Consider the following 57,542-nt stretch of genomic DNA (forward strand, 5'->3'; position numbering starts at 1 on the left):
TCATCGCACTCCCTCGCTGCGCTCGGTCGGCGCTTCGCGCGGGCGCTGTATCGATGACTCGCTCGCAAGCTCACTCATCGCACTCCCTCGCTGCGCTCGGTCGGCGCTTCGCGCGGGCGCTGTATCGATGACTCGCTCGCAAGCTCACTCACGCGCCCCTCCCCGGCACCGTCTCTGCGGGGCGGCCGGCTCGCCCCGCCGGTCATGCCTGCCCCTGCCGCTCCAGCTCGAGCAGGATCTCCGGTGCCAGCACGGTGACGTCACCGGCACCCATCGTGATCACGAGGTCACCGGGCCGCGCCACCCCGGCCACGACCGCCGGGACGTCCGACCAGCGCGGCACGTACTGCACACGATCGGGCGGCAGTGTGACGGCATCGGCCACGAGCGCGCCGCTCACACCGGGCTCGGGGTCCTCGCGTGCGCCGTAGACCTCGAGGACGACCACCTCGTCGGCGAGCCCGAGTGCCGCGCCGAACGCCGACGCGAACTCCCTGGTGCGCGAGTACAGATGCGGCTGGAACGCCACCACGACCCGGCCACGGTCGCCCACCACGTCACGGGCGGCCCGCAGCTGCGCCGCCACCTTGCTCGGGTGGTGGGCGTAGTCGTCGTACACCGCGACACCGCTCACCCTGCCGCGGAACTCGAACCGGCGGCGCACGCCGTCGAACGCGGCGAGCCCCGCCAGCAGGCCGTCGACGGGGGCGCCGAGCTCCACGCCGGCGAGCAGCGCACCGAGGGCGTTCTGGGCCATGTGCTCCCCCGGCACGGCCAGCCGGAGGAGGTGCTCGACGCCGTCGAGGCGGAGCACGATCCGCGCGCCGGTGCCGTCCGGGCGGAAGTCGACCAGCTGGGCGTCGCGGCCCTGCCCTCGGCCGTAGCGCCGCACCCGGATGCCACGGCTCTCCGCCACACCGGCCAGCGCCGCGGCCCCGGGGTCGTCGGCGCAGGCCACGAGCGCACCACCGGGCTCGATCCGGCCGAGGAACGTCTCGAACGCCGCGAGGTAGGCCTCGGTGCTCCCGTAGTGGTCGAGGTGGTCGGCCTCGACGTTGGTGACCACCGCGACCACCGGGGAGAACGCGAGGAACGACGCGTCACTCTCGTCGGCCTCGGCCACGAAGATGTCGCCGCTGCCCTCGTGGGCTCCCGACCCGGACGCGGCCAGGTCGCCGCCGATCGCGAAGGACGGATCCAGCCCACAGTGCTGCAGCGCGACGGTCAGCATCGAGGTGGTGGACGTCTTGCCCGCCGTGCCCGTGACGGCGGCGAGCCGGCGCCCGGCCGTCAACGCGGCGAGGGCCCTGGCCCGGTGGACCACGACGAGCCCCCGCTCGCGGGCGGCTTCCAGCTCCGGGTTGGTGGCGCGGATCGCGCTCGAGACCACCACGGTGGCGGGCGCCTCGGGCAGGTGCCCGGGATCGTGGCCGACCTCCACCCGGGCCCCGAGTGCTCGCAGCGCGAGCACGGCACGGGAGTCCTTGGCGTCCGAACCCGAGACCGTGGCCCCTCTGGCCAGCAGGATCCGGGCGATACCGCTCATCCCGGCGCCGCCGATCCCGATGAGGTGCACGCGCCCCGACAGGTCGACGGGCACCGACTCCGTGTCCACGTCCATCACGTCTGTGCCCATGGCTCGCGGCCCCGCCGGGGGGCCTGGGTGTTGGCCCGCCAGAGATCCTGCTCGGGCGCCGGACCGTCGGCGCCTGCGATGCCGAGGACCATGTGTGCCAGCCGGTCGGCGGCGTCGGCGTGGCCGGACGAGCGCGCCGCCCTGCTCATCGCGGCGAGCCGCGGTGGATCCGTCAGCAGCGGGACCAGCTCGGCCGTGGCGCGTTCGCCGTTGAGCTCGGCGTCGTCGACGAGCACCCCTCCTCCCGCGGCGACGACGGGCGCGGCGTTGAGCGCCTGCTCGCCGTTGCCGTGCGGGAGCGGGACGTAGACGGCGGGCAGGCCGACCGCGGTGACCTCGGCGACGGTCGTCATGCCGCAGCGGCCGAGCACGGCGTCGGCGGCCGCGTACGCCAGGTCCATGCGCTCGATGTAGGGCGTGGCCACATAGCCGCGGGCGGGCGGCGCGGCGGTGCCGTTCCTCCCGTGGGCGTGCAGCACCGCGATCCCGGCGCGCAGCAGGCTGGGCAGTGCGGCGGCGACGGCGTCGTTCAGCGTGCGGGCGCCCTGCGAGCCGCCGAACACCAGCAGCACGGGTCCGTGCGGGGGTAGGCCGAAGAAGTGGCGGGCCTGCGGGCGCAGGGACATCCGGTCGAGCCCGGTGATCGAGCGGCGCAGCGGCATCCCGACGACCTGCTCCCCGGGCAGCCCGCTCCCGGGCACGGCGACCGCCACGAGATCGGCGAACCGCGCTCCCACCTTGTTGGCCAGCCCCGCCCGCGCGTTCGCCTCGTGGACGACGACCGGGACGCGGCCACGGGCCCCCAGGTACGCCGGCAGGGCGACGTAGCCCCCGAAGCCCACCACGACGTCGGCATCCACCCTGTCGAGCACGTCGCGCGCGCGCATCACGGCGTCGCGCACGCGCACGGGCAGGCGCATCAGGTCGGTGCTGAGCTTGCGCGGCATGGGGACCGGCGGGATCAGCTCCAGCGGGTAGCCGCGGGCCGGGATGAGGGCGGTGTCGAGCCCGCGCTCGGTACCGAGGGCGGTGATCCTCGCGTCGGGGCGCAGCCTGCGCACGGCGTCGGCGAGAGCGAGCGCCGGTTCGATGTGGCCCGCAGTCCCCCCGCCCGCGACGACGACCGAGGGCGCGTGCCGGGCCGCGCGGCTCATCGGACCCGTCCCCGCTGTGCGGGCGGACGGGTGGCGGGGGCTTTGTACGGCTGGGGCAGCGGCAGCCGCAACAGCCGTGCGACCCGCCCCTGACCATGCTGTTTCAGCGCCGCGATGGCCTCCGGCTCGTGGCGTGCGGCGTTGGCGAGGATCCCGAAGACGAACATGGTGACCACGAGCGATGTGCCTCCGGACGAGATCAACGGGAGCTGCAGCCCGGTCACCGGCAGCAGCCCCACGACGTAGGAGATGTTGATTGCCGCCTGGGCGACCAGCCAGGTCGTGGAGGTCGCCACCACGAGCTTGAGCCATGGGTCGGTGTTGCGCGCGGCGATGCGCAAGCCGGCGTAGGCCAGGGTGGCGAAGAGGGCGAGCACGGCGAACGCACCGAGGAAGCCGAGCTCCTCGCCGATGATCGCGAAGATGAAGTCGTTGTGGGCGTTGGGCAGGTAGCTCCACTTCGCCCGCCCCTGCCCGAGACCGACGCCGAACAGTCCGCCGTCGGCGAGCGAGTAGAGCGCCTGCTGGGACTGGAAACCCGCCTTCAGCGGGTCGGTGCTCTCGGGCGAGAGGAACGCGCTGATCCGGCTGAGCCGGTAGCTCGCGCTGAGCGCGAGCACGACCGCCCCGGCGATCGCGCCGATGCTGAGCGCGACCATCAGCCGGATCGGGGCGCCGGCGAAGAACAGCAAGGCGATGAGCACGATGCCCAGGGAGACCGTCATGCCGAGGTCGGGCTGCAGCACCAGCAGGGTGAGCAGCACGACCGTGACGGGCACGACGGGCGACAGCGCGTACCTCCAGCGGTGCATGACCGCCCGCCGCGCGGCGAGCACGTGCGCGCCCCACAGCGTCAGGGCGACCTTGACCGCCTCCGAGGGCTGCAGCGACAGCGACCCGACCACGAACCACGCCCGGGAACCGTTGCGCACGTCGCCGACGAGCAGCACGGCGACCAGCGACAGGGCACCGATGATCAGCGCGGCGGGCGCCAGCGAGCGCAGCGCCCGGGGTGGGATGCGCAGGCCCAGCCAGAACAGCAGGAGCCCCGGCACGCAGAACATCAGCTGCCGGCTGAACACCGAGTACGACGATCCGTCGGCGGTGAAGGACTCCACCGACGACGCCGAGAGCACCATGACCAGGCCGAACAGCGTGAGCAACCCGAACACGCCGAGGATCAGGTGCAGCGAGGTGAGAGGGCGGCGCAGCCACTGCCCGAGTGCGGTGGCGCTGCGGCCGACCACTGCACGGATGCCGGCGAGCGGCGAGGAGGACCGGTTCCGGGACGGCCGGGCACGGCGGGCGTCCGCTCCCGTCATCCCGCCTCCCCCGGTCGTGGCTGCAGCCCTGCCACAGCCTCGGCGAACGCCCGCCCCCGGTCGGCGTAGTCGATGAACTGGTCCATCGACGCCGCGGCCGGGGCGAGCAGTACGACGTCACCCTGCCGTGCGAGGGCGGCGCCACGTCGCACCGCGGTCATCATGGGGCCATCGTCGCCTGCCGTCACCTCTGCGACGGGGACGTCGGGTGCGTGTCGCGCGAGAGCGGTGAGGATCTCTGCCCTGTCGGTGCCGATCACCACCGCCGCGCGCAACCGGCCGGCGTGACGTGCCACGAGGTCGTCGACCTTGGCGCCCTTGAGCAGACCACCGACGATCCACACCACCTGCGCGGGCGCCTGCGCCGTGAGCGATGCCGCCGCGGCGTGTGGGTTCGTCGCCTTGGAATCGTCGACGAACCGGACGCCCGCGACCGTCGCGATGTCGGCGCCGCGGTGTGGCCCCGGGCGGAAGTCGTCGAGCCCGGCGCGCACGGCGTCGGGACCCACCCCGGCTGCCCGCGCGAGCGCCGCGGCGGCCAGTGCGTCGGTCACCCCCGGCGCACCGCCGGGATGCACAGCGGAGGCCGCGACGAGCTTCCCACCGCCGAAGGCTCGGTCCACGAGCACATCCTCGACCACACCGAGCTGGTCGGGCCCCGGCTCCCCCAGCGTGACGCCCACCCGGCGCGGTGCGGGCGAGGCGGCGAGCAGCGCGGCGGCCGCGGGGTCGTCCGCGCCTGCGATCGCGACCGGGCCGAGCAGTGCCCTGGCCTTCGCGCCCGCGTACTCCGCCATCGACCCGTGCCAGTCCAGGTGGTCGTCGGCCACGTTGAGGACGCAGCCGGCGGCGGGCCGGATCGAGGGCGACCAGTGCAGCTGGAAGCTCGACAGCTCCACGGCGAGCACCGGATGCCCGGCCCGGACGGCGTCGATCACGGTGTAGCCGATGTTGCCGCAGGCCACGGCGTCGCGCCCGGACGCACGCAGGATCGAGGCGAGCATGCCGACGGTGGTGGTCTTGCCGTTGGTGCCGGTGACCACGAGCCACTCCGGCGGCACCGGGCGGGACTGCCCGATCCACCAGGCCAGCTCCGGCTCGCCGACCAGCGGCACCCCGGCCGCGGCGGCCGCGGTGACCAGCGGGTGGTCGGGACGCCGCCCGGGCGAGGTGACGATGAGCGCGGTGCCGGGTGGCACCTCGTCGGGGTCGCCGCCCGCCTGGGCACCCGTGGGGAGGTCGGTGAGCCGGTCCGGGACGGCGTCGGTGACCGTCACCCGCGCGCCGAGCTCGACCAGCGCCGCCGCGGCGGCCAGCCCGGACACGCCCGCACCCGCCACGAGCACAGCTGCGCCGGCGAGCTCCGGCGGTGCGGTGCTCGCGGCGCCCGCGCGTCCCCGGGCGTCCATCACGGTCCCGCCGACGCGGTGAGCCACTCCTGGTAGAACAACCCGAGCCCGAGTGCCGCGCACATGGCTGCGAGCAGCCAGAACCGGATGATCACCGTGGTCTCCGCCCACCCGGCGAGCTCGAAGTGGTGGTGGAACGGGGCCATCCGGAACACCCGTCGCCGGGTGGTTCGGAACACCGCGATCTGCACGGCCACCGACAGCGCCTCCACCACGAACACCCCACCGATCACCACGAGCAGCAGTTCCGTGCGCGTCACGATCGACAGGCCTGCGACGAGACCGCCGAGCGCCAACGAGCCCGTGTCGCCCATGAAGATGCGCGCCGGGGCGGCGTTCCACCAAAGGAAACCGATGCAGCCGCCCATCGCGGCCGCCGAGACGAGCGCGACGTCGAGAGGGTCGCGCACCTGGTAGCAGCCGGCAGCACTGATGAGCGAGCAGTTGTTGCGGAACTGCCAGAACCCGATGATCGTGTACGTGGCGAGCACCATAGCGGCGGTGCCGGCTGCCAGGCCGTCGAGCCCGTCGGTGAGGTTCACGGCGTTCGACCAGGCCGCCACGATCAGGTTGGCGAGCACCACGAAGCCGACCAGGCCGAACGACAGCACGGTGATGTCGCGGACGAACGAGAGGTTGTCCGACCCGGGGGTGAGCCCGTCGGCGTTGGAGAAGCGCAGCGCCAGGATGCCGAAGATCGTGGCGGTGAGCACCTGGCCCACGATCTTGGACGTCTTGTTGAGCCCGAGGTTGCGCGCCCTGCGGATCTTGATGAAGTCGTCGAGGAACCCGACGACCCCCAGCGCCGTGGTGAGGAACAGCACGAGCATCGCGGACGAGGTGACCGGCTCGCCGGTGAGCGCGTGCGAGAACCCGTAGCCGAGCCAGATCGCGAGCAGGATCGCGACGCCACCCATCGTGGGGGTGCCCCGCTTGGCCTGGTGGCTCGACGGTCCCTCGGCACGGATCTCCTGGCCGAAGCCCTGCCGCGAGAAGAATCTGATCAGGTACGGGGTCAGGAGGATCGAGACCGCGAGGGCGACCCCCGCAGCGATGAAGACACCTCTCACCGGGACACCTGCCCCGGCGTGGCGGCGGCGTCCAGCAGGCCGGCGGCCACCCGTTCGAGCCCGGCAGAGCGCGAGGCCTTCACGAGAACGACGTCGCCGGGGGCGAGCTCCGCCCGCAGCAGGGCCAGGGCCTCGTCGACGCTGCCGGTGCTGCGTGCGCCCGGGTAGTCGGTGGTCTCGACCGCGACCAGCTGGTCGACACCGAGTCGGCGCGCGACGGCCGCGACCTCGGCATGGGCGGCGGCGCTGTCGTCGCCGAGCTCGGCGATCCGGCCGAGCACCGCCCACGTGCGGCGCTCCTCCCCGCTGAGTGCCACCAACGCGCGCAGCGCGGCGTGCATCGACTCGGGATTGGCGTTGTAGGCGTCGTTGACGACGGTGACCCCGTCGGGGCGGTCGATGACCTCCATGCGCCACCGCGAGGCCGGCAGCGCCGCGCTCAGGGCCGCGGCGACGCCGTCGGCGGTGGCGCCCAGCTCCATCGCCACCGCGGCCGCGGCGAGCGCGTTGCCGATGTGGTGATCGCCCACCAGCCGCAGCGCCACGGGCGCGCGACCACCGGGGCCGACCAGGGTGAAGCGGGCCCGTCCTGCGTCGAGCTCGACGTCCTCTGCGCGCACGAGGGCGTCCGGCGCGCGGCCGAACGTCACGATCCGCGCGGCGGTGCGCCCCGTCATCGCGGCGACGGCGGGGTCGTCGGCGTTGAGGACGGCCACGCCACCGTCTCCCTCTGCAGGCAGGGCCTCCACCAGCTCGCCCTTGGCGGCCGCGACCGCGGCGCGCGAGCCGAACTCGCCGAGGTGCGCACTCCCGACGTTGAGAACCAACCCGATCCGCGGGGGCACGGCGGCGGCGAGCCGGGCGATGTGCCCTGGCCCGCGTGCCGAGTACTCGAGCACCAGATGACGGGTGGCCGCATCGGCACGCAGCGCCGTCCACGGCAGGCCGAGCTCGTTGTTGAACGAGCCCGGCGGCGCGACCGTCGGCCCGAGTGGGGCCAGCACCGCGGCGAGCAGGTCCTTCGTGGACGTCTTGCCGGAGCTGCCGGTGACTCCGACCACGGTGGTGGCGGGCAGCGTCCGCACCGCGTGGCCAGCCAGCCGGGCGAGCGCGGCGAGCACGGCCGCACCCACGCCGTCCGGGTCGGTCTCGCCCAGGTAGGTGCCGGTGTCGCGCTCCGCGGGCGGGACCACGACGGCCGGGGCGTCCACCGCACGGCCCGCGAGGACCGCGACGGCACCCGCGTCCACTGCAGCGGTCGCGTAGTCGTGCCCGTCGACGCGCTCACCGGGAAGGGCGACGAACAGGCCGCCCGCCCCGATCACGCGCGTGTCGAACTCGACGGCGGCGACGCGCTCCTCCCCGGAGGCACGGTGCAACCGCCCCCCGGTCACGGCGGCGACTTCGGCCAGCCGCATCTCGATCATGCTGTGATCCCGGTCATCGGTTGTATCGGATCATGTGTGTGCGGCTCACTGCCGACCGGCCTCGATCGCAGCCGCCAACTCGGCGGCGTCGTCGAACGGATGCTTCACGCCGTCGATCTCCTGGCCTGTCTCGTGCCCTTTACCGGCCACGACGACCGCGTCTCCCGGCCGGGCGTAGGCCACCGCAGCCGTGATCGCGGCGCGCCGGTCGCCGATCTCCATCAGATCACCGCGGTCCTGCTCGGCCTGGGCGCCCGCCATCATGGCGGCCCGGATGGCCGAAGGATCCTCGGTACGCGGGTTGTCGTCGGTGACGACGAGAAGTTGTGCCCGGGACGCCGCGGCAGCGCCCATCAAGGGCCGCTTGCCCCGGTCGCGGTCGCCGCCGCAGCCCAGCACGACGATCAGGCGGCCCGGCACCTGCGCCCGCAGTGTGTCGAGCAGCGCAGCAACGGCGGCAGGCTTGTGTGCGTAGTCGACGAGCGCGAGATACGGCTGCCCCGCCTCCACCCGTTGCATCCGCCCCGGGACGGCCAGGGTCGCGAAGCCCTCCGCCGCCACTGCCGCCGGCACGCCCACGGCGTCCAGACAGGCCAGCGCGACCAGCGCGTTGGCCACGTTGAACGCTCCCGGCAGCAGCAGCCGCACGGGCACGGACGCGCCGTCCGGTGCCACCGCTGTGAACGTCTGCGTGCCGTCGGTGCCCGTGGCGGCGTCCACCGCTCGCCACTGCGCCGGCCCGCGGGTGGACACCGTGACCGCGCCCGGGCATCGCGCAGCAAGCCGCTCGCCCCACTCGTCGTCGATGCACACGACGCCGTGGGCGGCCCGCCCGTCGAACAGCGCCGCCTTCGCCTCGAAGTAGTCGTCCATGTCGTCGTGGAAGTCGAGATGATCCTGCGACAGGTTCGTGAAGGCGGCCACCGCGAACCTGGTGCCGGATACCCGCCCGAGCGCGAGCGCGTGGCTCGACACCTCCATCGCCACGTCGGTGACGCCGTCCTCGGCCATCACCGCGAACAGCGCCTGCAGGTCGGGGGCCTCCGGGGTGGTGAAGGCGCTGGGCAGGTCCTTGCCGTCGATGCGGGTGCCGACCGTGCCGACCAGCCCGGTGGCGCGGCCCGCCGCGCGGAGCCCGGCTTCGAGCAGGTGCGCGACCGTGGTCTTGCCGCTCGTGCCGGTGACGCCGAGCACCGAGAGCCGCGCCGTCGGGTCGCCGTAGACGAGCGCGGCGACCGTTCCCAGGACCTCGCGAGGCCGAGGGTGCACGAGAACGGGAAGCCCGCGCAGTGCCGGACGCCGCGCGCCGTCGGGATCGGTCAGCACGGCGACGGCTCCGGCGGCGAGCGCCTGCTCGGCGAAGTCGGCACCGTGGGCACGGGAGCCCGCCAGTGCGGCGAACAGGTCGCCGGGCTGCGCCTCTGCCGCGCGCAACGTCACTCCGGTGACGCGCGAGGGCCGTGTGGCGCCGGTGGCAGGGGCGACAACGGTGGCGCCGACGGCGGCCGCGATCACCTGCAGGTCAACCGGCCGCACGCACCGCGGCCGGGGACACGCGGCGGCCGTGGAGGCGGCGGCAGGACTGGCAGGTGACACGTCGGGGAGGCTACCGGCGCACCTCGACCGGCCCGCCCGCGCACCGCCAGGTGGGCGATGGGAGATACACCACCGGCCGCGGGGCAACGACCGGCAGGCGCATGCTTCCCCGAAAGGGTCTGGACGAACGGCCAGTGGTCGTTCTCACCACACCGATGATCGATCCGGCCGAGCCGCGGCACCGGCGTGTCGCGCCCGCACCGGCCTCTGTGGACGACCACAGGGGCCTCGACCGGTCGCCGCCCCCACCCGACCACCCGCCGTACGCCCGCGCGGGAGCCCGGCCCACGCATCGGCGTCCCGGCGGGGATGCGGCGAGCGGGCCGGGCTCCCGCGCGGTTACGGCGGGGGCGGCAGGGCGGGCGGCACCGGCGGAGGCGGCGGCGACGCGGGCGGCGGTGGCGTGGGCAGCGTCAGCGTCTGCACCGGAGCCTCGGTGGGGCTCACCGGCAGCCGCTCACGCTGCGCCAGGTAGGTGGCGATGTCGTGGAACAGCGGGGCTGCGCTCGTGCCCGCCTTGGGGGCATCGAGCATGATCGCGATGACGTACCGCGGATTCTGCGCAGGGAGCATCCCGGCGAACGTGATCCAGTACGTCGACGCCGAGTAGCAACCGCAGCGCGGATCCACCTGCTGCGCCGTGCCCGTCTTGCCCGCCACCTGGTAGCCGGGCACCGCCGCCGCCGGTCCCGTGCCGGTCTGTCCGGGTGCCTTCTGCGTGACGGCGGTGAGCATCGTGCGCAGCTGCTCGGCCGTGTGCGGCGACACCACCTGCACGCCCGGTGGCTGGGGCGCCACCGTGGGCACGCCGTCGGGCCCGGTGGTGGACGCGATGATCCGCGGTGGGATCCGCAGCCCGTTGTTGGCCACCGCCTGGTACATCCCCGCCATCTGCAGGGTGGTGACCGACAGTCCCTGCCCGATCGGCAGGTTGCCGAAGGTCGACCCGGACCACGTCGCGATGGGGGGCACCAGGCCGCCGCTCTCGCCGGGAAGCCCGACACCGGTGGGTGTGCCCAGCCCGAAGCGCGTGAGCATGTCGGCGAAGCGCTGCTCCCCCACCTTCTGCGCCGTCATGATCGTGCCGACGTTGGACGACTTCGCGAGGATCCCGGTGAGTGTGAACTGCTCGGGCCCGTGCACCCACGCGTCGTTGATCGTGCGGTCGGCGACCTTGATGTTCCCCGGCACCGTCACGACGTCGGTGGGCTTCGCCACGCCGTACTCGAGCGCGGCCGACATCGTGACGATCTTGTTGACCGATCCCGGCTCGAACGGGCTCTGCACAGCAGGGTTGGCCAGCTGCTGGGGTGTGGCGCTCCCGAGGTTGCTCGGGTCGAACGTCGCCCCGTTGGCGATCGCGAGCACCTGCGCCGTGTGGGCGTCGAGCACCACGGCCGACGACGTCGGCTTCGCACCCGTCTGCGCGACGTAGTCGGTGAGCGCCTTCTGCGTCATGTACTGCAGGTCCGAGTCGAGGGTGAGCTGCACGGTGGACCCCTGGACCGCAGGCCGCTCGTAACGGGTGCTGCCCGGGATGACGGCGTCACTGCCCTCCGCGGTGTCCACCACCCGCAGGCCCGCCGACCCGGCGAGCGCGTTGTCCTGCGAGCTCTCCAGGCCCACCCGGCCGACGAGCTTGTTCTCGTCGGCGCTCCACGACGCGGCGCCGACCACGTTCGCGGCGGCGTTGCCCGCCGGGTACTGCCGGTCCTCCCGCCGGTCAGCGGCGATCTCGTTGAACCGCTCGTGCAGGGACTCCGCGACGTCCGGGTCGACGAGCCTGGCCAGCACCACGTAGCCCCGGTCGCTGGTGAGCTGGTTGAGGAGCTCGGTGCGGTCCTGGCCGGTGGCCTGGGCGACCGCGGTGGCCATCTCCCCCACGTACTGCGGGGTGTCCTTCCCGTGGTTGGACGCGATGAGGCGCGGGTTGGCCGAGAGCGTCCGGGCCTCGACGCTGAACGCGAGCGGGTGGCCGTTGCGGTCCAGGATCTCGCCGCGCTCCGCGGGGAGCGTGATGTCGGTCGTCGACTGGAGCGCCGACTTCGCGCTCAGTGCGGGCGCATAGACCGTCTGGACGGCGACCAGCCTGAGCGTGGCCACACCGAGCGCGAGCACGAGCAGGATCCGGCCGACCTTGAGACGGCGCGAGTAGTTCGCGCTCCTCTTCGCCGCACGACGAGGTGGTGCGGGGGGACGCTGCGTCGGGACCCTCCGGACCGCCCGCGAGGCCCGGGGCCGGGGCGGGGCCGTGGTCATCAGCCGTTACCCGTCCCGTCTGCTCCAACGGTGCCCTGCGTGGACGCACCGCCGGTCGTGCGCTGCGTCGTCGTCCCGCCGGTGGCGCCCTGCGTGGACGCACCCCCGCTGGTGCCCGCCGCGGGCGCGTCGTCACTGGTGCCCTGCGTCGTCGCGCCCCCGCCGCTGGTGGACGAATCGTCGCCACTCGTGCTGGTTGCGGACGTCCCGCCGGTGGCGCCCGACGTGGACGTATCCCCGGTGGTGCTTCGTGTGGAGGCACCACCTTGCGTGCCACCGGTGGACGCATCGCTCCGGTCGCCTGCCGACTGTCCCTGAGCGCCCGCCGCGGCGCCCTGGGTGCCCGTGGCCGACTCCTGCGAGTCGTCGGACGCCGCCGAGTCGTTCGCCGCTGCCGGGTCACCGGCCCCTGGTGCTGCCGGCGTGCCCTGCTGCCCCGCGGCAGTGGCGGGCTGCACGGGAGCGGGCGGCGGTGGCGGCGGTGGCGGTGCGACGGCGGCCCGTGGCTGACCGACGACCGTGACCGAGCCGTCGGGGGCCACCACGAGTCGTGCGGAGTCCTGGACCGGCACCATGCCGAGCGCCTCGGCACGCCTGGCCAGCTCGGGTGCGGACTCCAGGTCGGCCACCTCGCGGTGCAGCCGCTCGCTCTGCTGGCTCAGCGCCAGGGCCGCAGCCCGTGCGGACTGCAGATGATAGGAGCCCCCGGCGGCAGCCGTGGACAGCCACAGCGTCGCCACGAGTCCGACGGCGAGCAGGATCATGACCAGCAGCACGAACTGCGGACGCCTCGGGGCGACCGCCGTGCGGACCGGACGGCTGACGGGCGCCCGACGCGCCCGATCCTCCCGCCCGGCGTAGGCCTGCGGCGACCGCCGGCCACGCAACGACGACGGCTCCCCCGTACGAGGGGTGGCGACCGGTGCGCCGCGCTGAGCCGGGATCGTGGTGGAACGGGTGCGCGTGGCACCACGGGCCGTCGCACTCCGGGTGGCAGTGCGAGTGCGCTCACCGACCGGCGTGCTCACCCCAGCCCTCCACCGGCCGGCGCCTCACCTGGGACGGACCGTCTGCCTGCGACCGCCCTCACCGGTGCCCCGACTGCGCCTGTCATGACCGCCCCTCTCTTGCTGACGCCGTCCGCCGTGCCCGGCGCGGCGACCCCTACGTCGCAACCCTGTGGCGCGTGCAGCCACGCACGTCGTCACTCGGCCGCCTCGCGGATGCGTTCCGCTGCCCGCAGGCGCACCGAAGCGGCCCGTGGGTTCTCGCTGATCTCGTCCTCGCCTGCCTGCTCGGCACCGCGTGTCAGGAGCCGCAGCTCCGGGCCGTGGCCGGGCAGTTCGACAGGTAGGTCCATAGGGGTGCGCGAGCTCGACCGCGCCGCCAGCTCACGCTTGACGATGCGGTCCTCCAGCGAGTGATACGCGAGCACCACGATCCGCCCGCCGACGGCGAGCGAGTCCAGAGCGGCGGGGAGGGCCGTCTGCAGCGCGTCCAGCTCGCCGTTCACCTCGATCCGCAATGCCTGGAACGTGCGCTTCGCGGGGTGGCCGCCGGTGCGGCGCGACGCGGCGGGCACCGCTTCGTAGAGCAGCTCGACCAGCTCGCTGCTGCGCCGCAGCGGTGCCTTCGCACGCCGCCGATCGACGGCCGAGGCGATCCGCCCCGCGAAGCGTTCCTCGCCGTACTCCCGCAGGATGCGCGCGAGCTGCGGCACCGGGTAGGAGTTGAGGACTTCCGCGGCGGTGGGACCGGTGGTCGGGTCCATCCGCATGTCGAGATCCGCGTCGCGGGCGTAGGAGAAGCCGCGCTCGTCGGCGTCGAGTTGGAGAGAGGACACCCCGAGGTCGAACAGCACGCCGTCGACGCGAGGCAGCCCCAGCTCCGCGAGGACGTCGGCCATGCGGTCGTAGACCGCGTGCACGAGGTGGATGCGGTCGGCGTGAGCCGCGAGCCGCCGCCCCGCCATCGCGAGAGCCTCCGGGTCACGGTCCAGGCCGACCAGAGTGAGCTGCGGGTGCTCCGCGAGCAGGGCCGCGGAGTGCCCACCCAGGCCCAGCGTCGCGTCCACCATCACCGCAGGACGGTCGGACAACGCAGGGCGGAGGAGCTCGCCGACCCGGGGCAGGGCCACGGGAACGTGCTTGGCCCCAGCCGGCTCGCCCTCGTGGTGATGCTGCCCCACCGCACACCTCCCTGCCCCGTGTCGTCGAGCCCCCCGCTTGGCCCGGGCTCCCCAGCCGGGCCACCAGCGATGCCCCCACCCGGCAGACCTGGCACCGGGGAAGGTGCGCCAGGGCTGCCGGGTGGGGACACCGCCGCGTCGATCTCCACCCCGCTCCATCCCGGATCAGATGAGTCCGGGAAGCACCTCCTCCTGGGCCTTCGCGTAGGTGTCCTCGTTTGCTTCCTGGTACCGCTGCCAGGCCTCGGCGTCCCAGATCTCGGCGCGGGTGAAGGCGCCGATCACGACACAGTCCTTGGTGAGGCCGGCATAACGGCGCAGCTCAGGGGTGATGGCGATCCGCCCCTGGCCGTCGGGGTTCTGCTCGTCGGTGCCGGAGAACAGGTTGCGCTGGAACACACGAGCGGACTCGCTCGTGAGCGGCGCGCTTGCGACCTTGCTGGCCAGTTCCGTGAAAGCCTCGCGGGTGAACACGTACAGGCAGTGGTCCTGCCCCTTCGTGATCATCAGCCCGCCTCGCAGCTCGTCGCGAAATTTTGCGGGCAGCGTGAGCCGCCCTTTGTCGTCCAGCTTGGGGGTGTAGGTACCGAGGAACACCGGCCCCACCTCCAACAGTGGCCCCGTTGTGCCCCAGCGAGAACCACATTACCCCACTCTTCCCCACCGTCAACAGGATCGATCGTGGCTCTCCGCCGACTTCCGTCAGAAAACTGCAGGTCAGATGGGGTGGGGGAAGGTGGGGGGCGCTGACGGGCCTCACCCGCGCACATGGATTCCATCCGAGGTTTCGATCACTCAGCGTGAGAATTTGCGGCCCCCAGCGCCCGCTGATGGCGCCATGTGGGGGTAGTGCCACCGCCGATGGGGTGCCGCCGGGGACAAGGTCATCGCCAGTGGGGCACAGTGGGGACGGCGCGGAGTACCCCCATCGGGCAAAGTTCTCTGCGGGCGTTTGACAGACTGATCGCGTCTCGACGGATCGGGACCGACACGACGAGCGCGAGGAGGTCTGGTGACCACGACGAGCAGCCGCGCCGGGATGGAGGGCGAGGCGCCCGCCCTCGCCGATGTCGCCGATCTCTGCGGCCGGATCGCTGCCAACATCCAACGGGTCATCGTCGGCAAACCCGAGGTCGTGCGGGTCGCGCTGGTCACCATGCTCGCGGAGGGCCACCTCCTCGTGGAGGACGTCCCGGGGGTCGGCAAGACATCACTGGCCAAGGCACTCGCGCGGTCCATCGACTGCTCGGTCAGCCGCGTCCAGTTCACGCCCGACCTGCTGCCCGGCGACATCACCGGCATGTCGATCTACAACAGGCAGACCACCGAGTTCGAGTTCCGGCCCGGCCCGGTGTTCGCCAACGTCGTGATCGCCGACGAGATCAACCGCGCCTCGCCGAAGACCCAGTCGGCGCTGCTCGAGTGCATGGCCGAGCACCAGGTCACCGTCGACGGCGCCACCTACGCGCTCGCGAGCCCGTTCATGGTCGTCGCCACGCAGAACCCCATCGAGATGGACGGCACCTACCCGCTGCCCGAGGCGCAGCGCGACCGATTCACCACACGCGTCAGCGTCGGGTACCCCGACCTCGGGGCCGAGCTGGCGATGGTCGACGAGCACGCCGCCAACGACCCGCTCGACATCCTCCGCCCGGTCGTCGACGCACGGCTCGTCCGCTCGGTGATCGACGCCGTGCGCCGGGTGCACGTGAGCCCCGAGGTGCGGCAGTACTGCGTGGAGCTCGTCGGCACCACCCGCAGGCTCCCCGAAGTACGACTGGGCGCGTCCCCACGTGCCACCCTCCAGCTCGTGCGGGCGGCCAGGGCACAGGCCGCGCTCGCCGGCCGCGGTTTCGTGGTGCCCGACGACGTTCAGGCCGTCGCGGTTCCCGTGCTGGCCCACCGGCTGCTGCTCACCCCGGAGGCGCAGGCCTCGCGACGCACCGCCGTCGACATCGTCCGCAGCCTCCTCGCCCGGCATGCCGTACCCGCGCCGGGGCGAGGCCACTGACCGGGGATGTCCCCGGCCATGGGCAGGAACCGCGGAGCCCGGTCGTGAGCGAGCGGTCCGGGCGGTTCTCCGGCCTCACCACACGGGGCCGCTGCCTGCTCGCGGGTGGCCTCGCCACCGGGGCCTCCGCCATCGCCCTCGACGAGCGCGACCTGCTCCGGATCGGGGCGTTCGTCGCCCTGCTGCCGGTGCTGGCCCTGTTGCTCGCCGCCCGGGCCCGGCGGCGGATCCACGTCGAGCGCGAGCTCACCCCGGCCCGGGTGCCGGTCGGAGCCGCCGTCACCGTCGGGCTCCATCTGCACGGCGGCCCGCTGCTCGGTGCCCTCCGCTTGACCGACACCGCGCCGGACGCCGCAGGCCCACAGGCCGCCGCTCCTCCGCGGTTCACGGTGCACCGGCTGTCCGGCCGGGGCAGCGCCGTGGTCACCTATCCCCTCCGCCCGGTGTTGCGCGGTGTGCACCGCGTCGGCCCGCTCAGCGGCACCGCCACCGATCCCTTGGGACTCGCGGAGTTCGAACGGGAGCTCGCACCGGCCGACCGCCTGGTCGTCCTGCCCCGGGTGGTCGCGTTGCAGGGGCTGCCGCCCGCCATCGGGGCGGGCGAGGGCACGCCGGGCTCCGCGCTGGCCCACCAGGGACAAGGCGCGTCGGACGTCCTCATCCGGCCCTACCGGCAGGGCGACGAGCTGCGCCGCGTCCACTGGCGCAGCACGGCGCGCCACGACGAGCTGATGGTGCGGCTGGAGGAGAGGCCGTGGCGCGGTGGGATGACGGTGCTGCTCGACCGCCGCGACGTGGCCCATCGCGGCCGCGGCGCCGACTCCAGCCTCGAGTTCGCGGTGAGCCTCACCGCCAGCATCTGCACCCACCTGCTCGCCCGCGGCGAACCGCTCGATCTCCTCACGGAGGACGGTGTGCAGCTGAGCGGCCGGGGCTCCGGCATCAGCCCGGAGCCGCTGCTCGACGCCCTCGCCGCCCTGCGCCCGTCGGCCCGGCCCGACCTGGCAGGCCCTGAGCTGCGGTCGGGCACCGACGTGCTCGCCGTGCTCGGCGCACTCGAGCCCGGTGAGGTCGAGACGCTGCTCGGTCGCCGCACCGGCGGCGGCAACGCCGTGCTGCTCGACACCTCCACCTGGGACCCCTCCGTCCGGGACCGGGCAGGATCCGGTGGCACCGTCGCAGCCAATGCGGCGACCCTGCGCGGGGCCGGCTGGCACGTCACGATCGCCTCGGCCGGATCCTCGCCGGAACGCGTCTGGAGCGACCTGGTGAGCGGACTGTGAGCACCACGATCGCGGGTCCTCCAACGGTCCCGCCCCCCACCGGCCCGCCTCCCAGCGCACCCGCACGGCCGCCCGCCGCACGCGGCGCCGGGCTGCCGTGGGTCGCCACGATCGCATCCGGGCTGGCCGTGCTGCTCGCGGCCGGCCCCGTCACGGCCATCGTGCAGGGCGGCGCCTGGTTCGGCCACGCCCTCGCCGCGGTCGCCGTCGTCGTCGTCCTCGGGCTTCTGCTGCACCGGCTCGGCGCCGTCGTCGTCGCGGCCGGCCAGGCCGTCGGGGTGCTGGTGCTGCTCACGGTGCAGTTCGCCGACGACGGGCTGCTCGGGGTGCTGCCCGGTCCCGGGGCGCTGCAGGAGTTCGGGGCCCTTCTCGCCGGAGCCGGTCAGCAGATCGACACGGGAATCGCGCCCGTGACGAGCACCCCGCAGATCCTCTTCCTCGTGACGGCCGCCTTCGGCCTGCTGGCGATCGGTGTCCACCTCGCGGCGGTGAGCGCAACCGCGCCCGCCGCGGCCGGCGTGCCGCTGCTCGCCGTGTTCGCCGTACCGGCGGCGCTGGCCGACACCCTCCTGCCGTGGTGGGCGATGGCCGCCGCCGCTGCCGGGTTCGGGCTGCTCCTCGTGGCCCAGACGGGATTCCGGGGCCGGCTGCCGGGCGCCGTCGCGCTGGTCGCGGTCGCGGTGGTGCTGGCGGTCGGCGTCGGGACGGCGACGAGCTTCGTCGGCACAGCGGGCCGGTTCGACAGCGGCACCGGTGCGGGCGGATCGGGTGGCTCCATCGGCCTGAGCCCCTTCACCGCGCTGCGCGGGCAACTCGACCAGCGTGACCCCGTCGATCTCTTCCGGGTTCGCGGCCTCACCCGCCCCACCTACCTGCGGGCACTGACCTTGCGCCAGTACGTGCCGGACGCCGGCTGGCAGGCCACCCGGCCCGCTCCCGGCGTCGGGCTGCCCGGCCCGATCCAACCCCAGCCGACCGGCTCCGGCGAGGTCGCCGACGTGGAGGTCGAGAACCTCGCCTTCCGCGACTACTGGCTTCCGCTCTACGGCGACCCGATCGACGTCGGCGGGTTGCCCGAGGGGCCGTGGCTCTACGACCGGAGCAGCGGCACCGGCTACACCGGCCGGCCACGGCAGGAGGACGGGTGGCGCGAGCAGGCGTTCCTGCCGGTGCCTACGGTCTCCCAGCTCCGTCAGGCGACCGGGGACTCCGGGATCGGGCCGGAGTACCTCGACGTCACGGGCGTCGACCCGCGCGTCACCGAGATCGCCCAGCAGGTCGTGGCGGGACGCTCCAACAACTTCGACCGCGCGATGGCACTGCAGGAGTACTTCACCGGGCCCGACAGCCAGTTCACCTACAGCCTCCAGACGGCCCCGGGCTCCGGCGACGACGCGCTGGTCGAGTTCCTCACCGTCGGCAAGGCGGGGTACTGCGAGCAGTTCGCGTCCGCCATGGCGGTCATGCTGCGCTCCGTCGGCGTCCCGTCGCGGGTGGCGGTCGGGTTCACGGCAGGCGCCGACAACGGCCAGTACCGCACGATCAGCACCTCCGACGCGCACGCCTGGGTCGAGGCCTGGTTCCCCGGCATCGGCTGGACGACGTTCGACCCCACCCCCCTGACCGACGGCCGCACCATCGCACCGCCGTACGTCCAGGAGGCCCAGGGCAACCCGCCCGACCCGGAGAACGCCCCGGCCGACACCGATCTCAGCCCCGGGAACAACGCGGAGCAGCAGCCCCTGCCGGCCCCTGCCGAGACCGAGCAGGCCCCGTCGGTCGCACTCGCCCCACCGCCGGCCGCCGAGGGGAGTGTGCCGCTCTGGCCGCTCTTCGTGCTGGTCCTGCTGGTTGCCGGCGCATTCGTCCCGGTCGGGCTGCGGGTGCTCGCACGGCGCCGGCGCCTCGCTGCGGCAAGCGCGGGTGGCCCGGACGCCACAGGGGCGGCCTGGGCGGAGCTGCTCGCGGAGTCGATCGACCGCGGCGTCGACCACCCACAGAGCGACACGGTGCGGGGCGCGGCCCGCCGCATCGTTCGGGAGCACCGGCTCGACGACGACGCACAACAGGCGCTGCGGCAGGTGGTCACCGCGGTGGAGGCGAGCTGGTACGGCGACGTCCACCCCGCCCCCGGCGATCTGGACGAGCCGGTGGATGCCGTGCGGGCCGGAATCGCCGCCGGGGGCTCGCTGTCGCTGCGCGGCCGGCTGCTTCCGAGGTCCGTGCTGCAGCGGACCCCGACCGCGAAGCCCGCGGCGGAACGCGAGAAGGCAACCTCCGACACCTGAGCAACACCCACCGTTCCCGCTCGAACGGCCCACCCGCGCGGACCTTCCGATCGAGAGTGCCGCTCGTCCACCGGCCGGCCACCGCCCGGCGCCGAAGCCCCGCCCGCACGCCCCGCCCGTCCCGGCCTTCCGGACGAACGGGCCGCTCGCCCAGTGGCCCACAGCCTCGGTCCCCGGAACGCCCACCATGCCGCGCACCAGCAGCACGCTCTCCCAGACCTATCGGGCGGAAGAACGGCTCGCCCATCGACCTGGGCGCGGGGCCGCTCGAAAAGCGAGCGCCCGGTTCGTTGGGCGCGCCGCTGTTCGACGACGCGCCCGACGGACCGGGCGCTGGCTCAGACTCGTGCGGAACCCGTCCCGTCCAGGGACCGGTTCCGAGTTCCTGCTACTCCTGCTCGAACCGGCGGCGGAAGCGCTCTTCCATGCGGCCGGTGAAGCGGTTCTTGTCGGGCTCGGCTTCCTTGGCCTGACCGGGCTGGCCGCCCGACCCGACCGAGGTGACCGCGAGCACGGCACCGCCGAGCATCACGAGGAAGCCGACCACGCTCAGCACCGGGAAGCTGGAAGCCAGCCAGAGTGCAGGTACGGCGACGCCAACGACGAGCAGCACCAAGCCGAGGACGAACAACCCGACGCCCTGCAGGCGACGGCGGCGCGTGGGCTTGCGCAGGCGGCCACCACGAACGGTGGATGCGAACTTCGGGTCCTCGGCGTAGAGAGCGCGCTCGATCTGTTCGAGCAAGCGCTGCTCGTGCTCGGAGAGGGGCACGGCTTCACCTCCGGCACTGGTCATCCTGTCGGGTCATCTTCCATGGTGCCGGAACGACGCGACGAGCGCCCGGGGCTGGGCGTCTACGCGAAAGGATACGAGCCTCACGGCCTGCCGACTAGCCGGACTCGTCAAGCGGAAGGGTCGATCTTCGACCCGGTCGGGTCGCAGACAGTATGAGCAGCACGATTGGGGCTCCAGGATCCCCCGCTCGCGGCTTGCGACGACCGGTCTTGGTGATCCACATGCCGCCGCAAGGCCGCGGGACCTGTCGGACACACCCCGGGTGCGCCGTCAATCACACCCAGTTGGCCCCACGCCACCAGGAGAGTGAATCGGACGAAGCGGGCCGCGACACGCCGTGAACCGCCGAATCTCGGCGCCGAGCGGTCAGGCGGATCGGCGGGCCAGCGCGTGCAGGCGGCTCGCGATCTCCACCAGCGGGGACGCGGTGGCGGCGAGGTCCTCCAGCTCGGTGACCGCTCGGGCGGCCGCGGGGCTGCCGTCGCGGACCGCGCCCGGAATCCACCCGTCGAGCACTCCGTCACCCTGCAGCATCTCGACCCGCAACGCGCCGCCCTCCTCCAGCAAGCCGCGCAGCGTCGCCGCGTCGAGCCGTCGGCGAAGCGCGTCGTCCGCCCCGAACCGGCCGTCCGGATCGGTGAGCACGGCTCGCGCCTCGGCGAGCCGGCCGCTGAGGGTGCGCGCGAGGACCGCCGCGTACCGGCCGACGACGAGCACCGACACCGCACCACCCGGCGCGGTGGCCGCGGCCAACGCCGACACGGCCGCGGCCGCGTCGTCCACGACCTCGAGCAGGCCGTGACCGAGCACCAGGTCGGCGCCGCCCGGCGGGACGACCTCGGCGAGAGCGTCGACATCACCCTGCACAGGCGTGATCAGATGGTGAACCCCGGCTTCGCGCGCCCGCCGTTGCAGGGCCGCGAGCGCGTTGGGGCTGTTGTCGACCACCGTGACCGCGCATCCGGAACGCGCCAGCGGCACCGCCCAGGCTCCGCTGCCGCCGCCCACGTCGAGTACCCGGGGCGGACGGCCCGGCGTTGCGGCACGCACCCTGGCCATCTCGGCGACCAGCGCCCGGTGCACCGAGCCCTCGCCCACCGCACCGGCCGTCTCTGTCGTCGCACCGCTCAGCATCGGAGCCTCACAACGGCAGACTAGTGCGATCCCGGGCAGGGTAGGTTGATCGCCGTGCAGGTCGTCGCCACGTTGAGCCTCAAGGGTGGAGTGGGGAAGACCACCGTCGTGCTCGGGCTCGCCGGAGCGGCCTTGCACCACGGGGTACGCACGTTGGTGGTGGACCTCGATCCGCAAGCCAACTCCACGATCGCGCTGGACGTGGGCTCCACCACGGCCACGGTGGCCGACGTGCTCGACGATCCGAGCCCGTCGGTGGTGCGCCGCGCGATCGCGCCGAGCGGCTGGGGCACCGGCCTCGACGTGCTGGTGGGCGCTGAGCAGGCCGAGCGCCACAACCACCCCGATCCGGGCCCGAAGCAGCTCATCCGGTTGGCCAGAGCGCTGGAGCGGCTCCACGACGTCGACCTGTTCGGCGGTCCGTCCCCCAACGGGGAGGCAGCCTCGGACAACGGCTCCGACGAGGGGTACAACGCCGAGCCCTACCGCCTGGTGATCATCGACTGCCCGCCCTCGCTCGGGCAGCTCACCCGCAGCGCCCTCGCCGCGGCCCACCGCGCGGTGCTCGTGACCGACCCGACGATCTTCGCGGTGTCCGGCGTGCAGCGCGCCTTCGACGCGATCCAGACCGAGCGGCAGCGCGGCAACCCCGACCTCCAGCCGCTCGGCGTGCTCATCAACCGGGTGCGCCCGCGCAACACGGAGCACGACTTCCGGATCAACGAGCTGCGCGAGCTCTTCGGCCCGCTTGTGTTCACCGGAGTGCTGCCGGACCGCTCGGCGATCCAGCAGGCGCAAGGCGCCTGCATGCCGATCCAGCGGTGGGACACGCCGGGGGCACGCGAGGCCGCCGCCGTGTTCACGCTCCTCCTGGGCCGGGTGCTGCGCAGCGAGCGCGCCCGGCGCACGGTGGCGACGACGGCCCCGCACGGCGCGGGCTGACGCAGCACCACCCGGGAGAACGACCCCGCCCGAGGAGAGCGATCAGCGCAGCGGCACCGACCTGCTGACGATGCCGACGAACTGCTCGGCCTGCCGCAACAGGTCGTCGGCATCACGGCGCCCCACGAGCCGCGCGATGCCGGCCTCGGCAGCCGCCCGGGTGTCGGAGCACGCGGCGAAGAACGCCGCCCACTCCGCCAGCTCCGGCGCGACCTCGGCGAGCAACTGCCAGACGTTGCGCGTGGATCCGCGGCGCGGCGCCGGACGGGCGTGCACCGCGAGCACGGCGGCCGCGGCCCGGAGCGCCGCGAGATAGGCCGCGGGATAGCGGAGCAGCGGCTCCTCCGTGCGGTGGGCCTCGGCGAGCCCGTCGGTCGCCTGGCGGAGCAGCCCCAGCGCCGCGCGCGAGGTGGGCGCCGGGAGCGGCGGCCCGGCGGAGGCCCGCTGCGGCCCCCGCGGGTGTGGCACCCGTGCGGTGGTGATGGTCATCGTCGCCTCCCCGAGCCTTGTCGTTCCGTGAGTCCTGGTCATTCCGTCACCCGCACCAGATCCCAGACGCCGGGCCCGGCGCGCATCCGCAGCACGAACTCGCGCGCCGGTGCCTCCGGCTCTGCCGCCGACCGCGCCTCCACACGCCAGCAGCGCAGCCGATCGCCGCCGACGGGCATCGGCGACGGGAACGGCCACGGAGACTCCTCGATCCAGCGCTCGTGGACGTCGGTGACCAGGTAGCGCGTGCCCCGCCGGACGGGACGGCGCTCGAATTCGACCGGCTCGCCGTCCTGCCACCGCACCTGGATCGGCGTCGGCCGGCGCGACCCGAACACCCGACCGAAAGCACTCATCCGACTACGCTCCTCCCGCCCAGCAGCGGCACCGGGCTGCCGGTGGCGGGACGCTTCCCCCGCCCCACCACCGACGCCGGAGGATCGAACACATGTTCGATCCATCTCCAGTAGAGCGCTCTTGACCTCCCCCGTCAAGTCGCTGGTCCACCGGAGCGGCGTGGGCGCGGTCCCCATGGTGTGATGGACGGGTGACAAGGGCTCCGGCACATCAGCTGATTCAGCTCGGTCCGGATGATCTCGCCGACCGACTCGCCGAAGCACTGCACGTGTACGTGACCGCGATGGGCTACCCCCACAGCACCGCACGGCACCGGCGCACGCTCTGGCTCGATCACTCCCGCAGGCCCGGCTGGCGCGCGGTGGGGTGGTTCGACTCCACCGGGGCACTGCTCGGCATCGCCTACGGCTACACCGGGGGCCCGGGGCAGTGGTGGTTCGAAGAGGTCCGCCGCGGGGTGTCCGCGCAAGGTCCCGAGGCCCACATCTGGCTGCGCGACTACTTCGAGCTGACCGAGCTCCACGTCCACCCGGACGCCCAGGGCCACGGGCTCGGCGAGCGCCTGCTGCGGGCCCTCCTCACCCTCACCGACCGGCCGCGGGTGCTGCTCTCCACGCCCGAGTACGGCACCGAGCCGCCCGGCCGGGCGTGGCGCCTCTACCGGCGCACCGGCTTCCGCGACGTGCTGCGCAACCATCGCTTCACCGGCGACTCCCGCCCGTTCGCGGTGCTCGGCCGCGAACTCCCCTTGTCCCCGGCCAGGTAGCAGGAGCGACGGGGCCGCCGGTTGTGGCACACCGGGGTGGCACGATGTCCGCCGTGCCGACGTCGACCGCTGCCCGCCGCCGCGTCCTGCCGTTGCTGCTGCTCGCCCTGCTGGTGGCCACCAGCCTGCTGAGCGGCTGCGCGCGGGTCCGTGCGGCGCTCGCCGTGCAGCCCGACGACACCGTCACCGGCGAGATCCTCATCGCCACCCCCGAGAAGAGCGCCGACGACCCCGGGCCCACGATCACGATCCCGTCCGAGCTGGAGTCCGACGTCGACGTGTCGCCATACCGTCAGGACGGCTACGCCGGGTCGGTGCTCCGGTTCTCCGGGCTCACCTTCGCCCAGGTCGCGAGCCTCACGCAGGTGGCCGGCCCCGCGGGCAACGCGGTGAAGTTCGACATGCGCCGGGTGGGCAGCCGGGTGCTGCTGGGCGGCGCCGTCGATCTCACCACCGTGCCGGTCGACCGGGCCGACTTCCAGCTGAAGATCGGATTCCCCGGCCAGGTCATCGACACCAACGGCGACACCGACGACAGCACCGTGAGCTGGACGTTCGTGCCGGGCGAGGTCGGCGACACCAACGCGGTGGTCGCGTTCGCCGACCCCAACGCGCCCTCGGCGGTCAACTGGACGATCGGGCTGGGCGCCATGGTGGCGCTGGCCGGTGCGGCGGTGGTGGTGCTCGCCCGCCGCACCCGCAACCCCCCGGTCACCCCGGGGCGGTGACGGCGGGCCGCTGGGCCGCCAGCCCGAGCCGCCGCACCAGCTCCACCGTGGCGGTCGACCTGTTCAGCGTGTAGAAGTGCAGGCCCCGCACCCCCTCGTCGAGGAGGCGTGCACACATCTCCGACGTGACGTCCATGCCGGCGGCCCGGAAGGCCGCGGGGTCGTCGGAGTAGCGCTCCAGGCGCTTGGTCAGCGCCGGTGGCACCGGCGCACCGGAGAGCTCCGGCCCGCGCCGCAGGGTGCGCACGGTGGTGAGCGGCATGATGCCGGGCAGCAGCGGGGCGTCACAGCCGGCACCGGCGAGCCGGTCGCGCAGCCGCAGGAACCCTTCCGGCTCCAGGAACAGCTGACTGATCGCGAAGTCGGCGCCCGCCCGGATCTTCGCCAGCAGCCGCGTGAGGTCCGACTCGAGGTCGGGCGAGCGCGGGTGGCCGTAGGGGAACGCCGCGACGCCCACGCAGAAGTCGCCGAGGCGGCGCACCAGCGTGACCAGCTCGTCGGCGTAGGTCAGGCCCTCGGGATGGGCCACCCACTCCCCGAGCGGGTCGCCGGGAGGGTCGCCGCGCACCGCGAGAATGTTCGAGATGCCGGCCGCGGCATAGGCCCCGATCACCTGCCGCAGCTCGCTCACCGAGTGCGACACCGCGGTCAGGTGGGCCATCGGGACGAGCGTGGTGTCGGTGGCGATGCGGGCCGTGGTCCGGATCGTCCTGTCCCGGCTGGAGCCCCCAGCGCCGTACGTGACGGAGACGAAGGCGGGGTCGAGCGGCTCGAGCCTGCGGACGGCGCGCCACAGGTCTGCCTCACCGGCCTCGTCCTTCGGCGGGAAGAACTCCACCGAGAAGACGGGACGGTCGCCGCTGATCCTTTGGGTGACCTTCACAGGTTCAGCCTACGGCCGGCGGTGTCGCCGGCGCGCCGCACCGTGCCGACGCCGTTACGCTCCATTCGTGCCTTGCCCACCAGCACATCTGCCTCCCCGATGCCGCGGCGCGATCGCGCCGGGCCCACTGAGGTCCCCCAGGTGACCCGTACCGGAGCGCTCGACACCGCGCACGACCCCTTCGGGGCCGACGCCCGGCCCGTCGACCACCTGCTCGACGACACCGGTCTCGTCGTGGCCGTCGAGGCCGCACTCGCCGCGTTCCTCAGATCGCGCACGACCGACGCCACCGCGATCGACCCCGCGTTCGCCGATGCCACCGACGCGCTCGTCGCGTTCGTCCTCCAGGGAGGCAAGCGCATCCGGCCGACGTTCGCCTGGTGGGGCTGGCGCGGCGCGGGCGGGGCGGTCGACTCACCAGAGGCGGTCTCCGTGCTCCGCGCCGTCAGCGCGCTGGAGCTGATCCAGGCCTGCGCGCTGATCCACGACGACCTGATGGACGCCTCCGCCACCCGCCGGGGCCGCCCGACCGTGCACGTCGAGTTCGCCCGCCGGCACGCCGCCGCAGGCTGGACCGGGCAGCCGGCGCGGTTCGGTGCAGCCGCGGCGATCCTCCTCGGCGATCTCGCCCTCGCCTGGGCCGACGACATGCTGCGCTCCGCGGGTCTACCGCCGTCCGCTCTGCTGCGCGCCGCGGCGCCGTGGCAGGCGATGCGCACCGAGATGCTCGGCGGGCAGTACCTCGACGTGCTGCACCAGGCCACCGGCGACACCTCCACCCGCGCCGCGCTCCAGATCGACCGCTACAAGACCGCCGCGTACACCGTCGAACGCCCGCTGCACCTCGGCGCGGCGCTCGCCGACGGCCGCCCGGAGCTGATCTCCGCGTACCGGCGCTTCGGTGCCGACATCGGCGTTGCGTTCCAGCTCCGCGACGATCTGCTGGGCGTCTTCGGCGATCCCGCCGTCACGGGCAAGCCCGCGGGCGACGACCTGCGGGAGGGCAAGCGCACCCTGCTGGTGGCGGTCGCCGTGGAGCGGGCCGAGAAGCGGGGGCAGCGGGCCGCGCGCGACGCGGTGACCGCCGCCGTCGGTGATCCGGACCTCGATGCGGCCGGGGTCGACCGGATCCGCGATCTGCTCACCGACCTCGGGGCCGTGCAGACGATCGAACACCGGATCGCGGCACTCACCGGCTCCGCACTCGACGCGCTCTCGGCGGTCGAGATCGACGAGCCCGCGGCCACCGAACTGGTCGCCCTCGCCGAGCTCGCCACCCGGAGGAGGAGTTGACGCGCACGGTCCCCGGGCCGACCGACCATGTCGTCGTGGTGGGCGCCGGCCTGTCCGGACTGAGCGCCGCCCTGCACCTGCTCGGTGCCGGGCGCAGCGTCACGATCCTCGAACGTGCGGAGCACCCCGGAGGACGCGCGGGCCGGCTCGACCTGCACACGGAGCGCGGCACCTACCAGGTGGACACCGGCCCCACCGTGCTCACGATGCCCGACCTGCTCGACGAGACGTTCGGCGCGGTCGGCGAGAAGCTGAAGGAGCGCCTGGACCTCGTCGAGCTCGACCCGGCCTACCGCGCTCATTTCGCCGACGGCTCCACCATCGACGTCCACACGGACGGCGCTGCCATGGAAGCCGAGGTCCGAAGGGTCTGCGGGCCCAGGTCGGCGGCGGGCTACCGGCGCACCCGCGAGTGGCTCACCCGGCTCTACGACGCGGAGATCGACTCCTTCATCGGCGCCAACCACGACTCGCCGCTCGACCTGCTCGGCCCCGACCTCGCCCGGCTCGCGGCTCTGGGCGGGTTCGGACGGCTCGGTCCGCGTGTGGCCCGCATGCTGCCCGACGAGCGGCTGCAGCGGATCTTCTCGTTCCAGGCGCTGTACGCGGGTGTGCCGCCGCACCTCGCCATGGCGGCGTACGGCGTCATCGCGTACATGGACACGATCGGGGGAGTTTTCTTCCCCCGTGGCGGCATGCGGCAGGTGGCGCAGGCACTCGCCGACGCCGCCGTGGCCGCAGGCGCGCAGATCCACTACGGACGCTGCGCCACCGGCCTGGAACGTCGCGGTGACCGGGTCACCGCCGTCCGGCACGCCTCTGCCGAGCGGCCGGAGGGCCGCACGGAGCGGCTCGTCTGCGATGCGGTGGTGCTCACGCCGGACCTGCCGGCAGCGGGGCGGATCATCGGGCGCACCCCGCGGCGCGTGGTCCCGTTGCGCCACTCCCCCAGTGCCGTTGTGCTGCACGCGGGCGTCACGCGCAGGCGCCCGGAACTCGCCCACCACACGATCTCCTTCGGCACGGCGTGGCGGCGCACCTTCCGCGAGATCATCGACGACGGCCGGCTGATGAGCGACCCGTCGTTGCTGGTCACCCGGGCCACCGCCACCGACCCCGACCTGGCGCCCGCCGGCTGCGACCTGCTGTTCGTGCTCGCCCCGTGCCCCAACACCGACCGCGCCACGGTGGACTGGGCGCGGGTCGGCCCGGCCTACCGCGACGAGCTGCTCGGCGTCCTCGAGGCCCGTGGCCACCCCGGCCTCGACGGGCTCGCAGGCGACATCGAGGTCTCGCGCCTGGTGACCCCGGCCGACTGGGCGAGCGCCGGGCTCGCCGCGGGCACGCCGTTCTCACTCGCCCACACCGTCGCCCAGACCGGACCTTTCCGGCCCCGCAACCTCGTCCGCGGCCTGACGAACGTGGTGCTGGCGGGCTGCGGCACCACGCCGGGCGTCGGAATCCCGCCCGTCCTGATCTCCGGACGGCTCGCAGCCCAGCGGATCACGGGCCCGGCCAGGCGTGCTCGCAGGGTCCCCACCGGCGCCTGACAGGGGTCATGCGAGCATGGATCGCGTCATGAAGCCACCATCATCGGTCGACGGATCGACGCTGCCCCAGGCGCTGCCGGACGCAGCGCCTGCGGAGCGCGCATCGGCGTCAGTAGTAGCGCCGGCAGAGGGCGGAGCGGCACCGGACGGGGGCACGGCGGAGCAGGAGCCACTGGCGCCCGCGAGCGCGCCGGCGTCCGGATCGGGGTGGCGCGCCCGCCTGGGCAGCCCCCCGCGACGGCCACTGCTGCTCGGGCTGGCCGGATCCGTGATGATGGTGATCGGCGGGTACGGGGCGGGCGGGGTGCTCGTCCGCGACCCGCTGCTCACCAACTCACCGCTCGGCTTCTGGCGCTACGGGCACGGGCGCGAGCTCGCCACGGTGCTCGTCTACATCGGCGTCGCCCTCATGCTGTGGGCATGGGTCCAGCTGGGCCGCGACGTCCTCGCCCGCCGCGTCGGCGGGCGCGCCGTGCTCACCATCGCGATGGCATGGACCGTGCCGGTGCTGTTCGCACCGCCGCTGTTCACCCGCGACATCTTCAGCTACCTCGCGCAGGGCGGACTGTCCCTCGCCGGGTTCGACCCGTACGCGGTGGGCCCGGACGCGATGCCGGGGATCTGGACCGACAACGTCCACTACTTCTGGCAGGACACCCCCGCGCCCTACGGGCCGCTGTTCATCCTTCTCGCGAAGGCGGTGGCCTGGGCCACCGGCGACAACATCATCTTCGGCGTCGTGCTCATGCGGCTCGCGCTGCTGCCCGGACTGCTCCTGCTCGTGTGGGCGCTCCCCGAGCTCACCCGCCGCCTCGGCGGCCGCGTACCCGTCGCGCTGTGGATCGCCGTCGCCAACCCGGTGATGGTCATCCACATGATCGGCGGTGGCCACAACGACCTTCTGGTGGTCGGGCTGCTCGCCGCGGGCTCGCTGGTCGCGCTGCGCGGCAAACCGGCGGCCGGGATCGCGCTCGTCACCGGGGCGATGGCGGTGAAGGCCAGCGCGGGCGTCGCACTGCCGTTCCTCGTGCTCGTGTGGGCGGCCCGGCTTCCGGGCACGCGCACCGCACGCATCGTGAAGGCCACCGCGGCGGGCGTCGGCGTGTTCGTCGTGGTGTTCGCCGCCTGCACCTTTGCGGCGGGAGTGAGCCTCGGGTGGCTGCCCGCCCTGAGCGCCCCGTCCATGATCGTGAACTGGATGTCGTTCCCGACGGGTGCGGGCGAGTTCCTGCATACCCTCATCGGGCTCGCCGCACCGACCGTCCCGAAGCAGCCGTTCATCAACGTCGGCCGCGTCATCGGGGCGATCGTCCTGGTCTGGATCGCCGTGCGGCAGTGGCTGGCGGCCCGCGACGGCGGCCCGGACGCCGTCCACCGTGCCGGGATCGTGCTGCTGGCCGTCGCCGTGCTCTCGCCCGCCACCCTCCCGTGGTACGTGAGCTGGGGGATGGCGATCCTGGCGATGGTCGCCTGGTCGCCCCGCGGGCTCGCCTGGGTGGTGTTCTGCTCGCTGATGCTGGTGATCGTCTACTACCCCAACGGCGAGGACGCCCTCTACAACTGGCCCTACCTCGCCGGATGCGCGCTGGTGGCGGCGCTCGCCGCGGTGTCGCTGCTGCGCCCCGACCCACTGCGGCTCGCCGCGGGGGCCCGCTCCCGCAAGCCACCGCAGGTGGTGCCGGTCACCGTTCCGGCCGCCACCGCAGCCGCAGTACCGGCCGCCGGTGCCGAGCGCCGGACGGGCTGAGCTCGACGCCGCCGGGATCACCGACCCGGGTCTGCGAGCCGCCTACTCCCGCTGCCGAGACCTCAACGCGCGCCACGGCCGCACCTACTTCCTCGCCACCCGGCTCCTGCCTCGCGAGCGCCGCCCCGCCGTGCACGCCCTCTACGGCTTCGCCCGCCACGCCGACGAGATCGTCGACGACCTGGGTGATCAGCGGCCTGCCGAGGAGAAGGCAGCCCTGATCGACGCGCTGTCCGCGGAGCTGGAGATCGCCCTCGCGGGCGGGGCGACCGACCAGGCCGTGCTCATCGCCCTCGCCGACACCGCCCACCGCTACGACATCGACGGGCGCCACTTCATCGACTTCATGCGGTCGATGCGAATGGACACCCAGGTCAGCGGCTACGCCACGTTCGAGGAGCTCGACGTCTACGTGCACGGCTCGGCGGCCGTGATCGGGCTGCAGATGCTGCCGATCCTGGGCACGATCGTGCCGCGCGCCGAGGCCGAGCCGGCCGCCGCGGCGCTCGGTGTTGCGTTTCAGATCACGAACTTCCTTCGCGACGTCGGAGAGGACCTCGACCGGGGCCGGCTGTACCTCCCCTCCGACGAGCTCGCCGCGTTCGGAGTGGACCGCGAGCTGCTCACCTGGTGCCGCCGCACACGCAGGCACGACCGCCGCGTGCGCCGGGCGCTCGCGCACCTCGTCGCCCACACGCGCGCGATCTACCGACGTGCGGCCCCGGGCGTCGCGATGCTCGAACCGGTGTCCCGGGCCTGCATCGCGTGCGCGTTCAGGCTCTACCGGGGCATCCTCGACGAGATCGAGGCGGCCGACTACGACGTGCTGCACCGCAGGGTGACCGTCTCCAACCGCACACGCGCCGCGGTGGCGGGGCCGGGGATGCTGCGCGCCGTGCTCGCGCGGGCGCGCTCCTGAGCCTGCCCGTACGACCTGTCAGAACGCCATCGCCTGGGCGCGGCGCTTGACCTCACGGTGGCGGCCCGCACGCAGCGACGCCACCGGTGTGCCCGGCAGCGAGTCGTCCTCGGTGAACAGCCACCGCAGGATGTCCGAATCCGAGTAACCGCCGTCGCGCAACACCGTGATCGTCCCGGACAGGCCCTTGACCACGGCGTCGTCCTCGTCGAGGAAATCGGCGGGTACAACGACCTCGCCATCACGGCGGAAGGACAGGAGCTGGCCATCGCGCACCAGCTGGTGCACTCGGGAAACGGGCTGGTTGAGTCTCTGGGCGACCTCCGCGACGGGCAGCGTCGCCACGACCTCGGAGAGCACGGACACGTCGTTCACGAGGAACCACGATGCCACAGGCGCGGTAGGTCCGGCACCACCGTACGCGGACGGTACCGTCTTGGTGTGAACGCCCCGCCGGCCGCGCTGCTCGACGCGCGGTACCAGGTCGGCCCGGTGCTCGCCCGTGGCGGCATGTCCACCGTCTACAGGGGTACCGATACCCGTCTGGACCGCCCTGTCGCGATCAAGGTGATGGAGTCGCGACTAGCGTCCGACCCGGCATTCCGGGCGCGTTTCGAGCGTGAGGCCCGCTCCGCGGCGCGGATCGACCACCCCGCGGTCGTCGACGTGCACGACCAGGGCGACCACATGGGCGTCGACGGGCCGGTGCTGTTCCTCGTGATGGAGCTCGTCGACGGCGGCACGCTGCGTGACGTCCTGGAGGCCCGGGGAGCGCTGGGCGTGCCCGCGGCGCTGGCCGTCATGGAGCCGGTGCTGGCCGGGCTCGCCGAGGCGCACCGGCTCGGGCTCGTCCACCGTGACGTCAAGCCGGAGAACGTGCTCATCAGCTACACCGGCGAGGTCAAGGTCGCCGACTTCGGGCTCGTCACCGCCGCCGCGCAGGCAGGCGCCAGCCACGCCGGCTACATCCTGGGCACCGTCAACTACTTGTCCCCCGAGCAGGTCACCACGGGCGCGGCCGACTCGCGCAGCGACGTCTACGCGGCCGGCGTGCTGCTCTACGAGCTGCTCACAGGAGCACCGCCCTTCTCGGGCGACACGGCGCTCTCGGTGGCGTACCGGCACGTCAACACCGACGTGCCGGCGCCGTCACTGATCGCCGGGGACGTGCCTCCCGAGCTCGACGAGCTCGTGCTGCGCGCCACCCGCCGCGATCCGGACGCCCGTCCTCCGGACGCCGCGGCGATGCTCGCCGAGCTGCGCCGGGTGGCGGTGCAGCTCGAGGTGCCGCGGGTGCCGCCACCGGTGCCGCCACCGCGCTCCCTGGAGGACCAGGACACGCTGCCGGCCATACCACAGCACGTGCCCAGCGGCTCCGGTGCCGCGCTTCCTCCGGGCGCGGGCAAGCGCACCGGCACCCGGATGATGCCGCGGTCCGACGAGGCGGAGCACCTGGCCACGCCGGGCGGTGCCCCGCCTCACCTGCGCGCCCGGCGGCGCAGCCGACGCATCTTCGCCATCTGGGTGGCGGTGGTGCTCGTGCTCGCCCTGCTCGTGGGGGTGACGGCCTGGTGGCTCGGCAGCGGCAGGTGGACGGCCATGCCGTCCCTGGTGGGCCTGCAGCAGGCCACGGCGCAGCAGTTGCTCAGCGAGTCCGACCTCGTCGCGAGCATCAAGACGGCCCGCGACAACACGCAGCCCGAAGGTGCCATCACGGCCACCGATCCGCAGCCGGATGCGCGGCTGCTGCGGGGCAGCATCGTGGTGATCACGGTCTCCTCCGGCAGGCCCACCGTGCCCGCCGTCGCTCCCGGCACCGCCGTCGCGGCTGCCGAACAGGCCCTGCGCGACGGCGACCTCAATCCGGTGCGGTCGACCGACGCCGACCAGTTCAGCGACACTGTGCCGGCCGGCGCTGTCGTCAGCACGAACCCCGCAGCCGGCACCGCCCTCCCGATCGGCGCGCCCGTCACGCTGGTGATCAGCCGCGGCCCGGAGCCACCGGATGAGGACCAGGTGGAGGTGCCGTTCGTCATCGGGGAGCGGTATGACGACGCCTCCGACAAGCTCGACGACGTCGGACTCGACTCCGACCAGCACTCCCGGTTCTCCGACGAGCGGGGTCGCTCCCGCGTGATCGGCCAGGACCCGAGCGCCGGCACGCTGGTGGACAAGGGCAGCACGGTCACCCTGGAGACGTTCTGAGCCCCCCGCAAGTCGTCCGCATCCGTGCGCGACTCGCGGGGATTCGGATCAACCGCGGAGCATCTCCGCCACGAGGAACGCCAGCTCCAGCGACTGCTGCGTGTTCAGGCGGGGGTCGCAGGCCGTCTCATAACGTCCGGCGAGGTCGGCGTCGGAGATCTCCTGCGCGCCGCCGAGGCACTCCGTGACGTCCTCACCCGTGACCTCCACGTGGATGCCGCCGGGGTGCGTGCCGAGCGCCCTGTGCACCTCGAAGAAGCCCTGCACCTCGTCGACGATCCGGTCGAAATGGCGGGTCTTGTAGCCGGTGGTGGACTCCACGGTGTTGCCGTGCATCGGGTCGCACTGCCAGATGACCTTGTGGCCCGACGCCTCCACCTTCTCGACGATCGGCGGGAGCACGTCGCGGACCTTGCCGTTGCCCATCCGGCTGACGAGGGTGAGCCGTCCGGGTGTGGCGTGCGGGTCGAGCCGCTCGACGTACTCGACGGCGTGTTCCGGCGTGGTGGTGGCACCGATCTTGAGCCCGATCGGGTTGGACAGCAGCTCCGCGAACGCGATGTGGGCGCCGTCGAGCTGGCGAGTGCGCTCCCCGATCCACAGGAAGTGGGCCGAGAGGTCGTAGAGCCGCGGCTCGGGGCCGGTGGTGTCCATCCGCAGCATGGCCCGCTCGTAGTCGATGAGCAGGGCCTCGTGGCTCGCGTAGAACTCGACGCTGTGCAGGTTGTGGTCGTCGACCCCGCAGGCGTCCATGAACCGCAGCGCCCGCTCGATCTCCGCCGCGATGGTCTCGAACCGCTCCCCCGCAGGCGAGGTGCGCACGAAGTCCTTGTTCCAGTCGTGCACCATCGTCAGGTCCGCCATGCCGGTGGCGGTGAGCGCCCGCACGAGGTTCATCGCTGCGCTCGCGTTGGCGTAGGCCCGGACCATGCGGGACGGATCCGGCACGCGGGCGGCCGGGTGGGCGACGATCGAGTTGACGATGTCACCGCGGTAGGAGGGCAGCCCCAGAGCGTCGACGGGCGCGCTGCGCGGCTTGGCGTACTGCCCCGCGATCCGCCCCACCTTCACCACGGGCAGCGAGGCGCCGTAGGTGAGGACGATGGCCATCTGCAGCAGCGTGCGGATCGTGGCGCGGATGTGCGGCTCGGTGTTGTCGACGAAGGTCTCCGCGCAGTCGCCGCCCTGGAGCAGGAACGCCTCGCCGCGGGCGACCTGGGCGAGCCGCTCCTGGAGGCGGTCGACCTCGGGAGGCAGCGTGACCGGCGGCACGCTCTCGAGCACGGTGCGGACGTGCGCGACGTGCTCGCTGTCGGGCCAGTCGGGCTGCTGAGCGGCGGGCCGGTCGAGGGCGTCGTCGAGGCGAGCACGCAGCTCGGCGGGCAGGGGCGGCAGCTCGGGCAGCACTTCGACCGGGGCGTCGACGGTCCAGTTCACACCCAGCAGGGTAGCCGTGCCCGCGGCAGCCGGACCGCGGGAGCCACCGACCCGAACGGCCTCAGGAAGCGGCAGCCGATCCGTTCGGCCGCGCGCCGGATGAGCGTCGATACGGCCGAACTGTTGCGTGGGTCACCCGAACGGCGCGGTTCCCGGGCGGGTGATCAGGGCACTTAGCGGTATGTCAACTCTACTGTGGATCATCGCCGTGGTTCTGGTGATCGCCGGCGTGCTCGCGATCCTCCGTAAGCAGCTCATCTGGGGAATCGTGCTCATCATCGTCGGCCTGCTCGTCGGACCCGGTGGCGTCAGCATCTTCACTTGATGCCGAGAGCACGTATCGGTGGCCGCTCGCTGATGGTCAGCGGGCGGCCACCGCCGACTCGATCGCCTCCCACCGCTTCGCGTTCAGGCGGGCGTCGGCCAGTGCGTCGTGTGCGTCGGAGGTGGGCGGCGGGAGCGGGGGACGTCCGGCGTCCTCCCAGCGCTGCCGGAGCTCACGGGTGAACCGGGGCAACGCGCGCGGCAACGCCGGCATCGCGCCCCACAGCTGGCAGAGCGCCACGTGGTCGTACGCGGCGATCCAGGCCCAGAGCTCGACGTCGCCGGGGGCCGAGGTCAGGAACTCCAGCAGGTCGGCACGCAGCCGGGCGCGTGAGCGCCAGGCCTGATCCGCCGGGGAGGGAAGCTTGGGTAGGACGTGAGCCCGCACCCAGTCGCCTGCCCGGGATGGGTCGAACTCCGTGGACACGGCGTAGAACTCGCGGCCGTCCTCTCCGACCACGCCGATCGACACCAGGTCGATCGTCGTGCCGTCCTCGATGAACTCGCAGTCGTAGAAGAAGCGCATATCCGTCCTGTTCCCGCTGGTCGACGCACGACCGGCCACCTTCGGTCCGCACCGGACGGGCGTGCCGGGCCGTGCCGGCGGGCGCCAGGCGGCCCGGTCGTTCCGAGCGGGGCATCGATGACTGTATGTGGCGGTTCGTGATCGCTGCCGCCGAGTGTCCCGGCCGGCACACCTCGATGAGGCCGAACGGGCGCCTTAACGACCCGCGTCCGTGCCCGGCTGGGTGCGGCCGGACCCGCGCACGCAGGTGCCGTCGGCAGCCAGCTGTGTGCCGGCAGGGCACGAAGGTTGAAAGATCGACGTGCGGCGCGTCGTGGTGGCGGGAGAGGTGGTCCGTGTGGACCGAGTCGCCGTTGTCGTCGGGGGCGGCGCGGCGGTGGTGGTGGCCGGAGGAGGCGGCGGGGGCGGAGCCGGCTGCTGCGGAGTGGCGCTAGGAGTGGCCGGGCGCCTGACCTTGGTCGCCACAACGGCGGCTCGCTCCGTCTCCGGCTCCGGCTTCGCGGTCGGCTCCGCGGGTGGCGGGGCGTCGGTGGTCGCCTGCGGCACGGCCGCATAGGTGGAGGGAACGGAGGCGAGAAGCGGCTTCTCGGGGCCGCGCACGGAGGCCGACCACGCCGTGGTGCCCCCGACCACCATCACCGCGACCACGCCGAACACCGCCCATGGCGCCATCCTGCGGACCCAGCTCTGCGGCGGGGCGGGCGGCGGGCTCGTCACCACCTGGACGTGCGAGGTGGGTATGTCCTCGAGGCGGACGATTGACGTCGGTGAGTCATCGCCGGAAGAAGGGGCGTTGTCCCGTCTGACCACATTGACCCATCGCGGCACCGGGCAAGGGTATTACACCGATTGCTGGAGCTTCGTCCAAGTGGGTGTAACCGACACGGCCTAGCTTGCGCGGGCTTTCGGAAGGCCGTCTCCGGAGTGGCCGTCCGCGCTCGATTCCTGGGGATCCGCGAGCTTCGCCTTGGCCGCGCGTTCCTTGACGGACGCCGCGTACATGTCGACGTATGTCTGCCCCGATAGCTCCATGAGGGCATACATGATCTCGTCGGTCATCGAGCGCTCGATGAATCGGTCGCCCGCCATCCCCGAGTAACGGGAGAAGTCGAGCGGCTCCCCGATCTTGATGTGCACCTTACGGGGGCGCCACATTCTCGAACCGATCGGGTTGACCTTGTCCGTGCCGATCATGGCCACCGGAATGACGGGGACGGCAGCCTCCAGCGTCATCCTGGCGATGCCCGTCTTCCCCTTGTAGAGACGCCCGTCGGGCGACCGCGTGCCCTCGGGGTAGATCCCGAGCAGCTTGTCCTCGCGCAGCAGCCGCACCGCGGTGTCCATCGCCGCCTGCGCGGCGGAACCCCCGGACCGGTCGATCGGCACCTGGCCGACACCGGAGAAGAACATCTTCTTCATCCGGCCGACGAGCCCCGGCTGGATGAAGTACTCGCGCTTGGCGAGGAACGTGATCCGCCGCGGGACGAGCAGCGGGAGGAAGAACGAGTCGACGACGGCGAGGTGGTTGCTGGCGAGGATGGCGCCGCCGCGCTCCGGGACGTTCCCGACTCCCTCGATGGTCGGCCGGCAGAAGAGCCGCAGCAGAGGACCGAGGAGCACGAACTTGGACCACCAGTACAGCACCTGGGCGTGCCCCCTCCACCTCGACGGCGTCAGCCTACGGACGCGCGTCACACGGCGACAACGGGCTCTGTCGATCGCACCGAACCGGGGAGCGCGCTTCTCCTCTTCCCAGCGCCGGCATGTCAGGATGGTGAGCACAGCGGGGGGCTTGGATGCGGGCCGCAGGTCGAAAGGAGGCCGCGTGGACCGGGATCCCGACGAGCGCGCGCAGCCCGACGGTGGCGGTCGGACGCCGGACGAGTTCGACGCGATCGTGGCGGAGTTGCGCCGCGATGGTCACGTGCCCGAATGGCCCGCTGCCCCGGAGCCGGCGGGATCGCTGTTCGAGTCCCGGCCCGTCCCGATGCCGGAGCCGGCCCCCGCCGCCGACGACGAGCACTTCGTCCCGCCGGAGCCGCCCCCGCTGCCGCGGCTCGGCCCGCCCGCGATCGTCGGTCTGGTGCTGCTCGGCCTCGGTCTCGTGCTGGTCGTGGCCCCCGACTGGATCGGGGTCCCGTCGCTCTACGGGCTGCCGCTCGGACTCGTCGCGCTCGCTGCCGGGATCGGGTGGCTCGTGCTGCGGCTGTGGCCGGACCCACCCGGTACAGAGCAGGACGAGGGCGACGACGGCGCCGTGGTCTGACGCCCGGCCCGACCGCCGGACGCGACCGTTCAGGACAGCACGACCTCGCGCGCGAGCTGTGCCGCGCCCACCACAGCGGCCGCCTCGCCGAGCTGGGCGGTGCGGATCCGTGCGAGCGGGCGACGCCCCGCGCCTGTGACGGTGGCGGCGTAGTGCTCGCGGGCCTCATCGAGGAACAGTGGGGCCGACTCCGACACCCCGCCCCCGATGACCACGAGCTCGGGGTCGAACACGTCCGCCACCAGAGCGAGCCCTTCCCCCAGCCACCGGGCCAGCTCGTCCATGGCGGCGCATGCCACCGGGTCGCCGTCGCGGGCGGCCGCGGCCACCCGCTGGCCCGTGACGCGTCCGGGGTCGCCTGCGACGAGCCTGCGCAGCACCGGTGACCGTCCGGGGTCTCGCGCCAGCAGCTCGACGGCGGTGGTGGCCAGCGCCGTACCGCTGCAGTACCGCTCCCAGCAGCCGTTCTTGCCGCACGGGCACGGACGCCCCTCCGGCACGACACGCAGGTGCCCCAGTTCGGGTGCCACCCCGAAGGCGCCGCGGTAGAGCTGCCCGTCGATGAGCAGGGCCGACCCGATGCCGGTGCCCAGCGCGACGAAGACCGTGGTGGACGCGCCGGATGCGGCCCCGAAGTGGCGCTCGGCCAGCGCCGCCGCGTTGGCGTCGTGCTCGACGACGACGGGCAGCCCGACACGTTCGGCGATCCGGTCGGCGACGGGGGCGTCACGCCAGGACAGGTGCGGCGCGAACCGGACCCCGCGCCGGTCCGGCGTCACGAACCCGGCCAGGGCGAGCCCCACGGCCCCGATCCGGTACCGGCCGGCCAGTTCGGCGATGACGCCGGCCAGCGCCGCCTCCAGCGCCGCCTCACTCCGCGGGGTCGGAGTGCGCGCGGTGTCGTGAACGTTCCCCTCGGCGTCGACGACGCCGGCCCGCACGCTCGTTCCCCCGACATCGACACCAACAGTCAGCACAGGAGCAGACACAGCCACCCGGGGAGTCTCCCGCCGGCGGTCATCCGGCCTCCTGCCCACGATCGATCGGAATGTGCTGCACGCGTCGTGCCGGCTCAGCCGGTTCGGGATCGGGTGGCCCGCCGGAACTCGCCGGCGTGCCTTCCTCGAGCGCTGCCCGCAGCACCGCGAGCAGCCCCGCGGCGTGCGTGGCGAGCCGTCCCGCGAGCTCGGGGTGGTCGCCCCGCAACGCCGCGAGAAGGGCGCACACCGGGCAGTTCGCGCAGGTCTCGGGTGTGCGGCCGGTTGGTTCGACGCGCAGCCGCTCCACCAGGGGCTCGACCTTGCCGAGCGCGCTCAGGGCGAAGGCACGCAGTTCGGCGCTGAGCCCGCTGTGGTCGCCGCAGCCTCCCGTGCCGGTCACCGGAACCAGACCGCAGGGTCAGGGGTGAACGCCACCCGCAGATCATCGCCGGAGAGGCGGGCGCCGCTCACGGTGCACCGGCGCAACACCGACGGCAGCGCGACCATGCGGCGCGTGCCGCCCGCGGTAACGGCGAGGTCGTCGTCGACGCGGCTGAGGTCCAGCGCGCCGACGCCGGCACCCGGGAGGTGCATCACGAGCTCGAACTCGGAGTCGAGCGACTTGCCCTGCCCGGCCGTGCGCTGCACCTGCAACAGCGGTTCGGGCGCCCCGCCCGCGGGTGGGACGGGATCGCTCGTGCCGTACAGGGACTGCGCCACCTCCAGCAGCGCCTCGACGCCGGTGGGCTCCTCAGCGGTGTGGACGGCGGTGCGCAGCGGCACCGGCACCGCGCCCAGCTCGGCGAGCACGGCCTGCTGCTCGGTGTGCCGGACGCGCAGCCACCGAGCGGCCGGGCCACGCAACGAGGACGGCGGCCGCGGCACGACCCGGTTGGCGACCAGCCCGTCGACGTGCAGCCCGTGCAGCGCGAGCGCGGTGAGCGTGCGACGGGTCTCGGCGACCACCACGCGTTCCGGGGTGAGGACGAGCCGGATCGAGGTCCTGCGGTGGTCGGCGAGCATCGTGCGCAGGCCGTCGAGCTGCTCGGCCAGCGTGTCGAGGGCGTCGATCGTGCGGTCCCAGGCCGACTGCGCCTCACGTCCCGCACCGGACAGGCCGGCGAGCAGGCCGCGCACGGCGCGACGGTGGGCCGGGAACAGTCGCTCCAGGTAGCCCGACATCGCCTCGGGCAGGGCGAGCAGCCGCAGCGTCTCGGCCGTGGGTCCACAGTCGACGACCACGACCTCCCACGGCCCGGTCTCCGCCGCCCGGCGCACCTCGCCGAGGGCGAGCAGCTCCTCGACGCCGGGCAGCACCGTCAGCTCGTCGGCGACCAGCTCGTCGACGCCCGCCCCGGCCAGGAGCGTGCGTAGATGGGCCCGCAGGCCGGTCCAGGAGCCGTCGAGCAGCGCCCTGGTGTCGATGTGTGCCGCGGAGAGACCTGGTTCGAGCTCCAACGGTTCGCCGCTGAGCTCGACCGCCAACGCATCGCCGAGCGAGTGCGCCGGATCAGTCGAGACGACCAATACCTTGCGACCCGCACGCGCGAGCAGCGCGGCAGTGGCCGCAGCGAGAGTCGTCTTTCCGACGCCCCCCTTGCCCGTGAACATGACGACACGCACGAGGCGGAGAGTAACCGCGAGATGGCCGACGACCAGTCACGGGGCGCTTTCGACCCGCCGCTTCAGCCCTTTGAGAGCGGTGTCGATGATCACCTTCTCGGCCTTGCGGCGCAACATTCCGATCATCGGGATGTTCAGATCAACAGCGAGGCTGTAGGTGACGGTCGTCTCAGACCCCGTCCCTACCACGGTATATGACCCGTTCTGGGCCTTTTGGATCTGGCCCTTCACCAGCGTCCAGCTCACCGACCTCGCATCGGGCGCCCACGTGTAGTCGAGTGTGTAGGAGTCCTTGATCGGACCGGCGTCCATCGTGAACTTCACTCTTTCGGCGCGCCCGTTCGGGTCACTGCCGAGCACCTCGACGCTCTTCACCTGAGAAGCCCACTCCGGGTAGGCCGGGAAGTCGGCGATCACCGCCATGACGCGCTCCGGCGCCGCGGCAATGGTGATCGTGGATGTCGTAGCGTCGGCCATAGCGGCAGGCTACCGAAGGGCCTCGGGCAGATCCGAACATCGATACCGAAGGGTCGCTAAGCGGGCCCCAACATCGACACCGACGGGTCACCCAGCGGGCCCGAACATCACCTACTGCGACATCCGGGGATCACCAGCGCAGCACGTAAGGCACGCCGGTTCGGCGGAAGTGCCCGACGTTGACGCACTCGGTGCGGCCCACCCGCGCCCTCGGTGCCAGAGGCTGGTGGACGTGCCCGAACAGAGCGGCCCGCGGCCGGTCCCGGCGGACGACGTCGAGCAATGCGGGCGCCGCGGCCTCGGGGCGGCGGGAGACCACGTCGTAGGCCAGCTCCGCAACCGAGGGCGGGACATGGCTGCACAGCACGTCGACAGGGTCCAGCGCGCGGACGGTGGCCGCGTACTCCTCGAAGGGCAGCAGGTGCGGCGTCCAGGGACCGCTGGAGAGCACCGTCTGCCCCGGTGGCAGCGGCACGCCCCCGACGAACCCGATCCGCAGCCCGCCCACCGTGACCACGTGCCCGTCCGGCAGGTGGAGCCCGGGCCGCTCGTACTCCGGCCACAGCCGCGGGAGATCGACGTTGCCCGGGATGGCGTAGGTCGGGACGGTCATCGCCGCGAACAGCCGGTCGTACTGCTCACGCACGGCCTGCTCGAGCACGGCGTCGGCATCGGCGATGCGTGACCACGCGTCCTTGACGTAGGCGACGAGCTCGCTGCGGGCACCGTTGGTGCGCAGATGTGCGAAGCGGATGCTCACCTCGGGGCCGAGCACGCGCCCGAGGATCCCGGCGGCGGGATTGCCGTAGTCGACGTAGTCGATGAGGTCGCCCAGCACGAGCAGCGCGTCGGCACCGTCCCCCGCCCGGGCCAGCGCCTCCACGTTGCCGTGCACATCGGACACCACGTGCACGCGCATGGTCGCCAACCTACGTCGGGGGCTCCCCCGGCGCGCGACCCGCCTCCAGCCTGTCCTTGCAGGCGAACGCGATGGCCTTGGCCGCGCGCTGGCGCCTGCGGGCCTCCGCTGCGGCGCGGCGCGGTGACGCCGGGCGCGGCGCGCCGTCCGGTCCGGCCGGGTCGGCGCGCAGGAAGTAGTGCAGCACGGTCCCGTCGAGCACGGGCTCCAGCCAGACCTCCATGCTGCCGACGAGCGCGCCCTGCACCGTCCAGCGCACCCCCTCCGCGCCGCGGTCGGTCATCACCTCGAGGCGCAGATCGGGCCACAGCACGGGCCACCGCGCCGGTTGGGCGAACTCGGCGGCCACCACTTCCGGCGCCACGGCGAGAAACGTCTCGTCCACCACGTCCACCGACGGCATGCACGCAGCGTGCCGGATCTGCCGCGGTATGCGCACTCGACCCTCCCTACGGGGAGATCTGCACGGTAGGTTGCCGTGAACCACAGCCAGCGCAGGCCAGGAGGTCAACGCCCGTGCGCGAGTACAGCGTCCCCGCAACCTTCCGGGTCGGTGAGAACGAGAACCTCGTCGACGCGGTCTACGACAACTCCGCGCAGGACGCCGCGGCACCGGCCTTCCGACGGCGGATCGACGGGGCATGGACCGACGTGTCAGCAGGACGGTTCGCGGACGAGGTCACTGCCATCGCGCAGGGCCTGATCGCCGCGGGCGTGCAGCAGGGCGACCGCGTGGCGCTGCTGTCGCGCACCCGGTACGAGTGGACGCTGGTCGACTATGCGGTGCTGGCCGCGGGCGCGGTGACCGTGCCGATCTACGAGACCTCATCGGCCGAGCAGATCAGCTGGATCCTCGGCGACTCCGCGGCCGTCGCCGTCATCGTCGAGTCCGGCAAGCACCGCGAACTGGTGCGCAGCGTCGCGGACGATCTCCCGGCCCTGCGGCACGTCTGGCAGATCGAACCGGCCGCCGACGGCGCCGACGATGCCGACGCGGCTCCGGCCGTGGACCGGATCACGGCGCTCGGCGCGGACGTCCCCGCCGACCAGGTGCATGCCCGGCGGCACGCCGTCGGGGCCGACGACCTCGCCAGCCTCGTGTACACGTCCGGCACCACCGGTCGCCCCAAGGGCTGCGAGCTCACCCACCGCAACCTGCTCAGCGAGGTCAAGGCGGCGGCGCACGTCTTCCCCGAGATGCTCGGCACGGACGGGTCCGTCCTGCTCTTCCTGCCGCTCGCACACGTGTTCGGCCGAGCGATCCAGTGCGCCTCCTTCGCCACGCGCACCGTCATCGGGCACACCCCCGACGTGACCACCCTGCTGCCCGACCTCGCCGCGTTCCGTCCGACGGTGCTGCTCGCGGTGCCGCGCGTCTTCGAGAAGGTCTACAACGCAGCCCGCCAGCGCGCCCACGACGACGGGAAGGGCAAGATCTTCGACGCCGCCGCCGACACGGCGATCGAGTGGAGCCAGGCGCGCGACACCGGCGGCCCCGGGCTCGGCCTGCGCCTGCGGCACGCGCTGTTCGACAAGCTCGTCTACGCCAAGCTGCGCGCCGCCGTCGGCGGTCAGGTCGTCGCCGCGGTCTCCGGCGGTGGTCCGCTGGGCGATCGGCTCGGCCACTTCTTCCGCGGGGTCGGCCTGCCCGTGCTCGAGGGCTACGGCCTCACCGAGACGTCAGCGGGCATCACGATCAACACGCTCGCGGCCCAGCGCGTGGGCTCGGTCGGGAGGCCGATGCCCGGCAACTCGGTGCGCATCGGCGACGACGGCGAGATCCTGTTGAAGGGCCCGCTCGTGTTCGGGGGGTACTGGCACAACGAGGCCGCCACCGCCGAGGTGCTCGAGGACGGCTGGTTCCACAGCGGTGACATCGGCGAGGTCGACGACGCCGGCTTCCTGACGATCACGGGCCGGAAGAAGGAGCTCATCATCACCGCGGGCGGCAAGAACGTCGCCCCCGCGGTGCTGGAGGACCGGCTCCGGGCCCACCCGCTGGTGAGCCAGTGCATGGTCGTCGGGGACGCACAGCCCTTCGTCGCGGCGCTGGTGACGATCGACGCGGAGGCACTGCCCGGATGGCGCCAGCGCAACGGCAAGCCTGCCGCCGACGGCGTCGGCGACCTGGTGAACGACCCCGACCTGCGTACGGAGATCGAGGGCGCCGTGGCCGAGGCCAACAAGGCCGTCTCGCGTGCGGAGGAGATCCGCGAGTTCCGGATCCTGCCCGTCGACTTCACCGAGGCAGGTGGCGAGCTCACCCCCACGATGAAGGTCAAGCGCGCGGTCGTCGCGAAGACCTTCGCCGGTGAGATCGCGAGCATCTACAGCGCGACGAAGACCCCCGCCTGATCCTCAGGCCGACGCGGGGAGGGGGGTGCCGGCCAGCAGCGCGTGCAGGCGGGCCACCCGCGACGGCCACCCCCACTCCTCCACCATCCACTCGCGGCCTGCCGCACCCATCGCGCGAGCGCAGTCGGGGTCGGCGAGCAGGCGCGTGAGGGCGTCCGCGACGGCGGCGACGTCCTGCCCGTCGACCACGTGGCCGGTGCGGCCCTCCCGCACGGTCTCGGGAGCCCCGCCGGAGTCGCCTGCCACCACCGGCACCCCGGACGCGGCGGCCTCGAGCAGCACGATCCCCAGGCCCTCCACATCGAGCCCGCGGCCCCGGGTACGGCACGGCAGCGCGAACGCGTCGCCGACGGCGTGATGGGCCGGCAGCTCGCCGACCGGCACCCGCCCGGCGAACACGACGTGCTCGGCAACGCCCGCCTCAGCCGCGAGCCCGCGCAGCCGCGGACCGTACGGTCCGTCGCCGACCAGCAACAAGCGCGTTCCCCGCACCCGCTCGCGCACACGGGAGAGCGCCGCGATCAGAACGTCCTGCCCCTTGCGTGACACCAGCCGCGACACACAGGTGACGACGGGTGCGTCGCCGAGGCCGTAGCGGCGGCGCAGCTCGTCGCGGGCAGCGGGGTCGGGGCGGAACACCGCGGTGTCCACCCCGGACGGCATGACCTCCAACGCCGCATCCGGGCCGAAGGCGGCGGCCACGCGCCTGCGGGTGTAGCGGGAGATCGTGGTGAGCGCGTCGGTGTCGGCGCCGATACGGCGCAGGGCCTGCCGGGCGCCCGGCAGCATCGCCCAGCCCACCTCGTGGCCGTGGGTGCTGGCCACGACCCGGGAGATGCTCGCCCGGCGGCGCAGCCCCGGCCCGAGCAAGGCCAGCGGCGCCGACGCCCCGAACCAGACAGTGCTCGACCCGTGCTCGCGCGCGAGCGCGACGGCCCGCCGGGCGACGTCGGGGGTCGGCAGCATCAAGGAGGTCGGGTGGCGGTGCACGGGATAGGAGCGCGTGGCGTCGAACTCCGCGGCGCCCGGCCAGGCCGGTGCATAGACGGCGAGCTCACCGACAGGGAGCCGGTCGGCGAAGGCCTGCAGGTAGCTCTGGATGCCGCCGGTGCGGGGCGGGAAGTCGTTGGTCACCAGCAACGTGGGTGGCACGCGCCCGACGCTAGTGCAGGCCCTCGGCGGGCGGCGCCGGTGCGCCCGGCACGGCCGGGGGACGCGGCTGAGAGACCGGGCGGCGGCCGACTGCGGTGCCGGCCGCCGCTCGTTCCCGGGGAGCGGACGAGGTCTGTTAGGGAGCGCGCTGAACAACTCGGCCCTACTGCGCGGCGCCCAGGCGGCGCCCTCGCGGCGTTGTCGTCGGGCCCGATACAACAGCGGTATCGGCCCCTCCTCCGCCTTGCGATCGCCCGGGTGCGGGTGTCCCGCAAGGACACTGCACCTGGATCACCGCTCGCTACGGGCGGAGCTGTTCAGCACCCTCCCTAGAGGCGCCGGGCGCCGCTGAAGGCACTGCTCGACACCGTCTGGTACTTCACGACGTCGCCGGTCTGCGGTGCGTTGATCATCTTTCCGTCGCCGGCGTAGATGCCGACATGGCTCACGGGCGAGTAGTAGAAGACGAGGTCACCGGGGCGCATGTCGCCCCACGGCACCGCCTTGCCGACCCGCGCCTGTTGGCTGCTCGAGCGCGGGAGCGTGACACCCGCCTGCTTGAACGCCCAGCTGGTGAGGCCGGAGCAGTCGTAGCTGCCCGGGCCGCCCGCACCCCACTGGTAGGGCTTGCCGAGCTGGGTGGCCGCCGCTCGGAGCGCCTCGACGCCGACACCGGTGCCGGTGATCGGACCCGGCGCGCTCTCCCCGGGGCCGTTGCGGTTGCGCCGTTGCTGCGGCGACAGCCGTTCGAGGAGCTTCTCCGCGTCGTCGATCCGCATCTCGGCATCACGCTTGCGGTCCTCGACGTCCTTCTCGGCCTTGGCCGCCTCGTCGGCGGCGGCCTGCGCGCGCTGGACGGCGGCATCGGCCTCGGCCTGGGCCTTGGACGTCTGGTCGACGACGGCCTGCAGTTGCTCGAGAGCGGCCTTGTAGTCGGCCGAGATCGTCTCCAGCGCCGACATCTGGTCCAGGAAGTCCTGCGGTGACTTGCTTGCGAGGAACGCGTTGAACTGGTCGAGGCTGCCGCTCTCGAAGGTGCCCATGGCCACCGCGTCGAGCTGCTGGCGGTACTGCTCTTCGTTGCCCTTGGCGGCGTCCACTGCCGCCTGCGCGGGCGCGATGGCTTCGCGCAGCGTCCCCAGCTCGGCCTGCCGGGCGTCGACGGTGTCCTGGGCCGCGTGCCACTGCTCGGTGAGAGCTTCCGCCTCATGCTGCACCTGCTCGAGCTGCTTCGCGGCGTCAGCGGCGTTGGTGGGGGGCGGCGGGGGTGGAGGTGGGGATGGGGGCTGGGCGCTCGCCGGCCCGGCGCTCAGGACGAGGGCGAGAAGCGAAGCAAGGACGAGGGCTCCGGCCGAGGGCGCAGAACGCCTGCGGAGGGCGGGTCGATGTGTGAACCACCGGGACTTCCGACCGCGACCGGATGGGGTACGCCGAGGCGACACCACGCGGATGGATCTCCTCTCGCCACCCGCGTGCTCCCCGATCAGGGGCCCCGAACAACCGATCGGACGAGTACGCGGTGACCTTGCGTCGCCATTCCCTGCGAATGGCTGAACCGCCACAAGGTCTCGCGGAGATTACGGAGATCACCAAAGCCGTCCAAACAGAGGGTCACGGCGTGTCAGGCGTTCGGGTGACCACCGGCCGAGTGCAAAGAGCAACCAAACAGGTTCCACAACAGCGTAATGTCACCCAGCGTCACGATCGGCCTGTCGCCCATCCGGGCCAGGGAGCGTTCGGCGCGCAGGAACGGCCACCAACCGCAATCTCGGCACGAGACCTTGATCCGCGAGCACATCGAGCGCTCGCCTTTCTGGTGCGTCGAGTTGCAGTTTGGGCGCGCCGGACGGCAGGTTCTCCGCCGCGGATCCGGCCGCTCGCGGGGCAGGCGTACCGAGCAGCACGCCGATCACGCAGTCGCCACAGGCATCGCCGCGAACCGCACAGCTGTCACAGTCGATGATCATTTCTGCTCCCTCGCCGGTCGGACGTTTCCGATGTCCGCGGACGTTAGGAGCACCCCCCGACAGTTCCGTGCGCCGAATAACGCTTCAGGGTGATGAAGAAGACCATCGGTGAAGCGGCGAGAAGGGCGTCAGCCGCGGGCCAATCGGCCCAGAAGGATCGCCGACGGCACGGAGTACGCCCCGCCCCGGCGCACGGAGACGACGACCGCACGGTCCGACGTGGCCACGAGGACGGGCCGGCCCTCGGGCTCGGCCGCCACCAGGTCACGGATCACGTCGTCGGCCAGCACGCCGACGTCGCTGAACAGGACCCGCACGCCGCGGGACCCCCGGTGGGGAGCGGAGACGACGCCCGCACCGTCGAACACGACGGTGATCTCCACGCCGGTACGCGCGGCGAGCGCGGCAAGCTGCCCGACCAACCGCGTGCGCTGGTCGGCCAGCGGCAGCTCGGGGTAGCCCGTCTTGCTGACGTTGTAGCCGTCGACGATCAGGTGCACCGACGGCACGGCGAGCAGCGCGTCGAGGCCGGCGAGGCCGTCGATCGCCGCCCCCCGGTGCGCGGCCTGGGCGCCGGCGACCAGGTCGGCCGGCCGCGGGCCACCACCGCCGAGTGCGAGCTCCCGGCGCAGCCCCGTCAGCGCCCCGCCGAGGGTGTCGATGAGCAGTTCGAGACGCACCTCGTCGGCCTTGCGGGCCTCGCGCGCGGCTTGCCGCGCCGCCGCCACCTCGGCCGCGGCCCGGTCGGCGCGCCTGCGCTCCGCCTCGGCCCGGCCGCGCTCACGGTCGCGCTCCGCCTGTGCCGCGGCGAGCTCGCTCTCCGCCGAGCGGCGCAGCTCCGCGACGACCTGCTCGGCCTCCGCACGGGCGTCGACCGCCGCGCGCAGCCGCGCGCCCTGGTCCGAGACCCGCCGCCGCAGCTGCTGGTACTCCGCGTCGCGCTGCTCCCCCGCCTCCCGCGCCTGCGCCCGGGCCTCGGTGAGCTCGCCGCGCAGCCGATCCAGCTCGATGGTGAGCTTGTCCACCCGGGACAGCGCGGCGTCCCGCTCGGCCCGCAGCTCGACGACCTCGCCCCGGCGGGCGGCGGCCGCCACCACGTCGCCGGCCGCGGGGTCGTCGGTGAGCACGGCGGCGGCGGCCGCGGTGAGGGGGTCGTCCGCGGTGGCGGTGAGCTCGCCGGGCCGGTGCTCCTCCCACCACGCGATGACCGCGGTGCGGAACGCGAGCGAGACCGCCAGTTCGGCGGTGAGGGCCGGGGCGCCGAGCTTCGCGCGCTTGGCCGGGGTGAACCGGGCCAGCCTGCGCAGCGACACGGGGACGTCCGCGACGGGCATCGAGCCGACGGCTGCCGCGGCCGTCTCGGCGAGGCGGGTGCGCACGGCGTCCGGGAGCCGTTCCCAGTTCACCGGCTCGGGCACGATCGGGTCACCGGCAGACGCCGAAAGACCGGCCGCACCGAACTCGGGCGGCCGGGCGGCGTCGTCTGACCCGGACATCGTTCCAGGTTATCCGCGTTCCGCTGGTACCACCCAGCGGTGGCTGCACGAACACGCGCGGTGATCTGCATGTTCTGTCGGTCAGTGCCGCTAGCGTCCGCCGCCGTGCCCGGTTCCGTCTCCCCGCAGCTGTCCTTCGACGAACTCGGCACCCCACTACGCGAGGTCACTTTCGTCGTTCTCGACCTGGAGACCACCGGCGGCTCGGCGAACACCGACTCGATCACCGAGATCGGTGCGGTGAAGGTGCGCGGCGGCGAGCACGTCGGGGAGCTCGCCACGCTCGTCGATCCCGGCACCGGCATGCCACCGGCCATCGTGGCGCTCACCGGCATCACCACCGCGATGATCTCCGGAGCTCCCAGGCTGCCCGCCGTCCTGCCCACGGTGCTCGAGTTCCTCCGCGGTTCCGTGCTCGTGGCCCACAACGCGCCCTTCGACGCCGGCTTCCTGCGCGCCGCGTGCGAGCGGCACGGTCTGGTGTGGCCACGCCCACCTGTGCTCTGCACCGCGCGCCTGGCCCGTGCCGTCCTCTCGTCCGACGAGGCGCCGAGCGTACGACTCGGCGCTCTGGCCCAGCTGTTCGGCACCACCACGAAACCCACCCACCGCGCCCTTGCCGACGCCCGCGCCACCGTCGAGGTGCTGCACCGGCTGCTGGAACGGGTGGGCAACCTGGGCGTGCAGAGCCTGGAGGAGCTCCTCGGGCTGGCGCGGGAGTCGGCCCCGCACCGGCCCACGCAGGCGCAGCGGAAGAAGCGGGTGCTGGCGGCCGGGGTGCCTGCGGCGCCGGGGGTGTACCTGTTCCGCGGTCCCCGCGACGAGGTGCTCTACGTCGGCACCAGCGGCGACCTGCAACGGCGGGTGCGCAGCTACTTCACCTCGGGTGAGCGTCGCCGTCGCGTTCGCGACATGGTGGCGCTCGCCGAGCGGGTCGACACCGTCGTCTGCGCGCATGCCCTGGAGGCGGCGGTGCGGGAGCTGCGGCTGATCGCGGCCCATCAGCCGCGCTACAACCGCCGCTCCCGCCGTCCCCATCGCGGGTGGTGGGTCACACCTACCGCCGAGGCGTTTCCGCGGCTCTCGGTGGTCACCACGCCCCGTGAGGGGGCAATGGGCCCGTTCGGCTCCCGGCAGGCGGCCGCGGCCGCGCTCGACTCGGTGCTCGACGTGGTGCCCCTGCGGCCGTGCACGCAGCGCATCCCGGCGCGTGGGGCGTCCGCGTCGCCCTGCGCCCTGCACGAGCTCGGCAGGTGCGCTGCGCCGTGCGCGGGGCTGCAGACGCCCGAGGAGTACGCCCCGGCCGTCCAGGCGCTGCACGAGCTCATCGACGGCCGGGACGACACGGCGCTCCGCACGATGGCCACGCAGGTCGACGAACTCGCCGGGCGGGAGCGGTTCGAGGCGGCCGCCCGTGTGCGGGATCGGCTGGCCGGCCTGATCGTGGGGCTCGAACGCACACAGCGCCTGGCCACACTCGCCGCGCTGCCCGAGGTGGTCGGTGCGCGACCCGACGGCCGTGGCGGCTGGGAGATCGCGGTGCTGCGGTTCGGCAGGCTGGCCGCAGCAGGCGTGGCCCGCCGTGGCGTCGCCCCCATGCCCGTGATCGACGCGCTGCGGCTCGGCGCCCAGATCGTGCTCGCGGAGCCCGGGCCGCTGCGCGGTGCGCCCGCCGAGGAGGTGCGCCTGCTGCACCGCTGGCTCACCACGGGCGGCACCCGGCTGGTCCACGCCGAACCGCCCTGGGCCGAACCCGCGAACGGCGCGGCCCGCTGGAGTGACTGGGCGGAGCGAGCGCGGCCGGTCGAGATCGCGGTGGACTAAGGTCACCATCATCCGACCTACCCGAGGAGCCGTCGTGATCACCGCGATCGTCATGGTGCACACCGCTACCGACCGGATCCCGGAGACCGCGCAGGCCATCGCCGATCTCGACGGCGTGAGCGAGGTCTACTCGTGCGCGGGTGACGTCGACCTCATCGCGGTGGTCAAGGTCTCCGAGCACGACCAGCTCGCCGACGTGATCGCCGGGCGGCTCAGCAAGATCGAGGGCGTGCGGCGCACCGACACCCACATCGCCTTCCGCTCCTACTCGCGCGCCGACACCGAGGCCACCTTCTCGGTCGGCCTCGACTAGCTCGGGGCCGGCGGGGCCGGCGCCGTCAGGCTCGCAGCGACGTCGAGAACTCGGCCCAGCGCTGCAGCAGGCGTTCGGCGGCTCCCGAATCGATCGCCTCCGCCACGCGCTCCAACGCCGCGGGGAACGCCTCGGCCAGCCGGGCGGGCGGGCCGTCGAAGGCGACGACCGCCGCTGCCGCGTTCAGCAACACCGCGGAGCGCACCGGTCCGCGCTCGCCCGCGACGAGCGCGCGGAACACGCCGGCGTTGACCTCCGCGGAACCGCCACGTAGGTCCTCCCGGGTGGCGGGGGCGATGCCGAAGGCCTGCGCGTCGAGGGTCTCGGTGCGCACCTCCCCACCGGACGCGACCCACACCGTGCTGGTGGTCGTGGTGGTCAGCTCGTCGAGCCCGTCGTCGCCACGCACCACGAGCGCGCACGCCCCACGCCCGGCGAACACCTCAGCGAGCACCGGGGCGAGCCGGGGGTCGGCACACCCGACGAGCGCGGCGAGCGGCTGGGCCGGGTTCGTCAGCGGGCCGAGCACGTTCATCGCGGTGGGCACGCCCAGCTCGCGGCGCGGACCGGCGGTGTGCCGGAAGCTCGGGTGGAACACCGGCGCGAAGCAGAACCCGATCCCGACCTCGGCCACGCAGGCGGCGACGCCGTCGGGGGGCAGGTCGACGGCCACGCCGAGCGCCTCGAGCACGTCGGCCGCGCCGCTCGCGGACGACGCCGCGCGGTTGCCGTGCTTGACGACCGGCACTCCCGCCGCTGCGACGATGACGGCGGCCATGGACGAGATGTTCACCGTGTGTGCCTGGTCGCCCCCGGTGCCGACCACGTCGACCGCAGGTCCCGGAACGACGACGCGCCGGGCGTGCCGCAGCATCGTCTCGGCCAGCCCGGAGATCTCCGCGGCGGTCTCGCCCTTGGCCCGCAGGGCCACGAGGAACCCGGCGAGCTGCGCGGGTGTGGCCTCGCCCGAGAGAACCCGGTCCATCACCCACGCCGTGTCACCCACCTCGAGGTGCTCGCCGCGGAGCAGCCTGCCGAGGATGCCGGACCAGGTGAGGGGGGTGTCGTCAGCCACGGATCGCAGTGTCTAGTGCGGTGGACCGGCGCAGGACGTCGGCCACCGTCTCGGCGGCGGTGAGGGGGTCGAGCGGGTGCACCAGCACGGCGTCGGCCTGCGACCAGGTGGCGAGCCACCGGTCGTCGTTCCTGCGCAGCGTTACGATGATCGGCGGGCAGTCGTCGATCTCGTTCTTCAGCTGACGCGAGAGGCCCATGCCGCCGGTCGGCTGCGCCTCGCCGTCGAGGATGGCGAGGTCGATGTCACCCGCGTCGGCCGCGGCGAGCACCTGGGCGATGCCTTCGGCCTCGACGAACCGCACCCTGCCGAGGTCGGGCGCGGGGCGCCGACCGACGGCCGTGATGACGGATTCGCGGACCTCAGGGCGGTGGCTGAACACCAGCACGGTCAGGGTCGGGCGCGCGACAGGGCTGCTCACGCTGGGAAACTGTAGTGCCGCGCTCCGGAACATCTGGCAGGTGCCGCCCGTTCAGCCACCAAACCGTGACTGACGCCGCGGGTAGCCCGACAAGCTGTAGAAGTTGGACCGGGGTAATAATGCCCGGGTGACGACAGCGGCTCCTAGCATCAGCGCGCGCATCCACTCGCTGAACCGCCCCAACCTGGTCAGCGTTGGCACCATCGTCTGGTTGTCCAGCGAGCTGATGTTCTTCGCCGGGCTGTTCGCGATCTACTTCACCGCCCGGGCCCAGAACCCGCCCGGGCTGTCGTGGCCGCCTCCGCCCACGCACCTGGACGTGCCGTACGCCCTCGTGGTGACGATCGTCCTGGTGTCGTCGTCGTTCACATGCCAGTTCGGGGTGTTCGCCGCGGAGCGGGGCGACGTGTTCGGGCTGCGCCGCTGGTACCTGCTGACGCTGATCATGGGGGCGGTCTTCCTCGCTGGTCAGGCCTACGAGTACTGGAACCTCGTGCACGAGGGCACCACGATCTCCTCGGACGCCTACGGCACGGTCTTCTACCTGACCACCGGCTTCCACGGGCTGCACGTCACCGGCGGGCTCATCGCCTTCATCTTCCTGATCATCCGCACCAAGCTCAGCAAGTTCACTCCGCAACAGGCCACCGCAGCGATCGTCGTGTCGTACTACTGGCACTTCGTCGACGTGGTGTGGATCGGCCTGTTCGCCGTCATCTACTTCATCCGCTGACCGACGAGGGCTGGACGACGCAGACGTGACCACCACACCTTCCTCGAAGCGCCTCCGGGGCCCGCGCAGCCGCTTCCGCCGCCGCATCGCAGGCGTGCTCGCGCTGGGCATCGGCCTGCTGGTCGTCGGCGGCCTCTACACCACCTTCTCGCCGCAGCCCCAGGTCGCGGTCGCCCAGCCGAACGACGCGGCGCTCGTCGCGCAGGGGCAGGAGCTCTACAACTCCCACTGCATCACCTGCCACGGGTCCAACCTGCAGGGCGTGCAGGACCGCGGCCCCAGCCTGATCGGCGTCGGTGACGCGGCCGCCTACTTCCAGGTGTCGACCGGGCGCATGCCGCTGGCCCGCCAGGAGGCGCAGGCGGAGCGCAAGCCCCCGCTGGAGGAGTTCGACCCGAACACGCCCGAGGGCGCCGCGAACCTCAACGCGCTGGGCGCGTTCGTCGAGTCCCATGGTGGCGGCCCCACCCGGCCGGCGGATTCGGGTGCCGCGCTGCGTGGCCCCGACACCGCGCGCGGCGGTGAGCTGTTCCGGCTCAACTGCGCCTCGTGTCACAACTTCACCGGCCGCGGCGGCGCGCTGACCTCGGGTAAGTACGCCCCGACGCTCGACCCGGCCACCGAGACCGACATCTACACGGCGATGCTCAGCGGGCCGCAGAACATGCCGAAGTTCTCCGACCGGCAGCTCTCGCCCGAGGAGAAGAAGGACATCATCGGCTACATCAAGTCGGTCACCGAGGGCCACAACAACCCCGGCGGCGACCCGCTGGGCGGCATCGGGCCGGTTTCTGAAGGTTTGATCGCGTTCATCGTCGGCCTGGCCGCGATGATCGGATTCGCACTGTGGCTGGGAGCCAAGTCATGACCACCTCGCGGCAGGATCCGCCGACGCCGGGCACGGAGCACCCGCACCGACGCACCCCCACCACCACCGAGGTGGAGGAGATGAGCCTCGAGCAGCGGGCCCGCCTGGCTGCCGAGCTCGACGACGTCGAGATCGTCCACAACCAGCCGAAGTTCCCGATCCCGGGAACGCGCGCCGAGAAGCGGGCCGAGCGCTCCGTCGCCATGTGGTTCGCGATCTCCGCCATCGCCGGAGCCGCGTTCTTCGCAGCGTTCATCTGGTGGCCCTACGAGTACAAGGCGCCCGGTGACCCCGGCTACTCGCTCTACACGCTCTACACGCCGATCGTCGGGGCCACCTTCGGGATCGCGGTGCTGGCGCTGGGCATCGCCGTCATCGCGTATGTGAAGAAGTTCTTCCCCGACGAGGTGTCGGTGCAGCAACGCCACGACGGTCCCTCCGACGACGTGGCGCGCATGACCGTGCTGGCCCAGCTCACCAAGGCAGGCCAGGACACGGGCATCGCGAGGCGCAAGGTGATCATCCGCGCGGCGGGTGCCGCGGCCGGCCTCTTCGGCCTCGGGCTCACCGTCGCGGCGATCGGCCCGCTGGTCCGCAACCCGTGGAAGCAAGGCCCCAACTCCCCGCTGTGGGTGACCGGGTGGAAGTCGGTGCACGGAGAGACGGTCTACCTGCGCCGCGACACCGGTGACCCCGAGGAGATCTCGCTGGTGCGCCCGGGCGACCAGGATGCCGGCTCGATGGAGACCGTCTTCCCGTTCCGGGAGGAGGAGCGGGGCCACCCCGAGGCGCTTCAGGCCGCCCTGCGCGCCCCCGACACCCCCACGATGCTGATCCGGTTCCGTCCCGGCACCCCGGTCACCCAGGGCCCGGGCACGGAGAACTACCACTACGGCGACTACTACGCCTACTCGAAGATCTGCACGCACCTGGGCTGCCCGGCGTCGCTCTACGAGGCGCAGACACAGCGGATCCTCTGCCCCTGTCACCAGTCGCAGTTCCTCGCGACGGACCATGCTCGGCCGATTTTCGGTCCCGCGACACGCGCGCTGCCCCAACTTCCGATTACCGTGAACGACGAGGGTTACCTCGTCGCCACGGGTGACTTCAACGAGCCAGTCGGTCCGGCGTTCTGGGAGCTGAGATCATGAGCGCGATCACCACGCCCACCAGTTCCGCCGGTGGGCTGCAAGCGAAGGGCGCCGAGGCCCTCGACGAGATGGACCAGCGCTTCCACCCGGCAGCGGGAATGCGGAAGCAGTTCAACAAGGTCTTCCCGACCCACTGGTCGTTCATGCTCGGTGAGGTCGCCCTCTACAGCTTCATCGTCCTGCTGCTCTCGGGCACCTATCTCGCGCTGTTCTTCGACCCGTCGATGACCGAGGTCACCTACAACGGCGTGTTCGACAACCTGCGCGGCGTGCACATGAGCCGCGCGTACGAGAGCGCGCTGGACATCTCGTTCCAGGTGCGCGGCGGCCTGTTCGTCCGGCAGGTGCACCACTGGGCGGCCCTGCTGTTCATGGCCGCCATGGTCGCCCACATGTGCCGCACGTTCTTCACCGGCGCGTTCCGCAAGCCGCGTGAGACGAACTGGATCATCGGCGTCCTGCTGCTGTTCCTCGGCTTCATGGAGGGCTTCAGCGGCTACTCGCTCCCCGACGACCTGCTCTCGGGCACGGGGCTGCGGATCGCGTCCGGGTTCATCCTGGCGGTGCCGGTGATCGGCACCTGGACGCAGTTCGCGCTGTTCGGTGGCGAGTTCCCGGGAATCGAGATCATCCCGCGGCTCTACATCGTCCACGTGCTGCTGATTCCCGGAATCCTGCTCGCGCTGATCGCGGTGCACGTCGGCCTGGTCTGGTACCAGAAGCACACCCAGTTCCCCGGCCCCGGCCGCACCGAGAAGAACGTGGTGGGCGTCCGGATCCTCCCGGCGTTCGCGGCGAAGGGCGGCGCGTTCTTCGCCGTCACCGTCGGTGTCCTCGGGATCATGGGCGGGGTGTTCCAGATCAACCCGATCTGGAACTTCGGCCCGTACAACCCCTCGCACATCTCGGCCGGGTCCCAACCGGACTGGTACGTGCTGTTCACCGAGGGGATGCTGCGGATCTTCCCGCCGTGGAACATCGCCATCGGCGACTACACGATCCCGCCGGCATTCTGGGCCAGTCCCGCGTTCCTTCCGGTGCTCTACGTGCTCGCCGGCGCCTACCCGGCGATCGAGCGTCATTTCACGAAGGACAACGCGCTGCACAACCTGTTGCAGCGGCCCCGGGACGTGCCGGTGCGCACCTCGCTCGGTGCCATGGCGATCGCGTTCTACACGCTGCTGGTCCTCTGCGGCAGCAACGACCTGATCGCGTACTTCTTCGACATCTCGCTCAACGCCACCACGTGGGCAGGCCGGATCGGCGTCCTGGTCGTTCCGCCGATCGTCTACTACGTGACGTACCGGATCTGCATCGGTCTGCAGCGCTCCGACCGGGCGGTGCTCGAGCACGGCATCGAGACGGGCATCATCAAGCGGCTCCCGCACGGTGAGTTCATCGAGGTGCACCAGCCGCTCGCCGGTGTGGACAGCCACGGTCACCCCATCCCGCTGGAGTACCAGGGGGCTCCGGTCCCGAAGCGGATGAACCAGCTGGGCATGGGTGGCTCGCCGCGTCCGGGCTCGTTGCTCACCCCCGACCCGGTCGAGGAGACTGCGGCGCTGGAGCAGGCTCGGGCGGACGGAGCGGCTGCCGAGGCGGCCGAGGCCGCACAGCGCAACGGCAGCAACGGCCACGGCGCGAGCCAGGCCCGCAGCGAGGAGCGCAAGGCCCTCACGGGCTCGCCCGACTCGGGGCGGCACGCGTCCGACTGAGACAGCCGGGCGCCACCGAGCGCGCTGCACCAACGAGGGGAGGGCCCCGCCGGAACATCGGCGGGGCCCTCCCCTCGTTCCGAGGCTCGGCACAGTCGGCCGCGGGAGAGAACCGGACAGGCCGGTAGCCTGCGGACGTGCCGCACGGTGACCTACTCGGCCGCCGCCGGAGCACCGCCCGAGCGGCTGAACAAGCGGCTCGACGGAGTGGTGCACGGGATGCAGCTGGAGGCACCGGAGCGGATCAACGAGCCGCTGCTCGACTTCCTGTCCGGTTCCTGAACCGGGGCGTCATATCGAGCCACGTTCCGCTTCCCGCCAGCACGACGAGGAACAGCAGCAGGTAGGAATCGGGCTGGAGTGAGATCAGCCCGGTGCTCGGGATCGGCCCGACACCGGGCCCGGGCAGGGCCGTGACCACGGCGAACGTGCAGGCGAGCACACCGAGCAGCAACGCAACGGCAGCCC

General features: G+C 72.8%; 54 protein-coding genes (1 of these 54 running past the window's edge). 22 read left to right on the plus strand and 32 right to left on the minus strand.

The window, feature by feature from the left end; all coding sequences use genetic code 11:
- Positions 1-202: 202 nt before the first annotated feature.
- The 11 genes from murC to mraZ all read right to left on the minus strand — a co-directional run bounded on the left by murC (position 203) and on the right by mraZ (position 14,658).
- Positions 203-1,636, minus strand: coding sequence for a UDP-N-acetylmuramate--L-alanine ligase (gene murC, locus MMF94_RS24040; protein ID WP_241039428.1), 1,434 nt, complete (start codon positions 1,634-1,636; stop codon positions 203-205).
- Positions 1,621-2,790, minus strand: a complete 1,170-nt coding sequence (gene murG, locus MMF94_RS24045; protein WP_241039429.1) for an undecaprenyldiphospho-muramoylpentapeptide beta-N-acetylglucosaminyltransferase — start codon at positions 2,788-2,790, stop codon at positions 1,621-1,623. The genes murC and murG overlap by 16 nt, the downstream gene beginning before the upstream one ends.
- Positions 2,787-4,112 (minus strand): putative lipid II flippase FtsW, encoded by a 1,326-nt coding sequence (ftsW, locus tag MMF94_RS24050; RefSeq protein WP_241039430.1) that lies wholly within the window; start codon positions 4,110-4,112, stop codon positions 2,787-2,789. The genes murG and ftsW overlap by 4 nt, the downstream gene beginning before the upstream one ends.
- Complete coding sequence (gene murD, locus MMF94_RS24055; RefSeq protein WP_241039592.1) at positions 4,109-5,521, minus strand: UDP-N-acetylmuramoyl-L-alanine--D-glutamate ligase; 1,413 nt, start codon at positions 5,519-5,521, stop codon at positions 4,109-4,111. The genes ftsW and murD overlap by 4 nt, the downstream gene beginning before the upstream one ends.
- The gene (gene mraY / locus MMF94_RS24060; protein ID WP_241039431.1) at positions 5,521-6,591 is read right to left on the minus strand and encodes a phospho-N-acetylmuramoyl-pentapeptide-transferase; all 1,071 of its coding nucleotides are present in this window, start codon (positions 6,589-6,591) and stop codon (positions 5,521-5,523) included. The genes murD and mraY overlap by 1 nt, the downstream gene beginning before the upstream one ends.
- Positions 6,588-8,018: a UDP-N-acetylmuramoyl-tripeptide--D-alanyl-D-alanine ligase gene (locus MMF94_RS24065; RefSeq protein WP_241039432.1), complete on the minus strand. Its 1,431-nt coding sequence runs from the start codon at positions 8,016-8,018 to the stop codon at positions 6,588-6,590. The genes mraY and MMF94_RS24065 overlap by 4 nt, the downstream gene beginning before the upstream one ends.
- Before the next feature lie 45 nt (positions 8,019-8,063).
- A complete protein-coding gene (locus MMF94_RS24070; RefSeq protein ID WP_241039433.1) occupies positions 8,064-9,614 on the minus strand; it encodes a UDP-N-acetylmuramoyl-L-alanyl-D-glutamate--2,6-diaminopimelate ligase in 1,551 nt (516 codons plus the stop codon).
- A 339-nt stretch (positions 9,615-9,953) separates the two neighbouring features.
- Positions 9,954-11,873: a peptidoglycan D,D-transpeptidase FtsI family protein gene (locus MMF94_RS24075; RefSeq protein ID WP_241039434.1), complete on the minus strand. Its 1,920-nt coding sequence runs from the start codon at positions 11,871-11,873 to the stop codon at positions 9,954-9,956.
- Positions 11,873-12,901 (minus strand): cell division protein FtsL, encoded by a 1,029-nt coding sequence (gene ftsL / locus MMF94_RS24080; protein WP_241039435.1) that lies wholly within the window; start codon positions 12,899-12,901, stop codon positions 11,873-11,875. The genes MMF94_RS24075 and ftsL overlap by 1 nt, the downstream gene beginning before the upstream one ends.
- 176 nt (positions 12,902-13,077) lie before the next feature.
- Positions 13,078-14,061 (minus strand): 16S rRNA (cytosine(1402)-N(4))-methyltransferase RsmH, encoded by a 984-nt coding sequence (gene rsmH / locus MMF94_RS24085; RefSeq protein WP_241039436.1) that lies wholly within the window; start codon positions 14,059-14,061, stop codon positions 13,078-13,080.
- Between the two features lie 165 nt (positions 14,062-14,226).
- Entirely contained in the window at positions 14,227-14,658 is a 432-nt protein-coding gene (gene mraZ / locus MMF94_RS24090; protein ID WP_241039437.1) for a division/cell wall cluster transcriptional repressor MraZ, read from the minus strand.
- A gap of 442 nt (positions 14,659-15,100) precedes the next feature.
- Here mraZ and MMF94_RS24095 point away from each other — a divergent pair, with 442 nt between their 5' ends.
- The 3 genes from MMF94_RS24095 to MMF94_RS24110 are packed head-to-tail and all read left to right on the plus strand — an operon-like array spanning position 15,101 to position 19,643.
- Complete coding sequence (locus tag MMF94_RS24095; protein WP_241039593.1) at positions 15,101-16,072, plus strand: AAA family ATPase; 972 nt, start codon at positions 15,101-15,103, stop codon at positions 16,070-16,072.
- A 44-nt stretch (positions 16,073-16,116) separates the two neighbouring features.
- Positions 16,117-17,355: a DUF58 domain-containing protein gene (locus MMF94_RS43415; RefSeq protein ID WP_277398810.1), complete on the plus strand. Its 1,239-nt coding sequence runs from the start codon at positions 16,117-16,119 to the stop codon at positions 17,353-17,355.
- Positions 17,352-19,643, plus strand: a complete 2,292-nt coding sequence (locus MMF94_RS24110) for a transglutaminase TgpA family protein (RefSeq protein WP_241039438.1) — start codon at positions 17,352-17,354, stop codon at positions 19,641-19,643. Before MMF94_RS43415 ends, MMF94_RS24110 begins: the two co-directional genes overlap by 4 nt.
- Positions 19,644-20,031: 388 nt before the next feature.
- Here MMF94_RS24110 and MMF94_RS24115 read toward each other — a convergent pair whose 3' ends face one another.
- Together MMF94_RS24115 and MMF94_RS24120 are read right to left on the minus strand one after the other, a co-directional pair.
- A complete protein-coding gene (locus tag MMF94_RS24115; protein ID WP_241039439.1) occupies positions 20,032-20,415 on the minus strand; it encodes a DUF3040 domain-containing protein in 384 nt (127 codons plus the stop codon).
- Positions 20,416-20,805: 390 nt separating this feature from the next.
- Entirely contained in the window at positions 20,806-21,573 is a 768-nt protein-coding gene (locus MMF94_RS24120) for a class I SAM-dependent methyltransferase (protein ID WP_241039440.1), read from the minus strand.
- Between the two features lie 54 nt (positions 21,574-21,627).
- Between MMF94_RS24120 and MMF94_RS24125 the strand changes: the two genes are divergently transcribed.
- Positions 21,628-22,515, plus strand: a complete 888-nt coding sequence (locus MMF94_RS24125) for a ParA family protein (protein WP_241039441.1) — start codon at positions 21,628-21,630, stop codon at positions 22,513-22,515.
- 42 nt (positions 22,516-22,557) lie between these two features.
- Here MMF94_RS24125 and MMF94_RS24130 read toward each other — a convergent pair whose 3' ends face one another.
- Both MMF94_RS24130 and MMF94_RS24135 read right to left on the minus strand, forming a co-directional pair.
- The gene (locus MMF94_RS24130) at positions 22,558-23,004 is read right to left on the minus strand and encodes an SAV_6107 family HEPN domain-containing protein (protein WP_241039442.1); all 447 of its coding nucleotides are present in this window, start codon (positions 23,002-23,004) and stop codon (positions 22,558-22,560) included.
- Between the two features lie 38 nt (positions 23,005-23,042).
- A complete protein-coding gene (locus MMF94_RS24135) occupies positions 23,043-23,360 on the minus strand; it encodes a hypothetical protein (RefSeq protein WP_241039443.1) in 318 nt (105 codons plus the stop codon).
- A 191-nt stretch (positions 23,361-23,551) separates the two neighbouring features.
- Here MMF94_RS24135 and MMF94_RS24140 point away from each other — a divergent pair, with 191 nt between their 5' ends.
- Both MMF94_RS24140 and MMF94_RS24145 read left to right on the plus strand, forming a co-directional pair.
- The gene (locus tag MMF94_RS24140; RefSeq protein ID WP_241039444.1) at positions 23,552-24,127 is read left to right on the plus strand and encodes a GNAT family N-acetyltransferase; all 576 of its coding nucleotides are present in this window, start codon (positions 23,552-23,554) and stop codon (positions 24,125-24,127) included.
- Between the two features lie 44 nt (positions 24,128-24,171).
- Positions 24,172-24,855, plus strand: coding sequence for an LppM family (lipo)protein (locus tag MMF94_RS24145; protein ID WP_241039445.1), 684 nt, complete (start codon positions 24,172-24,174; stop codon positions 24,853-24,855).
- Here MMF94_RS24145 and metF read toward each other — a convergent pair.
- A complete protein-coding gene (gene metF / locus MMF94_RS24150; RefSeq protein ID WP_241039446.1) occupies positions 24,839-25,738 on the minus strand; it encodes a methylenetetrahydrofolate reductase [NAD(P)H] in 900 nt (299 codons plus the stop codon). The genes MMF94_RS24145 and metF overlap by 17 nt on opposite strands.
- 141 nt (positions 25,739-25,879) lie before the next feature.
- On the opposite strand from metF, the gene MMF94_RS24155 reads away from it, so the two are divergent.
- Genes MMF94_RS24155 through MMF94_RS24170 form a run of 4 tightly spaced genes read left to right on the plus strand, consistent with a single transcriptional unit; the run spans position 25,880 to position 31,247 of the window.
- Positions 25,880-27,031, plus strand: coding sequence for a polyprenyl synthetase family protein (locus MMF94_RS24155; RefSeq protein WP_379660357.1), 1,152 nt, complete (start codon positions 25,880-25,882; stop codon positions 27,029-27,031).
- The gene (gene crtI / locus MMF94_RS24160; protein ID WP_241039447.1) at positions 27,028-28,581 is read left to right on the plus strand and encodes a phytoene desaturase family protein; all 1,554 of its coding nucleotides are present in this window, start codon (positions 27,028-27,030) and stop codon (positions 28,579-28,581) included. Before MMF94_RS24155 ends, crtI begins: the two co-directional genes overlap by 4 nt.
- A gap of 28 nt (positions 28,582-28,609) precedes the next feature.
- On the plus strand, positions 28,610-30,328 hold the full coding sequence (mptB, locus tag MMF94_RS24165) for a polyprenol phosphomannose-dependent alpha 1,6 mannosyltransferase MptB (RefSeq protein ID WP_241039448.1): 1,719 nt from the start codon (positions 28,610-28,612) through the stop codon (positions 30,326-30,328).
- Entirely contained in the window at positions 30,306-31,247 is a 942-nt protein-coding gene (locus MMF94_RS24170; RefSeq protein ID WP_241039449.1) for a phytoene/squalene synthase family protein, read from the plus strand. Before mptB ends, MMF94_RS24170 begins: the two co-directional genes overlap by 23 nt.
- 18 nt (positions 31,248-31,265) lie before the next feature.
- Here MMF94_RS24170 and MMF94_RS24175 read toward each other — a convergent pair whose 3' ends face one another.
- Positions 31,266-31,622 carry an Rv2175c family DNA-binding protein gene (locus tag MMF94_RS24175; protein ID WP_241039450.1) on the minus strand — a complete coding sequence of 119 codons (357 nt, stop codon included), beginning with the start codon at positions 31,620-31,622 and terminating at the stop codon, positions 31,266-31,268.
- A gap of 66 nt (positions 31,623-31,688) precedes the next feature.
- On the opposite strand from MMF94_RS24175, the gene pknB reads away from it, so the two are divergent.
- The gene (pknB, locus tag MMF94_RS24180) at positions 31,689-33,452 is read left to right on the plus strand and encodes a Stk1 family PASTA domain-containing Ser/Thr kinase (protein ID WP_241039451.1); all 1,764 of its coding nucleotides are present in this window, start codon (positions 31,689-31,691) and stop codon (positions 33,450-33,452) included.
- Positions 33,453-33,500: 48 nt separating this feature from the next.
- Here pknB and MMF94_RS24185 read toward each other — a convergent pair whose 3' ends face one another.
- Positions 33,501-34,889 (minus strand): class II 3-deoxy-7-phosphoheptulonate synthase, encoded by a 1,389-nt coding sequence (locus MMF94_RS24185; RefSeq protein ID WP_241039452.1) that lies wholly within the window; start codon positions 34,887-34,889, stop codon positions 33,501-33,503.
- A 181-nt stretch (positions 34,890-35,070) separates the two neighbouring features.
- Between MMF94_RS24185 and MMF94_RS24190 the strand changes: the two genes are divergently transcribed.
- Positions 35,071-35,214, plus strand: coding sequence for a GPGG-motif small membrane protein (locus tag MMF94_RS24190; protein WP_241039453.1), 144 nt, complete (start codon positions 35,071-35,073; stop codon positions 35,212-35,214).
- A 36-nt stretch (positions 35,215-35,250) separates the two neighbouring features.
- Here the strand turns inward: MMF94_RS24190 and MMF94_RS24195 are convergent, their stop codons facing one another.
- A complete protein-coding gene (locus MMF94_RS24195) occupies positions 35,251-35,739 on the minus strand; it encodes a polyadenylate-specific 3'-exoribonuclease AS (RefSeq protein ID WP_241039454.1) in 489 nt (162 codons plus the stop codon).
- Between the two features lie 301 nt (positions 35,740-36,040).
- Here MMF94_RS24195 and MMF94_RS24200 point away from each other — a divergent pair, with 301 nt between their 5' ends.
- Positions 36,041-36,295 (plus strand): hypothetical protein, encoded by a 255-nt coding sequence (locus MMF94_RS24200; RefSeq protein ID WP_241039455.1) that lies wholly within the window; start codon positions 36,041-36,043, stop codon positions 36,293-36,295.
- 332 nt (positions 36,296-36,627) lie between these two features.
- On the opposite strand, the gene MMF94_RS24205 is transcribed toward MMF94_RS24200, so the two are convergent.
- A complete protein-coding gene (locus MMF94_RS24205; protein WP_241039456.1) occupies positions 36,628-37,383 on the minus strand; it encodes a lysophospholipid acyltransferase family protein in 756 nt (251 codons plus the stop codon).
- A gap of 181 nt (positions 37,384-37,564) precedes the next feature.
- On the opposite strand from MMF94_RS24205, the gene MMF94_RS24210 reads away from it, so the two are divergent.
- Complete coding sequence (locus MMF94_RS24210) at positions 37,565-38,005, plus strand: hypothetical protein (protein ID WP_241039457.1); 441 nt, start codon at positions 37,565-37,567, stop codon at positions 38,003-38,005.
- Positions 38,006-38,034: 29 nt separating this feature from the next.
- On the opposite strand, the gene MMF94_RS24215 is transcribed toward MMF94_RS24210, so the two are convergent.
- The 6 genes from MMF94_RS24215 to MMF94_RS24240 all read right to left on the minus strand — a co-directional run bounded on the left by MMF94_RS24215 (position 38,035) and on the right by MMF94_RS24240 (position 42,407).
- On the minus strand, positions 38,035-38,982 hold the full coding sequence (locus tag MMF94_RS24215; RefSeq protein ID WP_241039596.1) for an ROK family glucokinase: 948 nt from the start codon (positions 38,980-38,982) through the stop codon (positions 38,035-38,037).
- A 40-nt stretch (positions 38,983-39,022) separates the two neighbouring features.
- Positions 39,023-39,385, minus strand: coding sequence for a hypothetical protein (locus tag MMF94_RS24220; RefSeq protein WP_241039458.1), 363 nt, complete (start codon positions 39,383-39,385; stop codon positions 39,023-39,025).
- On the minus strand, positions 39,382-40,608 hold the full coding sequence (locus MMF94_RS24225) for an ArsA family ATPase (protein WP_241039459.1): 1,227 nt from the start codon (positions 40,606-40,608) through the stop codon (positions 39,382-39,384). The genes MMF94_RS24220 and MMF94_RS24225 overlap by 4 nt, the downstream gene beginning before the upstream one ends.
- Positions 40,609-40,644: 36 nt before the next feature.
- Positions 40,645-41,085 (minus strand): SRPBCC family protein, encoded by a 441-nt coding sequence (locus tag MMF94_RS24230; protein ID WP_241039460.1) that lies wholly within the window; start codon positions 41,083-41,085, stop codon positions 40,645-40,647.
- A 130-nt stretch (positions 41,086-41,215) separates the two neighbouring features.
- Positions 41,216-42,004 carry a metallophosphoesterase family protein gene (locus MMF94_RS24235; protein WP_241039461.1) on the minus strand — a complete coding sequence of 263 codons (789 nt, stop codon included), beginning with the start codon at positions 42,002-42,004 and terminating at the stop codon, positions 41,216-41,218.
- 10 nt (positions 42,005-42,014) lie between these two features.
- A complete protein-coding gene (locus tag MMF94_RS24240) occupies positions 42,015-42,407 on the minus strand; it encodes a polyketide cyclase / dehydrase and lipid transport (protein WP_241039462.1) in 393 nt (130 codons plus the stop codon).
- Between the two features lie 113 nt (positions 42,408-42,520).
- Between MMF94_RS24240 and MMF94_RS24245 the strand changes: the two genes are divergently transcribed.
- Positions 42,521-44,359, plus strand: coding sequence for an AMP-dependent synthetase/ligase (locus tag MMF94_RS24245; protein WP_241039463.1), 1,839 nt, complete (start codon positions 42,521-42,523; stop codon positions 44,357-44,359).
- A 3-nt stretch (positions 44,360-44,362) separates the two neighbouring features.
- On the opposite strand, the gene MMF94_RS24250 is transcribed toward MMF94_RS24245, so the two are convergent.
- From MMF94_RS24250 to MMF94_RS24265, 3 genes are all read right to left on the minus strand, one after another.
- A complete protein-coding gene (locus tag MMF94_RS24250) occupies positions 44,363-45,511 on the minus strand; it encodes a glycosyltransferase family 4 protein (protein ID WP_241039464.1) in 1,149 nt (382 codons plus the stop codon).
- A gap of 329 nt (positions 45,512-45,840) precedes the next feature.
- Positions 45,841-46,728, minus strand: coding sequence for an NlpC/P60 family protein (locus MMF94_RS24255; protein ID WP_241039465.1), 888 nt, complete (start codon positions 46,726-46,728; stop codon positions 45,841-45,843).
- Between the two features lie 878 nt (positions 46,729-47,606).
- Entirely contained in the window at positions 47,607-48,974 is a 1,368-nt protein-coding gene (locus MMF94_RS24265; RefSeq protein ID WP_241039467.1) for an NYN domain-containing protein, read from the minus strand.
- A gap of 69 nt (positions 48,975-49,043) precedes the next feature.
- On the opposite strand from MMF94_RS24265, the gene MMF94_RS24270 reads away from it, so the two are divergent.
- Positions 49,044-50,798 carry a DEDD exonuclease domain-containing protein gene (locus tag MMF94_RS24270; RefSeq protein ID WP_379660360.1) on the plus strand — a complete coding sequence of 585 codons (1,755 nt, stop codon included), beginning with the start codon at positions 49,044-49,046 and terminating at the stop codon, positions 50,796-50,798.
- 34 nt (positions 50,799-50,832) lie between these two features.
- On the plus strand, positions 50,833-51,111 hold the full coding sequence (locus tag MMF94_RS24275) for an Lrp/AsnC family transcriptional regulator (protein ID WP_241039469.1): 279 nt from the start codon (positions 50,833-50,835) through the stop codon (positions 51,109-51,111).
- Between the two features lie 25 nt (positions 51,112-51,136).
- On the opposite strand, the gene trpD is transcribed toward MMF94_RS24275, so the two are convergent.
- Together trpD and MMF94_RS24285 are read right to left on the minus strand one after the other, a co-directional pair.
- Positions 51,137-52,186, minus strand: a complete 1,050-nt coding sequence (trpD, locus tag MMF94_RS24280; protein WP_241039470.1) for an anthranilate phosphoribosyltransferase — start codon at positions 52,184-52,186, stop codon at positions 51,137-51,139.
- Entirely contained in the window at positions 52,179-52,607 is a 429-nt protein-coding gene (locus MMF94_RS24285; protein ID WP_241039471.1) for a response regulator, read from the minus strand. Before MMF94_RS24285 ends, trpD begins: the two co-directional genes overlap by 8 nt.
- A gap of 127 nt (positions 52,608-52,734) precedes the next feature.
- Here MMF94_RS24285 and ctaE point away from each other — a divergent pair, with 127 nt between their 5' ends.
- The 5 genes from ctaE to MMF94_RS43420 all read left to right on the plus strand — a co-directional run bounded on the left by ctaE (position 52,735) and on the right by MMF94_RS43420 (position 57,356).
- Complete coding sequence (gene ctaE, locus MMF94_RS24290) at positions 52,735-53,340, plus strand: aa3-type cytochrome oxidase subunit III (RefSeq protein WP_241039472.1); 606 nt, start codon at positions 52,735-52,737, stop codon at positions 53,338-53,340.
- Positions 53,341-53,365: 25 nt separating this feature from the next.
- Positions 53,366-54,208: a cytochrome bc1 complex diheme cytochrome c subunit gene (qcrC, locus tag MMF94_RS24295; protein ID WP_241039473.1), complete on the plus strand. Its 843-nt coding sequence runs from the start codon at positions 53,366-53,368 to the stop codon at positions 54,206-54,208.
- Positions 54,205-55,359 carry a cytochrome bc1 complex Rieske iron-sulfur subunit gene (gene qcrA, locus MMF94_RS24300; protein WP_241039474.1) on the plus strand — a complete coding sequence of 385 codons (1,155 nt, stop codon included), beginning with the start codon at positions 54,205-54,207 and terminating at the stop codon, positions 55,357-55,359. Before qcrC ends, qcrA begins: the two co-directional genes overlap by 4 nt.
- Positions 55,356-57,074 carry a cytochrome bc1 complex cytochrome b subunit gene (gene qcrB / locus MMF94_RS24305; protein ID WP_277398812.1) on the plus strand — a complete coding sequence of 573 codons (1,719 nt, stop codon included), beginning with the start codon at positions 55,356-55,358 and terminating at the stop codon, positions 57,072-57,074. The genes qcrA and qcrB overlap by 4 nt, the downstream gene beginning before the upstream one ends.
- Positions 57,075-57,221: 147 nt before the next feature.
- A complete protein-coding gene (locus MMF94_RS43420) occupies positions 57,222-57,356 on the plus strand; it encodes a hypothetical protein (protein WP_277398813.1) in 135 nt (44 codons plus the stop codon).
- Here MMF94_RS43420 and MMF94_RS24310 read toward each other — a convergent pair.
- Positions 57,319-57,542 carry the 3' portion of a glycosyltransferase 87 family protein gene (locus MMF94_RS24310; protein WP_241039475.1) on the minus strand. 994 nt of this gene lie beyond the right edge of the window, so 224 of the gene's 1,218 nt are visible here — the last part of the coding sequence; the start codon falls outside the window, past its right edge; its stop codon occupies positions 57,319-57,321. The two genes, MMF94_RS43420 and MMF94_RS24310, sit on opposite strands and share 38 nt — an antisense overlap.

It is taken from the genome of Pseudonocardia alaniniphila (assembly GCF_022524485.1).
Taxonomy (GTDB): Bacteria; Actinomycetota; Actinomycetes; order Mycobacteriales; family Pseudonocardiaceae; genus Pseudonocardia; species Pseudonocardia alaniniphila.

What these genes read in the sequence shown, in the direction of transcription:
- murC (WP_241039428.1), bottom strand. Translation starts at nt 1,636, where the DNA reads ATGGGCACAGACGTGATGGACGTGGACACGGAGTCGGTGCCCGTCGAC.
- murG (WP_241039429.1), bottom strand. Translation starts at nt 2,790, where the DNA reads ATGAGCCGCGCGGCCCGGCACGCGCCCTCGGTCGTCGTCGCGGGCGGG.
- ftsW (WP_241039430.1), bottom strand. Translation starts at nt 4,112, where the DNA reads ATGACGGGAGCGGACGCCCGCCGTGCCCGGCCGTCCCGGAACCGGTCC.
- murD (WP_241039592.1), bottom strand. Translation starts at nt 5,521, where the DNA reads ATGGACGCCCGGGGACGCGCGGGCGCCGCGAGCACCGCACCGCCGGAG.
- MMF94_RS24065 (WP_241039432.1), bottom strand. Translation starts at nt 8,018, where the DNA reads ATGATCGAGATGCGGCTGGCCGAAGTCGCCGCCGTGACCGGGGGGCGG.
- MMF94_RS24075 (WP_241039434.1), bottom strand. Translation starts at nt 11,873, where the DNA reads ATGACCACGGCCCCGCCCCGGCCCCGGGCCTCGCGGGCGGTCCGGAGG.
- MMF94_RS24095 (WP_241039593.1), top strand. Translation starts at nt 15,101, where the DNA reads ATGGAGGGCGAGGCGCCCGCCCTCGCCGATGTCGCCGATCTCTGCGGC.
- MMF94_RS24120 (WP_241039440.1), bottom strand. Translation starts at nt 21,573, where the DNA reads ATGCTGAGCGGTGCGACGACAGAGACGGCCGGTGCGGTGGGCGAGGGC.
- MMF94_RS24130 (WP_241039442.1), bottom strand. Translation starts at nt 23,004, where the DNA reads ATGACCATCACCACCGCACGGGTGCCACACCCGCGGGGGCCGCAGCGG.
- MMF94_RS24135 (WP_241039443.1), bottom strand. Translation starts at nt 23,360, where the DNA reads ATGAGTGCTTTCGGTCGGGTGTTCGGGTCGCGCCGGCCGACGCCGATC.
- MMF94_RS24145 (WP_241039445.1), top strand. Translation starts at nt 24,172, where the DNA reads ATGTCCGCCGTGCCGACGTCGACCGCTGCCCGCCGCCGCGTCCTGCCG.
- mptB (WP_241039448.1), top strand. Translation starts at nt 28,610, where the DNA reads ATGAAGCCACCATCATCGGTCGACGGATCGACGCTGCCCCAGGCGCTG.
- MMF94_RS24190 (WP_241039453.1), top strand. Translation starts at nt 35,071, where the DNA reads ATGTCAACTCTACTGTGGATCATCGCCGTGGTTCTGGTGATCGCCGGC.
- MMF94_RS24195 (WP_241039454.1), bottom strand. Translation starts at nt 35,739, where the DNA reads ATGCGCTTCTTCTACGACTGCGAGTTCATCGAGGACGGCACGACGATC.
- MMF94_RS24230 (WP_241039460.1), bottom strand. Translation starts at nt 41,085, where the DNA reads ATGGCCGACGCTACGACATCCACGATCACCATTGCCGCGGCGCCGGAG.
- MMF94_RS24235 (WP_241039461.1), bottom strand. Translation starts at nt 42,004, where the DNA reads ATGCGCGTGCACGTGGTGTCCGATGTGCACGGCAACGTGGAGGCGCTG.
- MMF94_RS24240 (WP_241039462.1), bottom strand. Translation starts at nt 42,407, where the DNA reads ATGCCGTCGGTGGACGTGGTGGACGAGACGTTTCTCGCCGTGGCGCCG.
- MMF94_RS24265 (WP_241039467.1), bottom strand. Translation starts at nt 48,974, where the DNA reads ATGTCCGGGTCAGACGACGCCGCCCGGCCGCCCGAGTTCGGTGCGGCC.
- MMF94_RS24270 (WP_379660360.1), top strand. Translation starts at nt 49,044, where the DNA reads ATGTTCTGTCGGTCAGTGCCGCTAGCGTCCGCCGCCGTGCCCGGTTCC.
- qcrA (WP_241039474.1), top strand. Translation starts at nt 54,205, where the DNA reads ATGACCACCTCGCGGCAGGATCCGCCGACGCCGGGCACGGAGCACCCG.
- qcrB (WP_277398812.1), top strand. Translation starts at nt 55,356, where the DNA reads ATGAGCGCGATCACCACGCCCACCAGTTCCGCCGGTGGGCTGCAAGCG.